Raw genomic sequence first — 57671 nt, 5'->3', positions numbered from 1 at the left:
CTTTACCGCTTTGGCCAACTTTTGCTTAGGCACACTGATTGCCATGTTGGCTTCAAGCTTTCCCGCCTTGATGATAGGGAGAATCCTGCAAGGTGGCGCTACTGGATTAGCCATTCCTTTGCTCTTTAACTTAATTGTTGAGCGTGTTCCTAAGCAAAAAATTGGAACCTACATGGGCTTGTCTGGGATGGTGGTCAGCCTAGCACCAGCAATTGGGCCGACTTACGGTGGTTTTATGATTAGTCGTTTTGACTGGCATATGATTTATACCTTAATTCTTCCCGTTCCAATCATTTCCTTTATTCTTGGTTTTTTCTTTTTAAGGAATTCCGAGAAGTCTAGGAAACGCGCCTTTGATCTCCTCTCATTTCTCCTCTTAGCAAGCTCACTCGTGTTTGCCATTGTAGCTATCTCTAGCTTAGAAGAAGGACATATCGATTGGCTCTATCTTGTTCTCTGCCTACTGCCACTAGCTTGCTTCATCTATCGGAGCTTGAAGATTGATCATCCATTCTTAGATATTCGGATTTTAAAGCAACCAACGGTCTTATTGGCTATTTTACCCTTCTTCATTTTTCAGTTTATCAACCTATCAGCGAATTTTCTGATTCCCAACTTCCTAGTTATAGAAAAAGACATTTCAACCGCTCAGGCAGGATTTGCACTGCTTCCAGGAACTATGCTTGGAGCTTTCCTATCTCCTGTCTTTGGCAAACTCTATGATAGAAAAGGTCCCAAACCAACCCTTTTTACAGGAAATTCTCTTCTTTTTCTTGCTGTACTCTTGCTCCTTATCTTTACAAAAGAACTCACTTTAACAGCTGTTATTGCGATTTATATTTGCTTTACCTTGGGGCGAAACATGGCCTTCAATAACACACTTGCCCTAGCGACGACTCAAGTTGATAAAGGAAAGACTGCAGATACGACTGCGCTGTTTCAGCTGACCCAGACCTTTGCGGGTGCTATAGGTACCGCAGTAACGGCCGTCATCGCTAATCAAGCTCCCAATATGACAAAAGGAACTCAAAACGTCTTCACCCTGCTATTAGGCCTGGTTATCTTCGTATTCTTGTCTTATCTACTGCTTTTTAAAAGGATTGCAGCAAAGAAACATTGACTTTTATCCTCAATCTGATAAACAGCTAAAAATTACTGACTTATCCTTCTCCCCCAAAGACATTTTGGGGGATTTTTTGCTATACTATTTCTATATACGACAAAAGGAGTAGACTATGGAACAAAAACATCGTTCTGAATTTCCGGAAAATGAACTCTGGGACCTAACGGCCCTTTACCAAGACCAGGAGGACTTCCTGCGGGCCATCGAAAAGGCCAGAGAGGACATCCAGAAATTCGTCCGGAATTACCAAGGCAAGCTCAGCACTTTCGAAGATTTTGAGCGAGCTTTTGCTGAGTTAGAGCAGATTTATATCCAAATCAGCCATATCGGCAACTACGGTTTTATGCCACAGACCACTGACTTTGGCGACGAGAGCTTTGCGCAGATTGCCCAAGCAGCCATGGAGTTTGAGACCGAGGCCAATGTCGCACTTAGCTTCTTTGACGACGCTCTGGTCGGTGCAGATGAAGTTGTCTTAGAAAAACTAGGCCAAGAGCCCCATCTGACTTCAGCCATTCGCCAAGCTAAAATCAAAAAAGCCCACTATCTGGGAGCGGATGTCGAAAAAGCCTTGACCAATCTAGGTGAAGTCTTTTACAGTCCACAGGATATTTACACCAAGATGCGGGCCGGCGACTTTGCTATGGCTGACTTTGAAGTAGACGGCAAAGTTTACAAAAACAGCTTTGTCACCTATGAGAATTTCTATCAAAACCATGAAAATGCAGAAATCCGCGAAAAAGCTTTCCGCTCTTTCTCTGAAGGCCTTCGTCAGCATCAAAATACTGCTGCAGCTGCCTATCTGGCTCAGGTCAAGTCTGAAAAACTGCTGGCTGACATGAAAGGCTATGACTCTGTCTTTGACTATTTGCTAGCTGAGCAAGAAGTTGATCGCTCTATGTTTGACCGGCAGATTGACTTGATCATGAGCGAATTTGCCCCAGTGGCTCAGAAATACCTCAAGCATGTCGCTAAGGTAAACGGACTTGAAAAAATGACCTTTGCCGACTGGAAGCTGGACTTGGACAGCGAGCTCAATCCTGAAGTCAGCATTGACGATGCCTATGACCTCGTCATGAAATCAGTCGAGCCTCTCGGACAAGAATATTGTCAAGAAGTTGCCCGCTACAAGGAAGAACGTTGGGTCGACTTTGCGGCCAATGCCGGAAAGGACTCTGGAGGCTATGCTGCGGATCCTTATCGGGTTCACCCTTATGTCCTCATGAGCTGGACTGGTCGCATGAGCGATGTCTATACTTTGATTCACGAGATTGGCCACTCCGGTCAGTTTATCTTCTCTGACAATCACCAAAGCTACTTCAACGCCCACATGTCCACCTACTATGTGGAAGCACCGTCTACCTTTAATGAGCTCCTGCTCAGTGATTATCTGGAACGCCAGTTTGATAACCCTCGCCAGAAACGCTTTGCCCTGGCTCACCGTCTGACGGATACCTACTTCCATAACTTCATTACTCACTTGCTGGAAGCTGCCTTCCAACGTAAGGTCTATACTTTGATTGAAGAAGGCGGAACCTTCGGCGCAAGCAAACTCAACGCTATCATGAAAGAAGTCTTGATGGATTTCTGGGGCGATGCCGTTGAGATTGACGACGATGCTTCCTTAACTTGGATGCGCCAAGCCCACTACTACATGGGACTCTACAGCTATACTTACTCCGCAGGCTTGGTCATCTCTACTGCCGGCTACCTACATCTGAAAAATGACGAAAATGGTGCCCGTGACTGGCTTGAGCTACTCAAATCTGGCGGCAGCAAGACTCCGCTTGAGTCAGCTATGATTATTGGAGCAGATATTTCGACAGACAAACCACTCCGCGACACCATCCAGTTCTTGTCTGACACGGTTGATCAGATTATTGCTTACAGCGAGGAGTTGGGGGAATAGATACTTATTCCGTGAGGAATTCGTTGGTGAATATGTTAGACTAGTTAATAAAAATCTATCAATGAGGAGATAACATGAAAAATAAGCCCCTACTAGTGGCTGTTGCAGTCTTGTCTTTAGTTAGTCTTGTTGCTTGTAGCAGTTCAAAGAAAGAGTCCAGTAAGTCATCATCTTCGGAATCTAGTTCCACAAGTGTTGTAAAAGAGACTACAGAATCGAGTAGTAAGGTAAAGGAAAAAATATCAGATAGTGATCAGAGTTCTGAAAAAACTAAACGAATCGGTTCAGCAGATTATGGATATGTCAGTATCCCGAGTGACTGGAAAAAATATGAATATGTAGAAGGTGGAGATAACATCCAATACATAGATCAGAGTGGTACTAATGCTATTATTTTAAATGCCACCAATAGAGAAAAAGCAAATGTAGATGAAGGAGAGGAATTTAGTGCTGAGATGATGGCTCAAAGATTTGAAAGTGCCATGAACGGAAAAAATAAAGTTGTTAAGGTTTCAAGATCTTCTGTTACTGTTGGAGGAAACGAAGCAATTCAAGTAAATATGAGCCTTAAATCAGGCAATTATACTATTCTCTGGACATTCCAAAAGGACGATAAGGTGTATATGATTTCGTGTGTTTGCGATGAAAAAACAATAGCTCAATTGACAACTTATGTCAAAGATACTTGGAGCTTTGATGGAACAGGTGCCGTGACGGATTAATGAAGAGTGTTAGGTAGCTGTACTGACCCCCAAAAGTTAGATTTTTCCTGTCTAACTTTTGGGGGTCAGTACAAAACAGGTGATTTTTTCATGCAATCTAGGTAGCTTTTATCTACTCGATGTCCAACTAGCAGGAGGTAAGAGTTCGCATGTATCGAAGAGCTCTTACTAAAGGTTATTCAAATTTCTTTTTATTCGCTTCATTCGCTGGTGTCATATTGATTTGTAAAAGATTGGCAATATTTTCTTTGTCTATTGTAGCTTTTCCCTTACTATCTACCTTAATAGCAAGGTAATGGGTACTATTGTCAAGATAATCCATCCCCTGTAAATCCACATAGTTGTCTGCTTTAAAATCAAGAGCAGCCAATTGATAGACAAATCGAATATTCAATCCTTTGGCATAGTTGGTTTCGACAATCTTATTGTGTTCATCCACCATTCCTTGGAAGAATTCTTTATAATTATTATGATAAGAAGCCTTCACTTCATATTGATAAGTATCTACTGATGGAGCCTTGAATTGCAAATAAACCATGTCGCCATCTACCTTATAATCCTCAAGAGTATAGGCCCCAGCTTTTCCCAATGCATTGGTATTTACCTTGAAAAACATTGGTGCGTACACCTTGATAGGGTAACTTTCTCCCTTGTATTTAAAGACTGTATCATTTGAAAAAGTTGAATAGCGTTCAGACAAGGTAGGGATTAAAACCTCATTCCAAATTTTATTAAAAAATTCTTCTTGATTGCTTGTCCCTGTAGCTTTCACAACCAAATTGAAGTTTTCTTGATTGACAAAGACAGCATCCACCAATTTAAGGGCCGCTTGAACCTTAGGGTCAGAAATTTCTTTTTTCTTCTTTTCAAGATTATCAGCTGCCTGTTTGACGCCATCTAAAGTTGTAGTGATTTCCTTGCCACTATTTGTTTCAACGTATGTTTTCTCATAGGAAACAGGGCCGACTTTTGCATTCCAGTCAAATGACGCAGCAGGGCCAGTTACATCCGTATTATGATAAGTCGAAGCCTCAGTGTTTTTTGGGGCTTCTGAATTATTTCTTCCAGTATTTGAGCGATTAAACGAACATCCAACTAATAAAGCTACTATAGCTACAAGGAAATAAAATCTAAATATCTTTCTCATGATATGCTCCTTTTCCAATTGATTTTAATGCCTACTATCTATTATATCATGATAACTTTTTTTGACGTACCCGAAACAACAAGATTTTGATTTTCTGGTTTCTTTATCATATTTCTTACAGCAAATAGTTGGGGCAATAAAGAATAAACAAAATCAGCTTGAATCAAATCTTCAAGCTGATTTTTAAATAGTTTAATAAAAATAAAGAGGCCCAAAAAAGCGGAGATAAAGTAAAATATAGGCACTAAAACAAGCGATAAATATAAGCCATCTTGTCCAGTACTGTGACTTAGTATAATTCTTCATTCGCAGCAACCCGATGAAAAACCAAATCAGACTCCAAAACACTAGGCCTAATATCTGAGGGGCAAAATACGAAATTAAAAGCAAAACAGGGATCAACAAAGCCAATACTAATAAGATTCTTTTTTGTGTGATCTGCTCTCTAGGAATCATCCACCCTACAAAAAAACACAAAACTGCTGGGGCAACAAATGGTGTAAAAATCATAAAAACAAATAAAAGATGTTTTAGCAACTCAATAATAATCATCACCTCATTCCCATTATGTTTTAAATAATGCAGCTCTATAGCGCGATCCCGTTGGAAAAAATTTACCTCTACTTATTATACCTTAAAATATGCATTTTCAAACAAAAATTTTAAATTGACTCATTATTGTTATAATCGAAATAAAAAAGACCGCTCCAAACAAGAGCAGTCTCATTTTAAAACAGGCCTATATAACCGTCATCTTACTTTATGCCAACTCAGCCATAATGGCTTTAATCTGCTGGGCAGTATGAACACCCGCCACCTGCTTGACGACTTGACCGTCTTTTTTAAAGAGCAAGGTCGGGATAGACATGATGCCAAAAGTGCGTGCTGTAGCTGGATTTTCATCCACATCCATCTTGACAATCTTGAGCTCATCTTCAGAAAGTTCCTCTGAGAGCTTGTCAAGGATTGGCCCCTGCATCCGACAAGGTCCGCACCAAGTGGCCCAAAAGTCAATGAGCACTAATCCATCTTTTGTTTCTTGCTCAAATGTTGCATCTGTGATTACTTTTACCATTATTTTTCTCCTTTATTCTTAGTCAAACTTTGTCAAATCCTGCTTCATCAGGAAAAAGAAGACGTCCCCATAAGTGCCCTGGTAGTTCAAATCATGACCTTTATAAGTCAGTTTTTTAACTGGGTAATAATCTGCCACTCCAATCAAGCAGGCCTGCTGGGACTGCTCAAACTCCTGATAAGACTCAAAGGTCATCTTCCGCTCCTGCTTGACAGCATCCAAATATGTGATTTCAATCATAACTTCTCCTTTTCAAAACTACTCATGTAATTTTTATTTTATGATTATATTGTAATCTCTTTTGTTACATCTGTCAAATAAAACGACTTGGAGAAATCAATTCACTTTTTAAGCCACTCACTGATTGCCTGACAAACAAAAAGCCTCCCTACGGAAGACTTTCCCATATAAATAAGAAAAACCAGGCTCAATGCCCCTTGTGCTTTTCCAATCGTTTTTGCTGTTTGAGTTCGAATTTCCTTTGCTTAGCCAGTTCTTTCTGCTGCTTACGCTTGACTCGATCGATTTTCTTTTGCTCTTCTAATTGCAGACTCAGCGCTTCCTGAGACTTTGAAGAACGTGAAGCCATCTGCTCTTTTTCAGCCTGTCTCTGCAGGCGTTTAAGACTGACCGACTTAGTCCTCTCCTTCACTCTGATGCTAGGACTAAACTGCAACCGATGATAATAACGGTTTAGAAAATCCAACAATTCCTGCGTGCTAGGCTCTGCACCAAAGGTGACTCGGCAAACTCTATAAGATTGAGCATGTTCCTGCTCGAAAAGACCATGCCAAAATCCCTCTTCAAAATAAACTGTCAGCGTCATTGAAATCTTATCCATGACAGCACCTCCTTTAAAAAATCCCTAAGAATGGACAACCAAGGAGGAAGGTTACTGACAAAAAATGGTTTTTGCGTCTGGACTACCAACCAGAACTGTGTTTTTATCTTAGTAGCTATAGTCTAGCAAGATTTTCTAAAAAATTCAAGATTATCAGAATCTCGCTTAGATAAGTGAATTGGATTTTCTTGTATGAAAGGCAGAAAAATCAAAAAATAAGAAAGCTCTCTTCTTGTAAAATACATTCATTTCCGCTATAATACTACAAATACTGAAAGGAGAGAACTATGAAGTATATTTGGACTTTCTTAGCAGTCTTGATCTTGACAGGACTGGCTCTGTTCTTCTGGCACTCCCAGACCAAACTGAACTCTACTCCTCCTAAGCTAGAAACCACACAAACAGCTTCTAGTGAGAAAAGCGAAAATCAACCGACTCCGACAGAGGACATTGTGTCCGAGGAATACAGCGTTTCATACGCTGACAAGCAGCTCTACGGAAAGATTACTGCTCCTTCTGACTACAAGAGTAAAAAATTGCCGACTATTGTTATCGCACATGGATTGAACAATACCCTTGAGCAATATGAAATGTACAGTCAGCTGCTGGCAAAGCAAGGTTATCTGGTTTACAGCTTTGATTTCTACGGCGGCAGCCGCCAATCGAAAAGCGGTGGACAGGATATGCTGAATATGTCGGTCAAGACCGAACTCACAGACTTGACTCAAGTCATGGAAAAGCTGAGTTCCGAGACCTTTGTAGATAAAAGCAAAATGAGCTTATTCGGTGCTAGCCAAGGCGGTGTCGTTGCCAGTCTCTATACTGCTGCTTATCCAGACCGCGTACACAAACTCCTGCTTATCTTTCCAGCTTTCGTTCTTTTCGATGATGCCAAAGAGACCTATCGTGAGCTAGGGAGTCCTGACTTCGACCAACTTCCTGATAGCCTGACACACCACAATACTACTCTGGGCAAGATTTATCTAATCGATGCCTTAGACATTGACATCCAAGCAGAGCAGGCCAAAATCACAGCTCCGACCCTCATAATCCACGGCACTGATGATGCAGTCGTGCCCTACCAGTATGCTGTTCAAGCGAGTCAGACCATTCCAAATGCAGAGCTGGTCACTGTAGAAGGCGGGGAGCATCGTATTGACGAAAGATTTGCTATCACTGCCGCTCCTGCGATCCAAAAATTCTTGAAAGAGTAAAGCTGCTAATCGAAAAAGTTCTTCTAAAGAAATAGAAGGACTTTTTGTTTGGAAAAATTAGAAATGTTGTCTGAAGATAGAAAAAATACTGATATTCAAATCAATTGATATAGGCTAACAAGCAAACAAAGTATTTTAGAGAAAAGATTAACAAAAAAGCCATCTGAAATCAGAGAGCTAACTTGAGCTCAGGCTAAAATCCTAGTGAAAAAGAAAAGCTACTCTTTAGTAGAGCAGCTTCAACTTTGTGTATTTAATTGAACACGGCCTAAGTGAGTTGATAAAACAAAAAAGCTCCCTGAAATCAGAGAGCCAATTTGAGCTCGGGCTAAAATCCTAGCGAAAAAGATGAAACTCCTTGCGTTCATCGAACACGGTGTCGTTTCCCTATTTTCATACGGATTTTTGACGCCTTTAGCATCGTGATTCTTGCTGGATAAAACGTTTATAAACTAGGCGACGAAGCGAAGATTGTACTTATGGTACATCAAGGCGAAGTCAACGAAGTATAGAAACGTTTTAGACGCAAGATTAACGACGAAGTCCAAGAGAGTTGATCAACTCACGGTAACGGTTAACATCGTTCTTACGAAGGTAAGCCAAGAGGTTACGACGGCGACCGATTTTCTTCATCAAACCACGGTAAGTAGCGTGGTCTTTTTTGTGTTGTTTGATGTGTTCGTTAAGGTGGTTGATTTCCCAAGTAAGGACAGCAACTTGTACCTCTACTGAACCAGTGTCACCTTCGTGACGTGCGTATTGTGCAATGATTTCATTTTTTTTCTCTTTTGAGATTGCCATGATATACTCCTTTTCTTTACGCTTCATCCGAGTGGTAGGTTTGGCATGGCCTGCAACCAAGAAGAAGTTATTTGTCTTTACGACATACTTATTCTACCAAGAAGGGCTACCTTTGTCAAATGATTCTACTCCATCTTCTTCCCATCTAAATTGTAATTTTTGCTAAATAGCCAAGCATAAGTAGCTATTCTCCAGCAAGCAAATAAAAAGATAATCTGCTCAGGATAGTCATAAAAAACCAGTCTCCTAGGACTGGTTAAAAAACTTTAGTTCATCTATCTTTTCTAAACTTGCTCTGATTGTACCACCAGTATCAAGAATAAGTATTTTCTTACCATTTTGGACTATTACGAAATAATTGTTAGAATTGATATCAATGTAGATATCCTTATTACTTTTGACTTGATAACCTTCTTCTCTGACTGATTCTTTAATCAAGGCAATCTTTTCCCCCACTTCTTTTTCACTCAGTTTCTCTTCAGGATTATCAGCAATCAATTTCGTATATTCTATAAAGGGATAGAGTCCCAATCTACTCGAATCACTAGAATTATATTCTTCATCACGATCGGATTCTATATTTACAATTCCAACGTCAGAGATACTTACGTTCATTGAATCTTCACTATTTTTGTAACGAATTTTCCACTCACCAATAAATACCTTAGGATACTGAACTTTATAAAATTGAAGACGCTTGATATACTGTGAATCATTTGAACTATTAATACCTGAACGACTATCATAAATAATCATACTTCCATCATTTTGCAGAAGGTGGTAAATCTTGTTTTCGTCAATATAAGCAGAAAAGATAGCCTTAGTATTGAGTTTGAAATGTTTATCAAAGTCAGATAAGGTCTTAATTTTTGGATCGTTTTCTTCCTTAATAAATTTTTCAAAATCAGCCTTAGCTTTGTCTCCTTCAGCTAATTTTTCAATATCTTTTTTACCATTAAATAGCTTTTTCTTATCATTCAGTTCATAAACAAAAGAAATAGAGTCAGCTGGATTAATCCATACACCATCAAGGACCACATCTTTTCGTGGCATACCAAACAGTATAACTGCTGTAATCCCTATAATTGAAGTAGCTAGTCCTAAAATTCCCAAAATAATCCTTTGGCGCTTGTTCTTAGCTTGAAGCATCGTTGTTGCTTTAGGAATTTCTTGAGCTACAAACTTCCCACTTGTCTTTGCCGCTTGAAACTCTTGAGCTGTTGGTTTTCGATGATAAGTCGCTTCAAACTGCGCAACCCACTCATTCTGATTCATAAAATCCTCCTTTATAATGATTCTAACAATGAATTCTCATCGCTAGTAAACTAACTGTTTACTATATTGAAATTTATTATACCATATATATTAACTAGAAAAACATTTACTAGTGAAAAAATTTGTGACTTGGGCTAGCATTTGGCAGATTACAACTATATGAGATATACAAAATTAACTGTGAAGTACTACGTCATTTACAATTCAACCCCAAAGATTTCTAAAGAAAGTATTTCTGCCTCGGTCAGTCTCCGCCATTCTCCAAGAGCCAGTGTAGGATCCAACTGTAGGGGGCCCATTATGAGACGCTGAAGATCCGTGACTTCTTTTCCGCAGGCAGCCACCATGCGCTTGACCTGGTGGAACTTGCCTTCAGCTAGGATAATTTCTACGAGAGAGGTCTCTTTTTCCTTATTTTGCTCTAAAATCTTGAGCTGAGCTGGCTGACAGGTGAAATCTTTCAGTTCTATTCCTGCAGCAAAGCGCCCTACATCTGCTTGGTTCATCAGGCCTGCCACTTGAGCACGATAAATTTTTTCTACATGCTTTTTGGGTGACAGCATGGCATGAGCTAGTTTGCCATTATTGGTCAGAAGGAGCAGGCCGTGGGTATCAATATCCAAGCGGCCGACAGGAAAGACTTCTTTCTGACAGGCAGTCTCGTCCAGCAAGTCCAGAACTGTCTTATGACGGTCATCTTCTGTCGCCGAAATGACTCCCTGCGGCTTGTTGAGAAGGTAGTAGACGAATTTTTCATAGGTCAGCCTTTGGCCAGAAACGACAATCTCATCTGCTGTCTCATCAATTTGAGTCTTAGGTGATTTCTCTGCTCTGCCATTGACCAAAACCAGCCCTTTCTTTAGGAGCTGCTTAACCTGGGCGCGTGATCCCAGACCATTTTCTGCTAAAAATTTATCCAGACGCATCGTATAACCTCCTAGATTCTCGGAGCTAGTCCGCTCTTTTCTTTGCTAAATCTTAGAACAAAGAGCGAGGTCAAAATCATAGCTAGTCCCAAAACGCTGAAGATAAAGGCTGGGGTGTTGGAGAATCTCCCGATGAAACTGAGGACAAATGTAGTGGCCGTTGCTCCGATACTGCAACCTAAAATCACGATAGAAGTAGCTTGATTGAGTAGATGGGCGGAAATACGCTCGGACAGGGTGTAAAAAATGGTCGTCAGACCGACACTATAGACAAAGCCAGCACTAATAGTAGCCATGCTGAGTGACAAGAGATTGGGTGAGAAGCCAATAACAATCTGAGTCAGTCCAAAAACCAGACCAGAAAGCATCAGCAGTTTATCTCTAAAAAAGCGTGTCAAACTAGCAAAGCTGATACCCGCTGCAATCCCAATCAACTGCATCAAGGAAAGAATTACACCTGCAGTCTGGGCCGTCCCCATGCCGGACTTCTCTACAATCCCCGGAACACGCACATTGATGGCAATATAAGTCAGTACAATAACCCCCGCCACAAAGGCAAAAGCTAGACTTAGCTGCCAATCCTGCTGGCTTAACTTATGAGTCGATTCAGACTGTTCTTGCTGCTTTTCAGAGACCTTGTCATAAGGGACAAAAAGCAGATAAAGCGCTAAAACCACCAGTCCAAAGGTATAGACGAGAAAGGCAGCCTGCCAGCCGAGAGGAAGAAGTAGACTGACGCCAAAAGTCAAGAAAGCTGTCCCGACTACTTCTGCTGATCCCCTCAGTCCTAAAAGCCGAACGCGTTCCTGTCCCTTGTAGCGCTCGCTAACAATCGAGATAGCCTTGGCATTGAGCAGACCGATTCCCATCCCAAAGACAATCCGAGAGGCAAACATAAGCCAGTAAGACTGACTAAGTAGAGGAAGAAGCCCGCAAAGTGAAAAAATCAGAAGCCCACTCACAATCATCTGACGCTCTGTCAGGTATTTCTCAATGACTCTATTAAACAGCAACATCAGCATAATCCCAGCCGAAGGCAAAGAAACCAGAAGTTCTACCCAACTTTCTGGAATCCCTTTATAAAAAGCAAACATGGCCGACTGGGCACTGGAAATCGAAAAAGCCGTCGTCAGAATCAAAGAAAGCGAGAGGATACTCACCTTTTCCATCAATTTTTTCATTCTATTTTCCTTTAAAATTCACACTACCTCTATCATACAGTTTTTTGGGCCAAGACGCAATTTCTTTGTCAGGAATATTATGGGTCGCTGTGGCTTCATCAAAAAGCAGGCATCCCCAGCCAGTCAAAACCGCTCCCGCCTTTATTTCTTGCAGGTTTTATGTTATGATGAAGGATAGAAAAAGGAGAGAATCATGTCTGTGAGTGAAAAAACATCTGTTATTGAACGATTAACCAAACCAGCCCATTTAATTGATATGAAGGACATTATCCGCGAGGGCAATCCGACCCTGCGCGCTATCGCTGAGGAAGTCAGCTTCCCTCTATCAGATCAAGAAATCATTCTGGGCGAGAAGATGATGCAATTTCTCAAGCATTCCCAGGATCCAGTCATGGCAGAAAAAATGGGGCTGCGCGGCGGTGTTGGTCTAGCTGCTCCCCAGCTGGATATTTCTAAACGGCTCATCGCTGTTTTAGTTCCCAACCCTGACGACGAAGAGGGCAATCCACCTAAGGAAGCTTATAGTCTGCAAACGCTGATGTACAATCCTAAGATTGTAGCCCATTCCGTTCAGGATGCAGCCTTAGCTGATGGTGAAGGCTGCCTATCAGTCGATCGAGAAGTACCGGGCTACGTAGTTCGTCATGCACGAGTGACCGTGGATTACTTTGACAAGGATGGTCAAAAGCATCGTATCAAACTCAAAGGCTATAACGCCATTGTTGTTCAGCATGAAATCGACCATATCAACGGCATCATGTTCTATGACCGCATCAATGAAAAAGACCCATTTGCAGTCAAAGACGGCATGTTGGTGATTGAGTAAATAACTTGCATATCATTATCGAAAATACCTAGATAGAAACTATCTAGGTATTTTTTCTATTCTAACTATCCCGTCTCCAGAAAATAGCCAAGAGAATAACTGCCCCTAGCACTGATGGAACAATAGCTGTATCAGCCAGCATTGGTCCCCAGTGGCCAAAGAGAAATTGACCAATCAAGGAACCAAACCAGCCCAAAAGGATTTTTCCGATACAGCCCATGCGCTCCCCACGGCTGGTAATAGCCCCGGCGATAAGGCCGATAATAAAACCGACAAACATACTACCAATCATATATTCCCCTTCTTTCTATATTTCTAGCAAGGCTTCTAAAGAAGCAAGTGGAAGCTATCATTATGGAATGCGCCATTTAAGGCAACTCGAAATCTTAGATTGCCCAGTCTCCATTTCTAAAGATTGCTACACGGCTGCCGTCTTCTCGGATACCGTCAATATCCATCTGACCAGAGCCAATCATAAAGTCCACATGGACATCCGAGCGGTTGAGACCCGCTGCTTCAAGCTCTTCTTCAGAGAAATTCTCTCCACCGACCACACTAGTCGCATAGGCTGCACCGATAGCCAAGTGGTTAGAAGCATTTTCATCAAAGAGAGTATTGAAGAAAGTAATGCCTGACTGAGAAATCGGACTTGGATCTGGTACCAAGGCACACTCACCTAAAGCACGCGCACCAGCATTTTCAAAGACAAGATCCTTCATAACTTGATCGCCCTTTTCAGCAGTAATGTCCACAATCTGGCCATCCTTGAAGGTCACCTTGATGCCTTCGATGATGTTGCCATTGTAGCTGAGAGGCTTGGTGCTAGTCACATAACCTTCAGCTCGGCGGAAGTCCGGTGCTGTAAAGACCTCTTCTGTCGGCATGTTGGCAATGAAATACTCGCCCTGAGCATTTAGACTGCCAGCTGACTCCCAGTGATGGTTCTTGGGCAAGCCCAATGTCAAGTCAGTTCCAGGAGCTGTGTAGTGCAGAGCTGTGAATTGCTCCTCGTTTAAAACCTTAGCTTTTGAGCTGAGTTTTTCTTCATGCGCCTGCCAAGCGGCTACTGGATCATTCTCATAGACACGGCAGGTTTTGAAAATCTGATCCCAAAGCAAGTCTACCGCTTCCTCATCACTGGCTGCGTTTGGAAAGACCTTCTTAGCCCACTCTGTACCGGCTGCTGCAGCGACTGTCCAGCTGACTTTATTGGATTGGGTTGCAATCCGCATCGGCTTCATGGCTATCCCCATAGCCTTAGCAGAAGCTGATAATTTCTCAGCATCCACGCCGTTCAAAGCCCCCGGATCAGATGAACGAACGCCCAAGCGGCTAGCTTTCTTTTCGAGGAGATAGTTCATCTCAGCCACCTTATAGTCTGGAACATTGTCCAAGCGCTCCATTGGTGCATGGAGGAATTTCTCCCGCGTAGTCAAATCATCCGCCCACTGGACGATGACCTCGTGAGCCCCCAGAGCATAGGCTTCCTTGACAATCAAGTGAGCCAGTTCACGCTGCTCCACATCAATATTGAGCGCCACCGTGTGACCCGGCTGCACATTGATACCATTGGCAACCAATAATTTAGCGTATTTTTCTAAGTTTTCTTTAAAATTTGGCAGAACCATTCTGCTTCTCCTTTTCTTTTTTTATTTTTCTTTTAACAGGGACAGCAAGCTAACCGCCACCACCGTACCGCAAATCAAGACGGTCATTTTCAAAATCGTATCTGAATCAAGATCCAGCTGGTAATCAAACACTTTTTGCGCTGGCTTATCCTGAGCGGAAATGGTCAATTTCATAAAAACCTCTTTCTATATTTTAGAAAAACTCATCAAACAAACTCAACTGGTTATCCTCTGGCATATTACCTAGGATGCCCATGTCGTCCATTTTTTCGACTAGGGTGCTAGAGAGACCGCCACGTTTGCGGAGTTCCGTCTTAGAGAGGAATTCACCTTCTTCCCGTGCTCTGACCACTTGGCGGGCAACGTTGTCACCCAGACCGTCCATAGCAGAGAATGGTGGGATAAGGGTATCTCCTTCGATGAGAAACTCGGTCGCATGGCTCTTGTAGAGATCCAGCTTTCCAAATTTGAAGCCCCGCTCCAGCATTTCATTGACGATTTCCAGAGTCGTATAAAGGTCAATTTCTACATTGGAGGCTTCGTTGTTCTTGCGCTTTTCAGCGATTTCGTTCATCCGGCGTTTGACGACATCAAGTCCGCCACTCATAGTCTTGATATCAAAGGCCTTAGCCCGGATGGAGAAATAAGCACAGTAGTAATATATCGGATGATGCACCTTGAAGTAGGCCACCCGCAGGGCCATCATAACGTAGGCTGCCGCATGGGCCTTGGGGAACATGTACTTGATTTTTCCACAGGACTCGATGTACCACTCTGGCACATTGTTTTCCTTCATGGCTGCGATATAGCCGTTGCGCTCTTCTTCAGAAATCTTCAGCCAAAGGCCCTTCCGCACGCGCTCCATGATTGTAAAGGCCATCTTCGGATCCAAGCCCTTGTGCATGAGGTAAACCATGATGTCGTCCCGACAGCCGATAACGGTGGACAAGTCAGCAATCCCTTGCTTGATCAAGTCCTGAGCATTACCCAGCCAAACATCCGTACCATGAGAGAGACCAGATAGCTGTAAGAGCTCGGCAAATGTCGTCGGATGGGTCTCATCAACCATACCCCGTACAAAGTTGGTCCCAAACTCCGGAATCCCCAGCATACCAGTCGGCGTGCCGATTTGCTCCTGAGTTACACCCAGAATGTCTGTCCCAGAAAAGAGGGCCATGACGCCAGCATCATCCATAGGAATGTCATTTGGATCAATGCCAGACAAGTCCTGAAGCTTCCGAATCATAGTCGGATCATCGTGTCCCAGAACGTCTAGCTTGAGTACATTTTCATCGATATCGTGGAAGTTAAAGTGGGTGGTCTGCCACTCGGCCGTCACATCGTCAGCTGGATATTGGACCGGTGTAAAGTCATAAACATCCATGTAGTTAGGGATAACAACGATTCCGCCCGGGTGTTGTCCAGTTGTCCGCTTGACTCCGGCCGCTCCCTGCGCCAGACGCTCAACTTCGGCGTCTCGGTAGAACTTCCCGTAGTCGCGCTCATAGCCCTTGACAAATCCATAGGCCGTCTTAGCCGCAACGGTACCAACGGTTCCAGCCCGAAAGGCATACTCCGCACCAAAGATATCCCGCACGTCCAAATGGGCGCTCGGCTGATCCTCTCCGGAGAAGTTCAAGTCAATATCGGGTACCTTGTCCCCGTCAAATCCAAGGAAGGTCTCAAATGGAATATCCTGACCGTTCTTGCTCAGCTTGTGACCACACTCTGGACAGTCCTTATCCGGCATATCAAAGCCAGAACCATAGGAGCCGTCCGTGATGAACTCGCTGTATTGACATTTGCCACAGACATAGTGGGGTGACAAGGGATTAACCTCGGTAATCCCAATCATAGTCGCGACAAAGCTGGAGCCGACAGACCCCCGCGAACCTACCAGATAACCTCGGTCATTTGAGCGTTGCACCAACATCTGCGAAGCCAGATAAATCACAGCAAAGCCATTCCCCAAGATGGAGGTCAACTCTTTTTCAATTCGCAAGTCCACGATATCTGGCAGCGGATTGCCATAAATCTCAAAGGCTTTTTGATAGGTCAGCTCGGCAACTGTCTCCTCAGCCTTGTCAATGAAAGGCGTATAGAGGTCGCCCTTGACCACCTCGACCGGCTCAAAGGTCTCCGCCAGCTGATTCGGATTGGTGATGACTAGCTTCTTAGCCAAATCCTCGCCTAGAAAGGCAAATTCGTCCAGCATCTCATTAGTGGTCCGGAAGTGAGCCTTAGGAAGCGGCGCAGGCTGAGCATTTTCACCATGGCCAATGGTCCGGTTAATCATGGCTCCCTGACCAAGACTCCGGACGATAATCTCACGGTAAATCTCTTCTTCCGGCTCGATATAGTGGACGTTCCCTGTCGCAAGGACAGGCTTGCCCAAGCGATCGCCGACCTCAATCAGATTGCGAATAATGGTCTGCAGTTCTTCCTGATCCTTGATTTGCTCCTTGGCAATCAGCGGCTCATAGATAGCCGGTGGCATGACCTCGATAAAGTCATAATACTTTGCTACTTCGACAGCCGCGTCCACCCCCTGAGAGACAACGGCGTCATAGACTTCGCCTTCTGAGCAGGCTGAACCCAGAATCAGGCCTTCACGATGGGCATCCAGCACGGTTCGTGGAATCCGAGGGACACCTTCAAAATACTTGGTATTGGACAGACTGACTAACTTGAAAATATTCTTTAGTCCCGTCTGATTTTTCACATAAATAGTCGCATGCTTGACCCGCGCCTTCTTGTAGGAGTTCTCATCGACCAGATCCGTATTGAGATCCTTGAGATTGGTCACACCATGCTTTTCAGCCACATCCTTGATAAAGATAAAGAGGAGACGGCCCGTCGCTTCCGCGTCATAGTTGGCCATGTGGTGGTGCTCCAGAGCAATCTGGAAACGCTTGGTCAAAGGCCCCAGACCATGACGCTTGTACTCTGGATAGAGATTGCGGGCAAATTCCAGCGTGTCAATAACTGGCTGGGTAATTTTCGGCAGGCCATGCCGCTCATAATTGACATTCATAAAGCCCACGTCAAAGGTAGCATTATGGGCAACAAGGACACTGTCCTTGCAAAATTCCTGAAATTCTTTCAGCACCTGCTCTAGCGGTTTGGCATTGCGGACATGCTCATCTGTAATCCCGGTCAGATCCGTTGTAAAGGCCGAAAGAGGATGCCCAGGATTGATAAACTCATCAAACTCTGCGATGATATTGCCCTTGTGCATCTTGCTGGCAGCGACTTGAATCAAGTCATTGTAAACTGCTGAAAGCCCCGTCGTTTCAACGTCAAAGACAACGTAAGTTGCATCGCTCAGCTCCATGTCCACTTCATTGTAGACGATGGGTACCCGGTCTTCGACAATATTGGCCTCCATACCGTAAATCAGCTGGATACCAGCTTTCTTGGCAGCCTTGTAGCCATGGGGAAAGCTCTGCACATTGCCATGGTCGGTAATGGCGACAGCCTTGTGGCCCCACTTGGCGGCCGTTGCAACGATTTCCTCGACCTCAGGCAGGGCATCCATCGTAGACATATTGGTATGGGCGTGAAATTCAACCCGCTTCTGCCCCTCAGGCATCAGATCCTTGCGCTCATAGTGGGTGACGGCCTGCACATCCTGCACATTCATGGTCAGGTCGCGGGTGAAATTGTTCATCTCCACATTTCCGCGCACGCGCAGCCAGGCACCTTTCTTAATCATGTCAAACTTCTTGGCTTCTTCTTCGTTTTTCATCCATTTCTGCAAGGAAAAGCTGGAAGTGTAATCTGTCATTTTGAAATTGAGCAGGACTCGACCGGTCCGAGTAACTTTCTGCTCCAGATCAAAGACCATTCCCTCGAAGACCAGACGGTTTTCCTCAGTCTGAACTTCAATCATCGGGGTAATCTCTGCCTTGTCCAGCTTTGGTTTAGCCGCAGCCTTACGAGCTTGGAAGTCATAGGCTGGCTTTTCCTCTGGCGGTGGTGCCATCTGCTGCAGGGATTCCATGGCTTTGAGCGCTTCTTCATTGGCCGCCTGAACAATCTTGTCATTCTCAGCCTGGAAATTCTCCGCTTGCTGCTGGGTCAGCTCATCGCTGTGCTGAACCTGACAGGTCAGCTGAGGAAAGCCGTACTTGACTAGCTGCTGGCTGAGATTGGGCAGGTGATTCTTGCGAAAATGCTCCGTATCAATGGTCGAAGCCCCCTCAATCAGCAGCTTGTCCCCATCCAAATGAACCCGCAAATCCTGATACAGGCTTTTAAAGCCATGACTGGCACATGGACCTTCCTCAAAGGCCAGCTGGTAATAAGCCTGTAAGAGCTCATCCGACACCTGAGGAGCCTGACAGTGAATTTCAAAAATAGCTTGATTACCCGTCTTAGAAAACTCTTGAGCTAAGCGCTTCTGCAATTCCCGAAAAATCTCAATGGGCAGAATATTCGCAAAAGAAAAATGAAACTCCCAGACCCGACTGACCTTGTGGACCAGAACCTTCTCAATTTCTGCATTCAAAAAGGCCTCTGAATTTCTCATTTCCAGTGGCATATCCAGCTGATGCATTAAAATTTCAAACTTGTTTGACATGATATTTCCTCGTACAGTAGTGACCCTATTTTACCATAAATCAGCACTTTTTTCGATAGAAAAAGGACAGAGCAATGCTCAGCTCCCCATATAATTATCAAGACTTTTTTCTTGGTCCTAAGTTATGATATAATAGAAAAAATATTTACCTAAAGGAGTCTTAACTGTGAAGAAAATCTTACTAGCTAGCATCTGTCTACTGACTCTAACTGCTTGTAGCACAACCAGTCAGCATAAACAAGAAAATACACCCAAGCAAAGTCAGAGCCAAAGTAAAACCAAAGAAGAAAAGACACAGACGAAAACTTTTTCTAAAAAAATCGATGAGTATTATACTAATTCAGTCAAACTTTTCTATACTAAAGACAAGATCCTATCTTTCCAGCTCATTTCCAGCCAGGCTATCCCTGAAGAAAATCAAAAAATGAGTGTTGAAGAATTAAAGAAATCCTATAGTGAAGATCTTAAGAAAAGTCCCATGATTGAAAATCAAGAAAAGCTAAAAGGACTTAAAATTCATCTTAAAATTTCTGAAGACAAGAAAAATGCTATAGCCATTTTTGACTTTGACCTCAGCAAAATAGATCAAGAACAACTGATTCAGTCAGCAAGTGACTCTGAAAGTAGTCAGACTTTCTTCAGGAAACTTCAAGATAAACCAGATGTTGTCTTTGATTATTTGAAGGGGCAAGGACTCAAAGAAGAATAAAAAAGCTTTCTGAGTGATTTAACTTTACAGTTAATACTCAGAAGGCTTTTCTGTCTATCTTAAAGAACCAAGAAGACAATACGCTATCTCAAGACCGCTTCTGCCAAGGCCTTTTGGATAGCGATGACGCTGCGGTCACTGGTAAATTGCAGGACTTCTGCTGGCTCTTGAGCGCTGGAAACCCAGATTTTCAGCTCGGCATCTAGGTCGAAATGCCCGGCTGTTTCCACTGAGAAGCGACTGATAGAGCGATAAGGAAAGGACTTATAAGAAGTCTTTTTGCCAGTCATTCCCTGCTTGTCGACCAAGATTAAACGCTTATCTGTAAAGACAATCAAGTCGCGAATGAGGCTAAAAGCCAGTTCCACATTCTCTGTTGTTGTCAGAATATCCTCCAATTGTCTTTCTGTTTTTTCAATATCTTTCTGAGAGGCATTGCCTAATAAACCGCTGAATAATCCCATCATTCGGTCCTCCAATCTATTTTTTCCTACTATAGCATTTTCAAGACCAATAAGCAAAAGAAAACTGCCAGATAAAACTGGCAGTTTGTTTTATTTTGTCAAAATAGACAAGGTTTCTAGCAAATTATCAGCGTGGACTTCAATGGTATCGCCAGTAGCCTTAATCTTGACTTCGACAATGCCTTCTGCAGCTTTCTTACCAACTGTCACACGGATTGGGAGACCAATCAAATCGCTGTCACTGAACTTGACACCAGCGCGCTCGTTGCGATCATCCACCAAGACCTCATAACCAGCTCTTAGCAAGTTAGCCTCGATTTGGTCAGTTAGCGCCACGGCTTCCTCGTCCTTGACATTGACCGGAATCAGGTGCACATCAAATGGGGCCAGCTCTTTCGGGAAGTTGATGCCCCAAGCATAGCGGAATTCACCCTTAGGAGTTTTATTGACAAAGAGACGGGCATGCTGCTCCATAACAGCAGACAGGAGACGGCTGACGCCGATACCGTAACAACCCATAATCATCGGTACTGCTCGGCCATTTTCGTCCAAGACATTGGCGTTCATGCTGTCAGAATAACGAGTTCCCAGCTTGAAGATGTGCCCAATCTCAATCCCACGAGCAAACTTAAGGACACCTTGGCCGTCCGGTGAAATTTCACCTTCACGAACCTCACGGATATCTACATATTCAGCGGTAAAATCACGGCCTGGATTGACACCAGTCAAGTGATAACCATCTTCGTTAGCACCCACTACAGCGTTAGCCAGGTCTTGCACCTTGCGGTCAGCGATGATTCTCACGCCTTCTGGCAGATTGACTGGCCCTAGTGAGCCAAATCCTGCTCCTAGGAGCTGACGGACTTCATCTTCACTAGCTACGTCAAAGAAATCCGCTGCCAAATGATTTTTCAGCTTGACTTCATTAAGCTGGTCATTGCCGACCAGAAGTGCTACGACAGGAGACTCGTCAGCCATGTAAACCAAGGTCTTAATTGTCTGGCTTTCATCCAGTCCAAGGAAGGCAGCAACTTCGTCAATTGTCTTGCAGTCAGGCGTGGAAACGCGGGCAACTTCTTCCTCAGTCACGACACGTCCTGCAGGCTTGTATTCATCCGTCGCCATTTCAAGGTTGGCAGCATAGCTGGACTCACTGGAGTAAGCGATGGTATCCTCACCAGATACCATCCAGCTGGTCAATTCTGTCCGAATAGCTTCCTGAACATCCTCAGGAATGTCATCAAAGCTGGCTACAGACTTGTCCAAGACCACCCAGCGGTTCAAATCTGTCCGGTCCGGCGTAATGGCCATGAATTCTTGGCTGTCCTTGCCCCCCATAGCACCACCATCACCAATAATGGCTTTGAAATCCAGCTCGCTACGGGTAAAGATTTTCTCATAGGCAGACTTGTATTCATCATAAGCTACATCCAAGCTGTCATAGTTAGCGTGGAAACTGTAGGCATCTTTCATGATAAACTCACGTGTCCGCAAGAGCCCGTTACGAGGACGCTTTTCATCGCGGTATTTAGGCTGAATCTGATAGAGATTGAGCGGCAGCTGTTTATAGGATTTAACCGAATCACGGACGATAGCCGTAAAGGTTTCCTCATGGGTTGGCCCCAAGATAAAGTCGGATTTCTCGCGATTTTTCAGCTTGTAGAGGTCTTCACCGTAGGTCTCATAACGGCCAGACTCGCGCCAGAGGTCTGCACTGAGCAGGGCTGGCGCCAGCATCTCTACTGCACCAATCTTGTCAAACTCTTCTCGCATGATTTTTTTTGCTTTTTCAATCACGCGATTAGCCAGCGGCAGATAAGAATAAACTCCGGCTGAAACCTGACGGACATAGCCAGCCCGCAGCATAAGAGCGTGACTGATAACTTGAGCATCACTAGGCATCTCACGCAGGGTTGGAATTAACATTTTACTTTGTTTCATAAAAACAAAACTCCTTGACTTTCGTTGAATAATTTCTTTTTCATGGCTCTATGAGCTTCGGGCTCTTAGAAGAATAATTTCATAATATCGTTCCAGGTAACGGCAATCATTAGGATGACCATAATAGCCACTCCAGACAGAGTGATATAGGTCTCAGTTTCTCTTTTCAGAGGTTTTCTGCGGATAGCCTCCAGAATATTGAGGACGATTTTTCCGCCGTCCAAGGCTGGAATGGGAATCAGGTTGAAAATACCGATATTGAGCGACAGCATGGCCAAAAGGCTAAGGACTGCTGGCAAACCTTGCTCGGCTGCCTGGCTACTGAAATTGTAAATAGCGACCGGACCGCCCAGCTTGTTGATATTGAAGTTGAAGATGATATCTTTCAGAGCTGACAAAATGCGAACTGTGGTAGACCAAGCTGCAGTAAATCCGCCAATGACCTTGTCCCAGAAGCCTGTCTTGACCGTTGGAGATACCCCTAGCAGATAGCGATTGCCGTCTTTTTTAGGCTGTACGGTAATTTCTTTCGTTTCGCTGCCGTGTTTGTAGGTAACAGACAAGGTCGGCGCTTCCTTGCTCTTGGCAGTGATTTTGGCCAGAGCACTGGTTAGATCCGCCCAGTTGCTAATCTTATAGTTATTAATCTTAAGGATTTGGTCGTTATTTTGAACCCCAGCAGCTGCTATAGCACTGCCATCCATAACTTGGAAATGATTGCTGTTTTCATCGCGAACGCCGCCCTGAACAAAGGCCAGCAGCATAAATACCAGGACACTCAGGATGAAGTTATTCATAGGCCCAGCAAAGTTGGTGATAAGACGTCCCCAGATACTAGCATTCTGATACTGAACATCCAGCGGTGCAATCCGCACCTCAGTGCCGTCTTCTTCAACAATCGTTGCATCATGATCTACTGCATAAGTCTTGAGCTCGTCAAGGACTAGACCAGTGATTTCCAGCTTTTTCTCAAAGTCAAAGCCAGTCACATTTATGGGCAGAGCTGTCTGGTCAACCTTTTTGCCAGAGAGATTGATACGAACCACCTTGCCCTCTGCATCCAAGGTCAGACTAGCCGGTGTCCCCACCTTAATGTCAGTGGAGTCTTCCCCCCAGCCGGCCATGCGCACATAGCCCCCCAAGGGTAAAATCCGAATCGTATAGGCCGTCCCGTCCTTGCCAATATGGGAGAAAATCTTGGGTCCCATACCGATGGCGAACTCTCTGACCAAAATGCCGGACTTCTTCGCAAAGTAGAAGTGTCCGAACTCATGGACCACCACAATGATCCCAAAAATAATAATAAAGGTTATAAACTGCATGGACTTCTATATTTTACCTTTCCTAGAAATCTTGTTTTTGCTTTTAAATCAAAGAAGGAGCAGAAAACGGCCAAATACCGAGCTTCCCGCCCCTGCATAGCTGACACTCTTGAAAATAGGTTAGAAGCTCAATTCAAAATTTTGAGCTCCAAATCCCAGTTTTATCTCAAATCGTTTTCTTTTGACAAGCTTGCCATCCCTTGCTTTCAGCCATGCACGACTGTCTTAGAACAAGCCGAAGAAATGCATGAGCGGAAAGACGAAGAGAAGGCTATCAAAACGATCCAAGACACCACCGTGGCCAGGAATGAATTTTCCTGAATCCTTGACCCCGAAATGACGCTTGACTGAGCTTTCGACCAAATCACCCAACTGGCCGGCAATACTAAAGAGCACTGCCAGAATCAAAAAGACAAGGGCATTATAAGGAGCGTACACTTGCGGTCGAACCAACATAAAGATTCCAGTCACTAGAACGGCTGATAGAACGCCGCCTAGGCTGCCTTCAATCGTCTTATTAGGAGAAACTCTCGGCGCCAGCTTTCTTTTACCGAAACGCACCCCGACCAGATAAGCTCCACTGTCAGTAGCCCAGACGATAAAGAGAGCTAGCAGGACCTTGTCAATATTCATCAAGCGGGCATCAATCAAGGCATTAAAGCCAAGACCGACATAAAAACTCGCTGCAATCGGATAAGCCGCATCTTCAAAGGTATAGCTGGATCCTAGAACAGTCGAGATCAACAGAAGGAAGACGACCAAGCCATAGGCCACGACATTGCCATCCACTGGCAGAAACTTCAAATAGTTCTCCAGAGGTAGGGTCAGGACAAAGGCTGCCAGCATGGCCAAGACACCCTCGATGGTCGCTGTCGGCAGACCTTTCATTTGGAGAAATTCATGCACCGCCAGCATGGCCAGCAGGCCCACAAAAATCTGAAAGATGACGCCTCCTGTCAATACCAGAGGAATAAAAATAGCAAGAGCGATTCCTCCAAAGATTAGACGTTTTTGTAAATTTTTACTCATACTTTTTTACTTTCTCCCTTAAACACCGCCAAAACGTCGATTCCGACGGCTGTATTCTGCAATTGCAGCCTTCAAAGCCTTCTCATCAAAGTCAGGCCAGAGAACATCCGTAAAATACAGCTCACTGTAGGCTGACTGCCAAGGCAGAAAATTGCTGAGACGCAGCTCTCCACTGGTCCGAATCACCAGATCCGGATCGCGCAGCATCTTAGGCAAATTGCTGGTATAGAGGTAGTTGCCAATGACTTCCTCAGTAATGTCGCCAGGACTGAGTTTGGCATCCAGAACATCCTGAGCAATCTCTTTAACAGCCTGATTGATCTCATATCGACCACCGTAGTTTAGGGCAAAATTGAGAATCAAACCTGTATTGAGCTTGGTCAGGCTTTCAGCCTTTTCTAAAGCTTCAAATGTCGCCTTAGGAAGCTTAGCCGTATCACCAATCATCTGAATCTTAACATTGTTCTTGTGCAGCTCCGGCACATAGCGGTCGTAAAATTCAACCGGCAGATTCATAATAAAAGAAACTTCCTTTTCCGGCCGAGACCAATTTTCCGTTGAAAAGGCATAGACAGTCAAGACCTGAACACCCATTTCCTTGGCAGCAATCGTCACCCTTTGCAAGGTTTCCATGCCAGCCTTATGACCGAACACGCGCGGCTGCATCCTTTTTTTGGCCCAGCGGCCGTTGCCGTCCATAATGACAGCAATGTGTTTGGGAACATTCAGCGGTGCGTTCAGCTTTTCTTTTTTCTTAAAACTAAACATATTTTTTATCCTATTTAAAGTTTTATCAGTTCATTATATCATAAATCCTTGGAATGTGGGCAATTCATCCGCTTTTTCAAGCCTGAGAGCATAAAATAAAGACAGAATGTCAACCAGAGAATCCAAACTCAACCAGCCTGTCCAAACTGCGAGGCAGATAAGGTTGCAATCAAACACCTCCTAAACGTATGAGTCAAAACAAAAAAACAGCCCGCAAGCTGTTTATTTCTTTACTCTTCAATCGCTGATTCTTCCTCGGGAAGGTCAACGCTTCCTTCACCGCCAGCAACAGCAGGAGTGCCCTCAGTCAATGGCAGTACAGTTTTAATAGCTGTCAGTTCAAAGGTCAGGTAAACACCGTCCACATCCAGAACAACTGTTTTCTTGTCTGTGTCCACTTCATCTACTGTTCCGTATAAACCGCCGATGGTAATGACTTCATAACCCTTTTGCAGCTTGTTAAGACTTTCCATACGCTGCTGAGCCTGTTTCTTTTGAGTACGCATTTGGAAATAGGTCATCCCTACCAGTACAACCGCAAATACAATAAGCATAGTTGGATTCATATATTTTCTCCTTCGAATGTCATATATGAACTACTATAGCAGATTTCCCTTATTTTTACAAGACGATTCTGACTTTTCAAGTAAAGTCCGTCTCAAGTCGGATGAAGCATGACTGGCCTAACCACATTTTTTAAAAAGCAAAAATCAGGATGAGCAACACCCTGATTTTATGTCTTTTTATTTAAGATTTTTAACAACTTCTGCTACATGCTCAACTGTAAAGCCATATTCTTCCAGAACCTTGCCTGCTGGAGCAGATGCACCGAACTGGTCGATTCCGATAACTGCACCGTCCAGACCGACATACTTGTACCAAGGCTGGCTGGCTGCCATCTCGATCGCTACGCGGCGACGAACTGCATTTGGCAGAATTTCTTCTTTGTAGGCTGCATCTTGAGCATCAAAAAGCTCTGTTGATGGCACGCTGACAACGCGGATTTTAGCGCCATCTGCTGCAAGTGCTTTAGCAGCTGCAACTGCCAAATTAACTTCAGAACCAGAAGCCAGCAAGATGGTATCGAAATCTGCTCCTGTTTCGTAAACCACATAAGCACCTTTAGCTACCTTGTCAAAGTTTGTGCCTTCTTCGACTGTCAGATTTTGACGGGTCAAGACCAGAGCAGTCGGAGTGGATTGACTCTTAAGGGCCAGGTACCAAGCTGCCTGAGTTTCACGCGCATCTGCTGGGCGGAAAACAGTCAGGTTTGGAATAGCACGCAGACCAGCCAGATGCTCAATCGGTTCGTGAGTTGGACCGTCTTCACCAACTGCAATAGAATCATGCGTGAAAACATAAGTCACTGGTAAGCCTTGAAGGGCAGACAAACGGACAGCTGCCTTGACATAGTCTGAGAAGACGAAGAAGGTACCACCGTAAACGCGAAGACCACCATGAAGCGCCATACCGTTAAGAATTGTTCCCATAGCAAACTCGCGCACACCAAATTGGATGTTGCGGTTGAGACGGTGGACGTCGTCCTGCAGGCCATCTTCCTTGATATAGGTCATATTGGAATGAGCCAAGTCAGCAGAACCGCCGAGGAAAGTCGGAAGGACCTTAGCTGCTGCATTGAGAGCATCCTGACTGGAATTACGGGTCGCTTGAGAGAAGCCATTTTCAAGTACTGGGAAGTCTTCTGGTTTGATTTCTACTGGATCCTGACCAGCAATGATAGCTGTTACTTCAGCCGCCAATTCTGGATGGGCTTGCTTGTAGTCCTCTACTAGCTGCTTCCATGCATCATAAGCTGCTGCACCGCGCTCCGCTACATTTGTACGGTAGTCTGCATAGACTTCCTCAGGAATCTCAAATGGCGCATACTCCCAACCCAAGGCTTTACGAGTAGCTGCCGCTTCTTCTGCTCCCAGAGGCGCACCGTGCACTGCATTCGTTCCTTGCTTGTTTGGAGAACCGTAACCGATAACCGTCTTAACTTCAATCAAAGATGGTTTGCCGGAAGCCTTAGCTTCATTGATGGCTGCATCAATCGCTGCAAGGTCTGTTCCGTCTTCTACCAAGGCAGTATGCCAACCGTAGGCTTCATAGCGGGCACGAACATCTTCTGTAAAGGAATCCTTAGTCTCTCCATCTAGGTTGATATCATTTGAATCATAGAGAACAACCAGCTTGTCCAGCTTTTGCAGGCCAGCATAAGAAGCAGCTTCAGCTGAAACACCCTCCATCAAATCACCATCACCACAGATGACATAAGTATAGTGGTCAAAAATTGGATAGCCTTCACGATTATACTTAGCAGCCAAGAAACGCTCTGCCTGAGCAAATCCAGTAGCTGTAGAAATCCCCTGTCCCAGTGGGCCAGTAGTAGCATCAACACCAGCTGTGTGGCCAAACTCTGGGTGACCTGGTGTCTTAGAACCCCATTGGCGGAAGTTTTTGATTTCGTCCATGCTGACATCTTTAAAACCAGACAGATGAAGCAAGGCATAAAGCAGCATAGAACCATGTCCTGCAGACAGGACGAAGCGATCGCGGTTAATCCAGTTTGGCTCTTCTGGATTGATACGAAGTTGTTTAGTAAACAAGTCATAGGCCATCGGCGCAGCACCCATGACTACGCCAGGGTGACCTGACTTAGACTTTTCAATCGCGTCAATCCCTAAAAAGCGAATGGCATTAACTGATAATTGTGACATTAGATTCTCCTTATTTTTACTAAAATCTGTTCTGACATCAAAACAGGATAAACAATGGTCGTAGAAACGATAAAAATTGTCTCATATCTATTATAAGAAAATTATCCCTATATCGCAAGATAGGGATAATCTCATCTTTTTTATAGATTTATTATAAATCTTGAAAGCGATAACAAAAAGACCAAGAATTACACAGGTGACTGTTCACTCTTGGACTGTCAAAAAAATCTGCCCATAAGGACAGAAAAAAATAAGAAAGTGAGCATTGCTGCTCTTAAGTTCAATTGAGCTTCAAACTTGTTCCATTAAGTTTTAGCGGAACCTAGACTTCGCTTGCGCTCAGTCTGCATCAATGCCTCTAAATTCGACTGCGCCCACGGCTTGTCTCATTAAGAGGCATAGAAAAACCCAGCTATCCAAATGGTTAGCTGGGTTAGGGTTGAGCTACATCATAGTTTTAGACTATCCTGCGGCCTTTTGATGAATAGTGATGCCATATTTTTCATGGTTTTCTTCATACCAATTAATTAAGGCCATCGCAGTTTGATAAGTAATGTTCTTAATTTTGCTGGTTCCTTTAGTTAAGGTCAGGATACTCATCTTGCTGATGTTTGCATCCGTCGCAATTCGATAACTAGTTAAGGTTCCATTAACTAACAACTGAACAACAGCCTCGACTTTCCTATAGTCAGGCATAGTTGTAATATCCAACTTTTTCATAATTAAATCCTCTCCTAAAATTTAATTTACTAATCCATTATACACTTTTTTCTGACATTTACATATATAAAAACTTGAAAATGTACAAAAAAATTAGAACATAACTCATTGAAATGTCAACTTTTTCCATTTTTACAGACTTTTGATAGCCTTTTACCTCTATTAAGGTAGAAAAAAGAATTAACATTATCGTCTTTTGTTACTCTGTTAGCTCGACTTTCCATACTCCTGTTTTTTCTCCATTTTCGTATCACTAGGCCGACTGTTAAATAAAGAATAGTCGGAATCATCCCCACTGAAAGCGAGAAGAGGAAAGCCTGATTTTTTTCCACCGAGACAAATCCTAGTAATAATAAAGGATTTATAACCGCATCCTCCATAGTGTGCATAATTACTAGCGGCCATACTGACTTAGTAATTCTAAAAATCTCTGTATACATAACCGTCCAGCATGCAACAGTTATCATCCCGATAAGGAAGAATGTAAACCTTCCAACCGGCAAGGTATTTTGGATTTCTCTCTCAGACAGAAACTTCATAATGTAAGGCAGATGCCAAATCCACCAGATAAAGCCAATAAGTAGATATAGTTTTAAGTCGGATAATTTTAATTTGATTAATTGATTGGTAAGATATGCCCTCCAAACGGATTCTTCAAAAATATTTTTTATGAATTGAGTCCCTATCTGTGTGAGCAAGATTCCAAGATAGACCGTGAACTCAACCTTCACATCTGTCACTCTGATGCCTTGTGTCATCAGTCCCAAGAATATCACTATTATCGTAACAAAAAGGTAGACTAAAGAGCCATTAGGTATAATTTTTTATTATTTTTAAAATTAATGGAAAACCCTGACTCTTTACAGCCGTCTCCGCCAAAACTTCGGAGAAAGATGATACAGATTAACGGAGTTACCAGTCAAATCAGCATCCCTAAAAAGCCGCTTCCTATCTCAGTTCCGATATTTTCGTAATGAGCTTGGCCGGTTACTTTATCAACAACATAACCGTTCCAGCCACATAGAGTGCTGAGAATTACAAAGATAATGACATTGCGTTCAAGTGTAGTTATGGACTGTTTCAGCAATATCAAGATTTTGTTTCATTTTACCGATACCTTCTAAGCAATCCCGGCTTTTCTTCAGTATCAGATTTCAATGTTTTTCTTTTTATATACCTAATAGCATCATTTCTTTTAGGTTTTGCTAAGGAGAAGTAAGTTGAGATTTTGGGATAAATGCTAATTTATTTCCAGAAAGGGGATTTAATTGGAATTCCTACTTAATAAAAAAGACCTGCCTTCATCTAAGAAGGAGGTCTTTGAAAACTTGATTGACTTAGTAAGCTTTATTCTGCCTGCTTGTCTTCTTTAGATGCGGCAGCACCTTTTTCCCGGATAACTAAGACACCATCTTCCAAATCGGCCGTCAAGTGCTTAGCATCTAGATTATCCAAGTGGAAATCCGTAACCTTGTCACGAATTTGCTGCTCAATGACACGGCGGAGTGGACGTACACCCATGACTTGGTCATAACCAGCGTCGCGCAGGAATTCCTTAGCTGCATCAGATACAGCCAGATCAATTTCTTTCTTGCTCAAAGTTTGATTTACTTCGATCAGCATGAGATTGACAATCTCCATCAAATCTTCTTTCTTGAGATGAGAGAACTCAATAACTGCATTGAAACGATTGAGGAATTCTGGACGGAAGTAAGCTTTGAGTCGATCCATCAGATCAGGTTTTTCTGCATCTTCTTCTAAGCCAGCTTCATAGCCGAATCCGGCATTAGAAGTTGCAATGATGACCGTGTTCTTGAAGTTGACAGTATTCCCTTGACCATCTGTCAAACGACCGTCATCCAGAACTTGAAGGAGAAGGGTAATCACTTGTGGATCAGCCTTTTCAATCTCATCCAAAAGAATGATAGAGTAAGGATTTCGACGAACACGCTCGGTCAAGGTGTTGTTGTTATCATCATATCCGACATAGCCCGCAGTCGTACCAATTAGCTTGGAAACAGCAGTCCGATCAGAGTATTCAGACATATCCAGACGAATGATGGCCTCTTTAGTACCAAACATATCCAAAGCTAGTTGCTTAGCAAGCTCAGTCTTACCAACACCTGTCGGACCAACAAAGAGGAAGCTACCAATTGGGCGGTTCCCTTCGTCAAAGCCTGCACGATTACGGCGGATAGCCCTAGCCACAGCTTCTACAGCCTTGTCTTGACCAATGACCTTGGCTTTGAGACGGTCATTCATGCCCTTGAGACGCTCAATATCACTAGCCCCCATTTGAGATACTGGTACACCCGTCATACGTTCAACAGATTCTGCCACATCGTTGACTGTTGCAGTCACCTTCATATCCTCAGTGTGGTTTTGAATTTTCTTTTCTAGTTCTTCGATACGAGTCTTAGCATTCAGAGCTGCTTCGAAATCTTCTTTTTCAACAGCGGCTCCCTGCTTGTCTTTTTGCTCAGCGATCTCATGTTCAACCGCATGGACATCAGTTACTGGATGTTGGGCTGCCAAGTGGGCTGCCGTTACATCAACCAGGTCAATTGCCTTGTCTGGCAAGCTCCGTTGTGGAATATACTGAACAGAGTAGTCCACAGCAGCTTTCAGCACTTCATCCGGCAGGATAACATTGTGGTGCTTTTCATACAGATCCCGAATGCCTCGAAGGATCTGATAAGTATCTTCGGCAGATGGTGCATTGACCTTGACTTCATTGAACCGGCGAGCCAAAGCTGCATTTTTAAGGATGGTATTGCGGTACTCATCCTGTGTAGTAGCCCCGATAACGGTCAGCTCACCACGAGAAAGCGCCGGTTTGAGAATATCTGCCAAGCCCTTGGACCCGCTGTCTCCGCCAGTAGAGCCTGCTCCTAGGATTTGGTGGATTTCGTCAAAGAAGAGGATAATGTTGCCTGCTTCCTTGACTTCATTGACCAAGTTTTGGATATTTTCTTCAAAGCTACCACGATACTGGGTACCAGCTTCCAGACCGGAAATATCAACAGAAATAATTTCCTTGTTCTTGATAGCCGCTGGCACATCACCATTGACGATAGCCTGAGCCAATCCTTCTACGACAGCTGTCTTACCAACTCCGGCATCTCCGACCAATACAGGATTGTTCTTGGTCCGACGAGAAAGGATTTCAGCAGTTTCTTGGATTTCCTTATTGCGTCCAATGACTGGATCCAGCTTACCCTCACGTGCTTCTTGGGTCAGATTACGACCTAGCTTAGCCAGGATACCATCCTGCTTAGGTCCTTGAGCAGCAGTTTTAGCAGTCTGCTCACCTGCTCCTTGACCGGGGAGCTTGCCAGTAGCCCGGTACTGAGCAAACTCTTCCGGTGTGACCTCTCTACCATTAATCAAGTAGCGCCGGTGTTCACTGTTGTAGCCGCCCATGCGCCCCATGAGTTGATTGAAAAGGTCGTCCATATTGTTAAAATTGTTGTAGTTGTTGTTCATAGCATTGCCTCGCTTTTTTCATATTTTGCTTTACATAATTTTTATTTTTACCAAAGTTTCAGATAAGAAATCTCTTCCTTATCTACTATAAATTTTCATTTGGGAGATCTTTTCCTATCTATTATTTTACATAACTTATTTCATTTCCAAAAATCAAGACTGAGTCAGTCTCTACTTTTATGAGTGAATCAAATCTCTTTCAGACGAAAATAATTTTACATAATTTCTAATCCTCCCAAAAATAATTGCCTTCCAGCTGTATTCATACCTTCTGATTAAATTTACGTAAACTTTTTTGTTTACAGTTGTAATTTTATCATGACAGAATTTATTTGTCAATAGATTTTACATAATTTTTTAAAATAAATTTACGGTTGTAATCAAAATTGTTGTTTAGGTCCTTTTCTTTCCTATAAAAAAAGCCCTGCAGTCATGCAGAGCCTTATTTCTTTCAGCAGAATTTTTTCGTTCTTAAAAGAGTTTTCTATATAAAGCAATCGTTTCTTCTAGAGTCGGCATGAATGGATTGCCTGGCGCACAAGCATCAATCAAAGCGTTTTTAGATAGGTAATCAAAGTCAAAGTCTTTTTCTTCGATACCAAGTTCAGTGAGTTTCTTCGGAATACCAACCGTTTCAGACAGTTTTTCGATTTCAGAAATAGCATAACTAGCGCATTCTTCGTCAGTCTTGCCTTCGATTTGCAGACCAAGGGCTTTGGCAACATTGCGGAAAGCTTCTGGAACCCGTTTAGCATTTTCACGCTCTACAACTGGCAGAAGCATAGCACAGCAGACACCGTGCGGCAGATTGTAAACTGCCCCAAGCTGGTGAGCCATAGAGTGAACATAACCTAGTCCAGCATTGTTAAAAGACATACCTCCAAGGAAGATGGCATTCACCATGCCTTCACGTGCTTCAATATCATGGCCATTGGCAACCGCACGAGGAAGGTATTCCTTGATAAGTTCAATAGCTCCAATAGATAATTTCTTGGTTACACCGTAGGCTCCTGGTGTGACGAGAGCTTCGACCGCGTGAGTCAAAGCATCCATACCTGTTGCTGCTGTGAGGGCAGCTGGTTTGGATACCATGAGTTCAGGGTCATTGACTGAAATCAGGGCCAAGCTATTCTTGTCCACCATAACCATCTTAACCTTGCGTTCCTCATCTGTGATGACATAGTTAATGGTAATTTCAGCTGAAGTTCCCGCTGTAGTATTGATAGCCACCACTGGCAGACCTTTCTTAGCAGACTTGTGCAAACCTTCGTAGTCTTGTGGTTTGCCACCATTTGTCGCAATAACTGAAATACAGCTAGCCGCATCCTGTGGTGAACCTCCGCCGACACTGATGATGAAGTCACAGTTGTGTTCCTTGAGAGTAGCTACACCATCCATGACGTTCTTACAAGTCGGATTTGGCTCAACATCGCTGAAGACCACATACTTGATGCCTTCTGCATCTAGTGGTGCTAGGATTTGTGGCAAGATATCGCTGCCTTCGATAAACTTATCCGTCACCAGCAAGGCCTTGCTATAACCCAGCTCCTTAACATAAGGACCAACTTCCTTGACAACCCCCTTGCCAATAAGATTGACAGCAGGTACGTAAAATGTAGACATATATTTTCTCCTTCTGATTTATGTTGTTAATATAATGATACTGCAAAATTTTGCTTTTTGCAAGTTTTTTGTGATTTTTTTAACAAGAGGATTGATAAAAAAAGCAAAGAAATTCCCAGATAAGGATGAGGAACAAGGGCATTCCTTTCCAGAAGCAACCTTGTCCACCTCTTACCTGTTTTTTTCATTAGCTGGCAATGACACCTTTTTTCAAAATGATGTTGCCGTACAGAGCTCCCTCGCCCGTTTGGATGACCAAATAAGCTTTTTCCGCCTGCTCATAGAAAGCAAAGCGTTCAAATTCTTTAATGGCTGTACTTGGATAGTGCTTTTCTAATAAAGCCTTGTAGTCATCCCAGATGACTGGTACGGTCGGATCTCCCGGCACTACCTGCATAAGACCTGCTTGGTAGTCGCTATAGGTATCCAAGGGCAGCACAGTCAAGATAGCATCTAGCAGCGCTGGAACTCCGTGACCGTCACAGCGAACAACCCGCTGACCAATCCGATGGGCAGGGAAGTTTGCATCGGCAATGACCACTTCATCTCCGTGCCCCATCTCCATCAGATACTTGACTAACTCTGGACTTAAAATAGTTGGAATATGCTTTAACATCTAGCTTCCTACTTTCATTCTTGCTTGAAATTCTTGATAGGACCGAGCCAAATCTGAATCCTCTTGAGGCTGGTATTGCTTGGTCTTTTCTGAATCCTTGATGAGCTTTTGGGCAGTCTGCCGATCTTGAATCTCACCCAAGGTCAAAAGCTGTGCCAAAATATTTCCCAAAGCGCTGGCTTCAATCGGCCCTGTTAGGACTGGTTTCTGGCTTACATCAGCTGTCAGCTGACAGAGCAGCTCATTTTGGATACCGCCTCCGACCATGTGAATCTGCTCGATTTTCTGACCGGTCAGGCTCTCAATTTGCTCCACGGTTTGACGGTAGGCAAAAGCGAGACTTTCCAAGACCACTCGGACAACCTCTCCTTTGCTTTGAGGGACAGGCTGGTTAGTCATATGGCAACGCTCCTTGACCTTAGCCTCCATGTCTCCTGGGGCTGCAAAAATAGCATCATTGGGGTTAATCCAAGAGCGATTATTCGTGACGTTTCTTGCCAGTGTCACCATTTCAGCAAAGCTGATCTCCTCTCCTTGCAAGCGCCAGTCCCGCTGCAGTTCTTGGATAATCCAGAGTCCTGTCGTATTCTTCAAAATCCGATAGCGTCCGTCAAAGCAGCCTTCATTGGTCAGATTGGCCGCTAAAGCTTCCTGGCTGGTTACAGAATTCTGAGATTCTAGACCGACCAGAGACCAAGTGCCGCAAGAGATAAAGGCTGTTGGCTGCTCACTCGCATAAGGAATAGCCAGAACAGCTGCCGCTGTATCATGACCAGCCCCTGCAATGACATCAAATGGCTCAATTTTCAGCTCTTGGGTAATCCGTGGCGACAGGCTTCTTAGGACTTTTCCTCCCTGTGTCACCTCACCAAACCACTTTTTAGGAATCCCCAGCGTCTCAAAAACGCTGTCAGACCATGTCTGAGAATTGATATTGAGTAAACCACTGCTGCTGGCAATGGTATACTCGCTGGATAAAACACCTGACAAAAGATAGTTAATCAAATCCGGCATGAAGAGCACGCGCTCTGCAACTCTTGCCAAATGGGGCTTTTCCTGCAAATCAGCGAATATTTGCAGGACGGTGTTAATGCAGGCAGGCTGTACGCCTGTCTCCTCAAAAAGCGTCTCTTTGCTGATTTTCTTATAAAATGTTTCTTCGTATTGGCCCATACGATTGTCACGATAACAGTGCGGCTGGTAGAGTAGATCTCCGTTTTGGTCTAGGTAGGCATAGTCCACACCCCATGTATCAACGGATATGGATCGAATAGGAATCCCATCTGCTGAAGCTTTCTTGATCCCAATCTTGATTTCTCCAAACAGATGCAAAATATTCCAATAAAGACCGTCATTCACGTTCATCGGCTCGTTTTTGAACCGATGAACTTCTGATAGCTGGATACTATGGCCATTGTAAATTGCTTGCATGACACGACCTGAACTAGCACCTAGGTCAATGGCCAGTAATTTCATCAATGTCATTCTCATCTCCTCCAATACACCAATCTTTACAAATAATTTTGATTATTGGTAGAGCAATGGTTTGATTTCATCAGAGTCGATGTTCTTGGCATCATACCATTTTGATCCTGTGTCTACATCTTTGACTTCTTTCCCTTGAGCCGCTTCAATAGCTAATTTTACAGATTGATAGCCGATTTGAATCGGGTCTTGCGTAACAGAGCCTACAAAGAGACCGTTGCGAATTGCATCTTGCTGCAAGGCACCTGAGTCAAAACCGACAGCCAAAATCTTGTCTGCACCGAGCTTAGATTCCTTGAAACTGCCATTGGCATTGATGATGGCTTTGGCTGCAAATTCGTTTGACCCATAAATAGCGACTGTATCTGATTTTTCAAGCACAGTGGATGCTTCAGTCTTACCTGCCGCATCGTCTACTTGAGCTGGTACACGAACTTCAATAATCGCTTTGGCATCTGATTCAGAGACATTGTTTTTGAATTTATCGTGACCAACAACCGCAGTCTTGATGCCTTTCTTTTCTAGCAACTCAACCATCTTATCAATGAAACCGGAAGTCCGTTGTGTGATAGATAGTGAGTTTGCTTCTTGGGAAACCACCCCGATACGAATCGGCTTGTCACCCAATTTCTTTTCTAGCATCGGGAACAAGTGTTCTGCTGCATTGGCACCGGCAGCATGGTTGTCAGTAGATGCTGTTGCTTTGATTGCTCCGTCTGGTGCACCTGGAACCCCTGAGTCAAAACCAATCAGCGGGATATTCTTGGCTTGGGCTTGTTTAATAGCGTCTAGCTCTGATTCTGTGTCAAGTGCTGCTAAGGCAATCGCATCTGGATTTTTGTTAATGGCATTATTTAACTGTTCCAATTGTTCTGCGATAGCGGTTTCATTTTGAGGTCCGACAAAAGTAATCTTAGCGCCAAATTCATCTGCCGCTTGTTCAGCACCCTTATTAACGGCTTTCCAGAAGTCATGTTGGAAGCCTTTGGCAATTACTTCTACCCGATAGTCTCCACCCTTGCTGTCTGTAGCTTTATTGCTGTCTTTCTTAGAAGAGCAAGCAACTAGTCCAATCGCAGCAGCAGCCAGAAGTGCCGCAGTAGCAAATTTAAATGATTTTCTCATGATAAAAGCTCCTATTATATTTTATACACTCATATATATGATGGCAAGGGCTGTACTTATTTCTTCTTATTCTTGCGAATGAAAATATCAAAGTAAACAGCGACGATAACAACGAAACCAGTAATAAAGAGTTGATAGTGGGGTTGTAGGTCGATATATGGCAAACCAATTTTCAGGACTGACATAATGAAGACCCCGATAATGGTACCAATAACAGATCCGACACCACCAGCTAGAGAAGTTCCCCCTACTACGACACCGGCAATCGCATCCAGCTCCATACCGTTACCAGTACCTGGCAGAATCGTAGAGTAAGTGGCCGCATAAGCAACGGCAGCAAGTCCTGCTGACAGGCCGCCTATGACATAGGCCATGCCTTCCCATTTGACAACATTGACCCCAGACAGACGAGTGGCTTCTTTATTGGACCCAATCGCGAAGATATAGCGGCCAATTTTTGTCTTGTTCAATACTACCGCAGCAAGGACAGCCACAAGCACCAGCACGATCAAGCCTGTCGGGAAATTATCCTGAGTTCGGAATAAATCTTTGTACCAACCTTCACCTGTTCCACGAAGAGGGAAAGTCACACTTTGGACATTTGAGACAATGGAGCTCAGACCGCGGGAAATCATCATCGTACCCAGCGTCGCAATAAAAGGCGGCAAACCGAATTTTGCGACCATGATTCCATTGAGTAGGCCGAATAATCCTCCAATGACTAGAATGGCCAGCAAAGACAGCCAGAGCGGCCAGCCCATCTTGGTATGAAGGACGCCCCCGATAATAGCCGAGCACATCATCACCGTACCAATAGAGAGATCAATACCACCTGTAATGATGACAAATGTGACCCCAATGGCGAGGAAACCAATGTAATATGACGCATCTAAGATACTGACTACCGTATCAAACGAACGAAATGATTCGCTGGAGATGGCAAAGAAGGCAAAGATTACCACCAAGGCAATCAAGGCAATCAGCTTTTGTAAACCAACTGTTTTTTCTAATTTCATCCATAAGGATTGTTTCTCTTCCATACGTAAACACCTCTGTTTTCACTTTTAACGGTCAGTCGCTAGCGCCAAGATTCTCTCTTGTGTTGCTTGGCTAATATCCAGCTCACCCGTTTTTCTACCTTCACACATGACTACGATTCGATCGCTCATCCGTAAGATTTCCGTCAGTTCTGACGAAATCATGATAATGGATTTGCCTTGCGCAACCAGATCATTCATCAGTGTGTATATTTCACTTTTGGCACCGACATCAATTCCTCGTGTCGGCTCATCAAAGATTAAAATATCACTATTTTGTTCCAGCCATTTGGCAATGACTACTTTCTGCTGGTTCCCTCCCGAAAGATTGCGGACCAGCTGTTTGGATGACGGTGTCTTGGTATGTAAAGATTGAACAAACTGATCACTTGCCTTGACAATAGCACCATCATCAATCAAGCCAGCCTTGATATACTTATCAAGATTGGTTATAACCGTATTGTTGGCAATGGTCATGTCCACGATACAGCCAAAGCGCTTGCGGTCTTCAGATAAGTAACCAATCCCTTCCCGAATGGCATCTTGGGGAGAATTGATGCTTACTTCTTTCCCATTTATAACAATGGAACCGCTTTCTTTTTTGTCTGCACCAAACAGCAAACGGGCAACTTCTGTCCGACCGGCTCCCATCAATCCTGAGAAACCTAGAATTTCGCCCTTATGGAGTTTGAAACTCACATCTTTAACGGCCGTTCCTGCACAGAGGTTTTTCACCTCTAGCACCACAGGAGCATCTTCTGCTACTGTTGACGCAGCCTTAGGATCTTCATAAATCGTCCGTCCAACCATCATCGAGATGATTTCATCTTTGGTGGTATCTTTGGTATTGACCGTGCCTACATACTCACCGTCCCGCATAACAGTCACGCGGTCTGTGATTCGGGCAATCTCATCCATCCGGTGAGAAATGTAGATAATACCGACACCTTTTGCACGCAGGTCGTCAATGATGACAAAGAGCTCATTGATTTCCGATTCAGTCAGAGCTGCAGTCGGTTCGTCAAAGACAATCACCTTGGCATCCATTGAGAGGGCCTTGGCAATTTCGACCATTTGTTGTTTCCCAACTGTCAGATTTCCTACTTTTTCAGTTGGGTTGATGTCTAGTTTTAAGAGACTAAAGAGTTCTTTTGCTTTCTTAACACTGGATGCATCGTTAATGAAGAAGCTGCCTTGAACTTCTTCCCGTCCAATAAAGATATTTTGAGCCACTGTTAGATGGTTCATCATATTCAATTCTTGATGAACGATAACAATCCCAGCATCCATTGCTTCCTTGGGCTTGGAATAGACCACCTCTTCTTGATTGTAATGAATGGTACCCTCATTTGCTCCATAGATACCAGTCAAGACCTTCATCAAAGTGGATTTACCAGCCCCATTTTCACCCATTAGAGCATGCACTTCACCAGCCCGCAAGTCAAAATTGACTCCTTTTAAGGCTCGGACTGGACCGAAACTTTTAACAATGCCCTTCATTTCTAATATGACAGGATGATCCATGCTACTCACCTACCTGTTCCAGTTTTGCAATTCTTGCTTTTAAATCTTCAATTTCTTCTATTTGATTGAGAAATACGGAAGCCAATTCGAGTAATAAATGGCTATTCATAAAATGGTCCTGAGCATGGACCGCCAGCAGACTTGGAGGATTGGCTTGACCACTCAGTTCAGACTGGATAAGGCTGGTCTGTAAGTTGTGAGCCTCCACGCTGAGTTTTCTCGCTTGTTCCAACTCAGCATTTGCTTCCTCCTTCTGACCTGACTGAGCCAACTCCAAACTCTGCATGACTTGCGCAGTCACTTTACTACTCTTGACAATCAGTCGCATCAGCTCTTGGCTTGAGCTTTTGTCTTGTCCTGCCATAGGCCTAGTCCATCAATACTTCAGCCTGACGAAGCACTTCTTCGCCTCTCATCAACTCGAAATCTTCATCACTAATGACTGCGACTGGCACCTGCAGGCTTGCTTTAGCCTTTTCTTCTAAATAGGCTAATTGCGGGCTGAGCAATAAGACATCAATATTCTTCAAGTTATTCATGCCGGTAATCCCAATGGAATAAAAGGAATAATCTAATTGGTCACGATGAATAACTTCATTGATTCTCTCTACCAACATGCTGGTTGTTAAGCCACCTACACAGGCTAGAATAATTGTCTTGGTCATCTAAGCTACTCTCTTTCTATTGGGTAGGCTGCGTGCCCAGAAAGAGGCACGCCCACCCAAAATCTTTATTTATGAATTGGCCCTAATAATTGGCAAGCACGGTAGTCGGCTGATTCCAAATCTTCTGTGCCAAACAGTGACCAGTTCTTGGGACGGAAGATGTCTTCCTCTGGCACATTGTGCATATTGACTGGGATACGCAGCATGGAAGCCAACGTAATCAAATCCGCTCCGATATGGCCATAGGTGATAGCACCGTGGTTTGCTCCCCAGTTGTTCATAACATCATAGACAGACTTGAAGGCGCCTTTTCCTGTCAAACGCGGTGCAAACCAAGTGGTTGGCCAGCCCGGATCTGTTCGATTATCCAAGGTATGATGCACTTCCTCTGGCAATTCCAAAGTATAACCTTCAGCGATTTGTAAGACCGGACCTACACCTTTAAGGATGTTCAAACGTACCATGGTCACAGGCATATCGCCCTTGGTCAAGAAGCGAGTAGAGAAACCGCCCCCACGGAAGTATTCGCGATTGGCTGGTGGGAAGTCTGTATTTTCAAGCATCGCATCTACTTCGCTTTGTTCCAATTCCCAGAATGGCTTGATGACTGGCTTGCCGTCTCGACTGGCTTGCCCCGTTCCATCCAGAGTACAAGAGCCAGAGTTAATCAAGTGCAGGAAGCCGTCAGCTGCCTGACCTTCTAACTGATGCCCTGTAACACGTTCTACCGCTTCTGGACTCCAATAAGTCCGGACATCTGCGAAGATTTGCGGTGTATTTGTCAAGAGATAGTTAAAGAGCATAGACACACCGTTGAGCGAGTCATTTTCTGTCGCAAAGACATATGGCTTACGAATGCCGTTCCAGTCAAACTGAGTATTGAGGAAGGTTTCCATGAAGTCCCCGTTCGGGAAGTGGTCGGTCCATTGACGCTGACCTTGGAAGCCAGCAACCAAGGCATGATGCCCAACAGCTTCTTCCTCAAAGCCAAGCTCAGCCAAGCGAGAATTGCCTTGCATAAGATCTCGGCCAATCATGAACATTTTGACTACAAATTCCCATTGTTTTGCTTTTTCTTCTGGAGAAAGAACCAAGTCTTCACGGTTGCGATCCACACCCTCTTTGATGTGCTCTTTGACCCAAACCATGGCCCGTTCAAATTCTTCGTGGTCATAAATGCCTCGGTCAATCCGACGAGTAAACTCCGTCATATCAACTGATTCATTGCGCATACCCAGGTATTCTTGGAAGAAGTCAGGATTGACAATGGAGCCACCGATTCCCATAGAGACGCTGCCCATGGACAAGTAAGCTGTGTCACGCATCAGTCCTGTTGCCAAAGCGGCCCGACTATAACGGAGAATTTTCTCTTTTACATCTTCTGGAATTTCAGTGTCGCTAGCTTCCTGGACATCTCTGCCATAAATACCAAAAGCTGGAATACCTTTTTGTGCATGTGAAGCCAGTACTGCAGCGAGATAAACCGCTCCTGGCCGTTCAGTGCCATTGAAGCCCCAGATCGCATGCGGAATATCTGGTGACATATCCATGGTTTCACTACCATAGCACCAGCATGGTGTCACTGTGATAGTCGCGCAGACATTTGATTTTTTGAATAATTCATGTGATGCGGCTGCCTCAGGGACACGACCGATGGTAGATGGCGAAATAACACATTCAACAGGCTGACCGTCGGGATATTTCAAAGTTGAGCTAATCAAGTCAGCCACACTTTTAGCCATATTCATGGTTTGTACTTCTAGTGATTCCCGAACACCTTGGCGACGTCCGTCAATGGTTGGACGAATTCCAATACGTGGATGTTGAGTCATAATCATTTCCTCCAATGTTTCTTATTCTTTGATGCTTCCGTCACCATTATATTTACGATAACCAGGGTGACGGCCTGTGACTTTATAATTGGCCCGCATTGCAAACAAGCGTTCCAAGGTTGGACGAGAAATCTCTTCCTCCTCAACTCCCTTAGTGGAAAGCAACATGCGTCCATGGAAGGTAGTCTTAGCAACCAGCTCCAAGGTTTCCATCCTATAGTAAGCTGTAATCACATCGCTTCCTACAGTCAAGGCACCATGATTTTCAAGTAACATGACATCATGTTCTGGTAAGTACGGGGTGATGGCATCTGGCACTTCCATGGTAGATGGCACGCCAAAGGGAGTGATAGGAATTGCCCCTACTACAATGGCACTCTCAATCAAGGAATAGGTATCAAGCGGAATATGAGCCAGTGCAAAGCCAGTCGCAATTGGCGGATGCGCGTGGACAACAGCATTCACATCCTCCCGTTCTTCATAGCAGCGAATGTGCATCTTGATTTCACTGGATGGACGATAGCCGTCCTGAGCCTCGATAATCTCCCCTTTTAGATTGAGCTTGACGAGTTTTTCAGGCGTGATAAAGCTCTTACTGATACCTGTTGGCGTTGCAATAATGGTATCTTGGTCTAGACGGACTGAGACATTGCCGTCATTAGCGGCTACCCAGCCTAGTTGCCACATCTTGTGGCATACATCACATATTTGTTCGCGGATTATTTCTTCTTGATGATCCATAATCTCACTCCTTTCTGGATTCATCATAGTATTTTTTATAAGCGCATTCAACACCTGTACCTTTAATTGATAAATAGCCAACTTTTATATAACAATATATCCAAAACTGTTCATAATCGTTCAATCTAATGGTTACTATATTGATTTTTTTTCGTTTATTGTGTTATAATGTGACCATAAATGTTCAGCTTTGTTCATCGGTGGAGGTCACTATGGTTTCTTTGGAACGAATGAGTCGAATTATAGAAATTCTCAGCAAGCGAAAGATTATTGCAACCGCCCAACTTGAAGAACTTTTGTACTGTTCTACATCAACGCTTCGACGGGACTTGATTGAGCTAGAAAAAGAGGGGAAAATCATCCGCTCTCATGGTGAAGTCATGCTGATTACGGCCAACAACGTAGAATATGTGTATTCTGCTCGCGCCCGTGAAGAAGAAAAAAGCAAGCAGCAAATTGCTGAAATTGCCTCAACTTTTATCACTCATAACCAATCTATCTTCATTGATAGCTCTACGACTGCAGCTATGCTCATTCCGCATTTGGCACCTTTCCAGAACCTACGTGTCATAACCAATGGTATTGAAGCAGCCCGCCAGCTAAATAACTTTGAAAATGTCACCCTCTTCTTATCAGGCGGACATATTGGCTGCGGGACCAATTCTGCGCTGGGCGATTTTGCTGCCAACTTCATCAACAATTTCCATGCAGACTTACTCTTCTTTAGCTGCCGCGGATTGGATCGCTACGCCGCCTACGAAGCCAACCACAATCAGGCACATATCAAGCGCGAAATGATCGCTAATAGTGACAAGGCAATTCTATTGGCCGACCACTCTAAGTTTAACACCAGTCATTATTTCAAACTTTCCAACTATTCTAGTCTGGATTGCATTATCACCGACCAGCCACCAGTCGAATCCTTCCAAAATGCTGTCGGGAGCCAGTGCGAAATCCTCTGGTAAGCAACTTTTATAAAACACAAACTAGACCGAGATAGGCTTATCTCGGTCTAGTTTTTTACTATCTACTCATCCCTCCATTATCAAGCTAAAGGATAACAGTGTTCTATCAAAAATAAAAATCTGGACACAATCCAGATTTTAAATCATATACTCTACACTATAGCTGGCATCCGATAGAATGCGGGACAGAAACTGTTGGGTCCGCTCTTCCTTTGGACTGCTGAAGAATTCCTGAGGAGGATTTTCTTCGACGATATGACCGCCGTCCATAAAGATGACATGGTTAGCCACATCGCGGGCAAAGCTCATCTCGTGGGTCACAACGACCATGGTTACTCCCTCCTGAGCCAGCTGTTTCATGACACTGAGAACTTCACCAACCAATTCCGGATCTAGAGCCGAAGTTGGTTCATCCAGCAGGATAACGTCTGGCTTGACAGCAATGGCACGCGCAATCCCAATCCGCTGTTGCTGGCCGCCTGATAGCTGAGAAGGATAATAGTCCTTGTAGGCCAAGAGTCCCACGCGCTTCAAGGACTCTTCCGCAATCTTAAGCGCTTCTTCCCTCGGTATCTTACGAGCGATCACTAAGCCTTCTAAGATATTTTCAAGGGCTGTTTTATTGGCAAAGAGATTATAATGCTGAAAGACAAAGGCCGTCTTTCTACGGATTTCCAAAATCTCCTTTTTGCTGAGTTTAGCCAAATCATAGTCCTTATCAGACAAAGTCAGCTGACCGCCATCCGCTTTTTCTAAGTGATTCAGACAGCGCAGAAATGTTGTTTTCCCAGAGCCTGAGGGTCCCAAAATAACCACAACATCGCCTTGATTGACCTCGAGACTGACATCTGCCAGCACCTGATGCTCTCCAAATCGTTTGGAGATATGTTTTACTTCTAACATAATCTTTCCTTCCTAAGCAAGATCGTAGCGCTTTTCCAAACCCCTAAAAATCCACTGAATCAAGCCACAAATAATGAGATAAATAACAAAAATCACCAAATAAGACTCTGAATACTGGTAAGAATGGGAGGCTTCTATCTTAGCCAGGGCTGTGATATCCTTGACCGTCATGACAAATACCAGCGAGGTTCCCTTGACTAGATTGATAACCAGATTGGCCAGATTGGGCAGGGCAGAGCGCAATGCCTGAGGAAAAACTATTCTCCGATAGGCTTGAAAATTCGTTAAACCAATCGCCTGCGCCGCTTCTAACTGACCTTTATCCACTGTCAAAATGGCAGAGCGCAGTATTTCCGACAAACTCCCTGTCGTCATCAGGCTATAGATGATGAAAGCATAGTAAAGCGGATTGAACTTAAAGACGTCTACCTGACTACCCAGACTTTTGAAAATTTGATTCAGTAAGCTAGGAAAAAGACTATAGAAAAAGAGAATGAGCAAAATAGGAGGCGTTGCCCGAATGAAGGCCAGATAAACCACCGAAAAAGTCCGAACACCCCGAACTTTATAAATCTGTCCCAGAGCTAGAAGCAGAGCCGGAATAAAGCTGAGCAGAATAGCCACCGCCATAATGATTAAGGTTACAGGTATGCCTTTCAACGTTACCAGAAAGGTATTTACAATATAATTCAAATCCATGCTTTACCTCTCCTTGACTGTCAGACTTTTTTCCAGAAGCTGGGAAGCCAGCGAAACCACTAGGGCAATCCCCCAGTAAATCAAGGCCACCGCTGTATAGGTTTCGAGGGAATAATTGCCCAGATTCCGGCTGATGAGATTTTGCCCTGCTCCCATGACATCAACTGCCCCAATCGTATAAGCCAGCGCAGCATCCCGCATGAGGTTAAGCAGGGCGGTAGTGAGATTGGGCAGGGCGATGCGAAAAGCCTGTGGCAGGACAATGCGCAAAAAAGTCTGCTCCGGTGTCAAGCCAATACTGAGACCTGCCTCAGTCTGTCCCTTGGGAACAGCAAGATAAGCTGCCTTGAAGACTTCCGCAATCATAGCCGCAAAGAGAAGAATCATGGTGATGATGACAAACACAGTCCGCGACCAATTATTGATATCCAGCCCCAGCCACCATTCTAAAAACTCTGGAATGCCATAAAAAACCAAGAAAAGCAAGACAATAGGCGGTGTACATCTAAGAATAAATATATATCCTCTAGCCAGGCCAGCGAAAGACTGCTCCTCGGTGATCTGAGCCCAAGCCAACAGACCACCCAGAAAGGACCCAATCAATGCTGTCACAAACATAATCCATAAAGTGGTCGGCAGAGCCTGCAGCAGACTAGGCAGCAGGCCAAAGACACGGGATAAGTCATACGAGACCATAATTTTCTTCTCCTTCGACAGTGATTAGATAGAGTAAGCTTCTCTTGGACGGGCACTTTCAGATTGGAGCAACCTTGCTCTCTCTTTGAAAATTCCTTCAAACAGCATCAAGGTCAGCCTAGAAGCTACCAGCTCTATATTCAGCCAGCTTCTAGTCAATTCTTTTGATTTTCCATAATCAGCAGGCAGCAGCCACTAGTCCTTGTCCACATAAGAGAAGACATCTTCTCCGAAATACTTTTCAGATAGTTTAGCCAGGGTTCCGTCTTTTTCCAGTTCCTTAATTGCCTTCTCATATGCCTTGGCAAATTCTTCATTCTTTTCGTTTTTATGAAGCAGGGGATAGGTCGGAATCCCCTTGTAAGGGAACCAAGTCAGTTGATCCGCATACTGATGGTAAGAACCTTCCTTGTCCGTCACAGCTTTTTCAAACGATAGCTTGATGTCAAAGAAGGCATCGTAGCGCCCTTCCAGAACCCAAGCATAAGCATCAGCCACCTTGAAGGACTCTGCTGCAGTCAAATCAATAGGAGCACCGCTATGCTTTTGGTTATACTCTTCGATAACAGCCCATTGAGCATTCTGCGGAGAGATCGGTACCAGCTTGCCCTTTTCCTTGGCAAAATCATCAATGGTCTTGTATTTTTCAGCGTCTTCCTTGCGAATAGTGAAACCGATAATGCTAGCGCCGATTGGGCTTTTTGGAATGATGAACTTCTTCGCACGCTCTTCGGTGTACCATGCTCCCTTGGTTCCAATGTCATATTTCCCAGATTCCAGACCGACTAAGAGATCCTCATCACTAGTACCGGTATATTCAAACTGATAGTCAGGCAACTTCTCATCAATAGCCTTGAGAACAGCAACTTCATAGCCATCTGATTCTCCCTTTTCATCCACAAAGTCATAGGGAACATAGTTCTGTGTATGTGCCACTTTCAAAGTCGTGACCTTGCCACTGCCAGATGCAGTGCTGCTCGTCTTGCTAGATGAAGCACCTGTCAAGGTCCGCCCCAAATAAGTCGCTGCTACAATAGCAATCACTGCCGCTCCAACAATAATCCATTTTTTCTTGCTCATTCTTTCGTCTCCTTCTTATGCTAAACTTGCTGCTTGGCGAACCCACTGAATCCGCTCTGCCTCAATATCGCTTGGAATAGTACAGTCAGCCCCGATAATCAAACCTTCCTTGCCAGCCTCTGCTATCAATCGCTTGGTCTCGTCTTGAATAGTTGCTTGACTGCCCGTGTAGAACAGGCCATCCTTGCCATTTTCAAAACCACCCAGGACAGTCCGACCGCCAAACAATTTCCGGCCCTCCGCTAGGCTGATGCCTTCTGGCCCCACTGCCCAGTTGATGACCTGAGCTGGATAATCAGTAAAAAGATGAACATCGTTTCGCGCGCCTTCGTAACCGCAAATGTGCAGGATATTCACTCCGCCAGCCGCATTGGCTGCTTCCAGCACCGCCAATTCACTAGGAGCAATAAAAGCCTTATAGTCTTCAGCCGACACCCGTGCATCCTGGATGCTCTGAACGCTGAGGTAGATTCCATCCGCACCAGCTTCCTTGATAATCCGCTCCGTCAGAGCCGCAATATCTTTAGCAATCACATCCAGAACCCGCTTCGTGAGCACTGCATCCTCTGCTAGGAAATCTGCAATGATATCATCTCCTCCGGCAACCTTGCCGACCAACCATTTGAAGTAGGTCACTGGCGCAAAAATATTGTAAATAGCGACCAAGTTCTCTGTAAAGCTAGCCTTAATCTTCTGAACGAGCTCCACCTGCTCACTAATCCAAGGGTGGTCAGCACCTAGCGGCTCAATATCTGCCAACTCCTTGATAGATTGGACTTTTTTCAAGCGCTCGTTAGGATAGGCAAAATAACCATCACTCATCAGCTTGATAAAGTCTGGCTCTACTTCTGACAGAAAAGCTTGATGACCAGCCAGATTTTTCTCAATAATAGCCTGATTCCCAAAACCAGCCAGCCACTCCTCCTCGCTTGTAAAATGATGCCAGAAACCAACTGGCACTCGGTCAACCGGCTCTCCTCTGAAAGCCTTCAGTACTAATTCTCTTTTTGAAGTCATCTTCTCTCCTTTTTTATTATCCTTATCTAGCCAATAAGTTGTTTTTTAGCTTTTTAATTAGGCTAATTCATCTTTTTAAGTAAAATTCTAATCTGACAAGAGCAGGGCAGCGATATCATTGGGCTGCAGCAAGCCAGTTAACTGCTCTGGTAATTTCTTGAGCACCTGCAAATCATCTTCTTTTTTGTCTGAAGACTGATGAGCGTAAATCTGACCGATGCTCAGAAATGTTCCTATCATCAAGAATATCAGAGCAAGAGCAGCAAGCTTTTTTTGATACCGATTCATCTATCTTCCTCCTTGAAAGAGTTGAAAATTGCTCTTTAGGTCTTTGGCAAGTCCGTCAGAACTGACTAGCTGCCTGACGAATCCAGTCCAGTCTTTCTATTTCAAAATCATCTGGTACTGTGCAGTCAGCCCCAAGAATCACTCGCTGGCTGCCAGTTTCAGCCAGCAATTGCTTGGTTTCAGCCTCTAATTCTGCACGACTGCCCGTATTTAGAAGAGCTGCTCTGCCATTTTCGAATCCGCCTAGGACAGTCTGACCGCCAAAGAGCTTGCGCCCTTCCGCTAAGCTGACACCCTCATGATGAGTTGCCCAGTTAAACACTTGAGCCGGATAGTCCTTGAACAGTTCCAAATCATTGCTGGCTCCTTCAAAGCCGCAAATGTGGAGAATATTCTGACCGCCAGCTGCATTGGCTGCATCCAGAACCTTGACCGTACTAGGCTCAATATAAAGACGATAACTGGCCGCATCTACTCGGCCGTCTTGGACTTGCTGAGTACTGAGATAAATTCCCTCAATGTCCGCTTCCTCAATAATCCGCCTAGTCAAAATAGCAATATCGCCAGCAATGACATCTAGAACATGTCCTGTCAGCTCAGGATCGTCTGCCAGAAAATCTGCTATTTCTCTATCTCCTCGTGACCCTTCCCTGCGGAACCAGCGCTTGAGATAGGAGACCGGCGCAAAAATATTGTAGAAGGAAGCGAGGTCCTCCGGATAGCTTGCCTTTACAGCTTTAACTATCTCAATCTGCTGCTCAATCCAAGGATGATGCTCACCGATAGACTTGATAGCTGCCAAGTCCTGAATGGACTCAATATGATCCGAATAAAGCTCGCTGGGATACTTAAAGAAGCCATCGCTCATAATCTTGACAAAGTCTGGCCGTGCAGCTCGAACATAAGCAGCATGCCCCTCAATACTTTTATTGAAAATCACTGGATTGTCCAGGCCCAGCATCTTTTCCTCTTGGCTTACAAAGTGAAACCAAAAACCAACAGGTACTCGGTCAACTTCTTCACCCCGAAAAGCTCTCAGCACTAATTCTTTCTTGCTGGCCATTACTTCCTCCTTCTTTGAATTTGTAATATATCTTACCATCCTCTCTTTCTCCTGGGAAATATATTTTCCCTATCAGCCTGATTAAAAATATTTATCAAAGCAAAATAAAAAAGCTAGACTAAGCTAGCTTTTTCAAGGTTTTTTAGCCTCAGCTGAATAACCTTGTTTTTTGTACCTTTTTTAGATAAGTACCATATATATTTTCTATAGACGATATAGGTAATTTTTATAGGCAAATCCTGCTGCGCTTATTCTACAGTGACAGACTTAGCCAGATTGCGTGGTTTATCCACATCCAATCCACGGTGCAGGGTCGCAAAGTAAGCAATGAGCTGTGTCGGTACCACCATAGAGATTGGTGACAGATATGGGTGAACCTGATTGAGCACGATATCGTCTCCCTCTTTGGCTACATTCTCCTCAGCAATGGTCAGCACCTTGGCCCCCCGAGCTACGACTTCTGAAATATTGCCTCGTGTATGACTAGCCAAGACTTCATCAGAAAGCAGGGCCAAAACTGGTGTTCCGTCTTCAATCAGAGAGATTGTACCGTGTTTGAGCTCACCAGCAGCAAAACCTTCACACTGGATATAAGAAATTTCTTTGAGTTTTAAGCTAGCTTCCATCGCCACATAGTAGTCTTGACCACGGCCGATGTAGAAAGCATTGCGAGTTGTTTCCAGAAGGCCACGGACCTTATTGTCAATCAACTCCTTTTCTGACAAAGTGGACTCAATAGACTGCGCAACTAAGGACAGCTCGTGAACCAAATCAAAGGCTGTCGCTTTCTCAGAAGCATTGGCATCACCAACAGCTTTAGCCAAGAAAGCCAAGGTTGCGATTTGAGCTGTATAGGCCTTAGTAGAAGCAACCGCAATTTCCGGACCTGCATGCAATAGCATGGTATGGTTGGCTTCCCGAGAAAGCGTAGAACCTGGAACATTGGTCACGGTCAAACTTGGAATGCCCATCTGATTCGCCTTGACTAGGACCTGACGGCTGTCAGCTGTTTCACCAGATTGGCTGATAAAGATAAAGAGAGGCTTCTCGCTGAGGAGCGGCATAGCATAGCCCCACTCAGAGGCAATGCCCAGCTCAACAGGTGTATCCGTCAGCTCTTCCAGCATACGCTTAGAAGCATAGCCAGCATGGTAAGAAGTTCCAGCTGCAAGGATATAGAGACGGTCAGCTTCCTGAACAGCCTTGACAATCTCCGCATCTACTGATACTTGCCCCTTATCATCTGTATAAGCGCTGATTAGCTTACGCATCACAGTTGGCTGTTCATCGATTTCTTTGAGCATATAGTATGGATAAGTCCCCTTACCGATATCGGACAGATCTAGCTCAGCAGTATAGCTTTCACGCTCCAGAGTATGTCCGTCATAATCCTGCACTTCCACACTGTCTTTACGGACAATAACCAGCTCTTGGTCATAAATTTCCATAAACTGACTTGTCTCGCGAATCATGGCCATAGCATCTGAGCAGACCATATTGTAGCCTTCACCTAGTCCGACTAGAAGCGGAGATTTATTTTTAGCAACATAGATAACATCTGCATCTTCTGAATCCACCAAAGCAAAGGCATAAGAACCACGTATAATGTGAAGAGCTTTTTTAAATGCTTCTAAAAGAGACAAGCCTTCTTCTTCAGCAAATTTGCCAATCAGATGCACAGCAATCTCTGTATCTGTCTGCCCATTGAAGTCATGACCAGCTAGATAAGTATTCTTAATATCAAGGTAGTTCTCAATCACACCGTTGTGAACCAAGACAAAACGGCCTGTCTGTGAAGTATGAGGATGGGCATTGTTTTCACTTGGTTTTCCATGAGTAGCCCAACGAGTATGTCCGATACCAGTAGTCCCAGCAACATCAATGCCAATTTTAGCATGTAGGTCAGCGATACGACCGACCGACTTGATCAGACTAGAAGTTTTCCCTGTTGTTACAAAAATTCCAGCTGAGTCATAACCTCGGTATTCCAGCTTTTCCAAGCCCTGCATCAAAATATCTGTTGCGTTGCGATTTCCGACAACTCCGACAATTCCACACATAACATTACTTCTGATTTCTAGTCTTAGAAACCAGCCCTTCTTATTAAAATTGGTATAGTTCGATTGAAGTTAAATAACTTCAATAGAGATAGTATACAAACTCTTTTTTGGTTTGTCAAGCATGAAATTGGTATAGTTTTCTTTAAGAAAAGTATGCTTAGCTTCTCTTACCGCAAAACAGCCCCTTGAAGCATTTAGAAAAATGGACAGAAGTATCAGAACTGACTTTCTATATGACTAAAAATTTGGAAAATAGAAGCTCAATAAACCACAGACCTGTCTTTGATGATTCTCACAAAGCAAGGTACAGAAAAAGAGACTCAAATGAGCCTCTTTCTTTTACCATTGAATTATTTAGCGATTTTCGCGAAGTATTCAAGAGTACGTACAAGTTGTGCAGTGTATGACATTTCGTTGTCGTACCATGATACAACTTTAACCAATTGTTTGCCGTCAACATCAAGAACTTTAGTTTGAGTTGCGTCGAACAATGAACCGTAAGACATACCTACGATATCTGAAGATACGATTGGATCTTCTGTGTAACCGTATGATTCGTTAGCTGCTGCTTTCATAGCTGCGTTTACTTCATCAACAGTAACGTTCTTTTCAAGAACTGCTACCAACTCAGTAACTGATCCAGTTGGAGTTGGAACGCGTTGTGCAGATCCGTCAAGTTTACCGTTCAATTCTGGGATTACCAAGCCGATAGCTTTAGCAGCACCAGTTGAGTTAGGAACGATGTTTGCAGCACCAGCGCGAGCACGACGAAGGTCACCACCACGGTGTGGTCCGTCAAGGATCATTTGGTCACCAGTGTAAGCGTGGATAGTAGTCATCAATCCTTCTACAACACCGAAGTTGTCTTGAAGAGCTTTAGCCATTGGAGCCAAGCAGTTTGTAGTACATGAAGCACCTGAGATAACTGTTTCAGTACCGTCAAGAACGTCGTGGTTAGTGTTGAATACAACTGTTTTAACGTCGTTTCCACCAGGAGCAGTGATAACAACTTTTTTAGCTCCTCCAGCGTGCAAGTGTTTTTCAGCTGCTGCTTTCTTAGCAAAGAAACCAGTTGCTTCAAGAACGATTTCTACACCGTCAGTAGCCCAGTCGATTTGTTCTGGATCACGTTCAGCAGAAACTTTAACGAATTTACCGTTAACTTCAAATCCACCTTCTTTAACTTCTACAGTACCGTCGAAACGACCTTGAGTTGTGTCGTATTTCAACAAGTGTGCAAGCATAACTGGATCTGTAAGGTCGTTGATGCGAGTAACTTCAACACCTTCTACGTTTTGGATACGACGGAAAGCAAGACGACCGATACGACCGAAACCGTTAATACCAACTTTAACTACCATTCGTGATTTCCTCCTTATGAAAATCAAAAAATTTTTATGTGAAAAGAGTAACTTGAGTTGCTACAAATCACCTTTCAACATTTCTATTATATACTTAATTGAGGTAAAATGCAACTGATTTCATTGTTATTAACAAGTATTACGAATTCTTTCACTAACTTTCATTTCGGCTTTCATTGATTTGAAAAAGCAAAGCAGTATCTTTTGAAAATGTAGAAATACAAATTACAAAATCAATCATTTCCCCTTTTTATTGAGGATATGCTTCTCTAAAAAAATAGAAAAAACACCCGCAAACGCGAGTGCCAAGGTTTAGCTCAAAGCTTAAGCTTCACCTTTGTTTTTCTTAATGATTTCTTCTTGTACTGACTTAGGTACATCTTCGTAGTGGTCGAATACCATCATGAAAGTACCGCGTCCTTGTGATGCTGAACGAAGAACTGTTGCATAACCGAACATTTCAGCAAGTGGCACATAGGCACGAACGATTTGGCTGTTACCATGCGCTTCCATACCGTCAACACGTCCACGACGAGCTGTTACGTGACCCATAACATCACCAAGATTTTCTTCAGGAACAGTGATTGTTACCAACATCATTGGCTCAAGGATAGCTGGTTGTGCAGTCTTAGCAGCTTCTTTCAAAGCAAGTGATGCCGCAACCTTGAAGGCTGTTTCAGATGAGTCGACATCATGGTATGAACCATCGTATAGTTTAGCTTTTACGTCAACAATTGGGTAACCAGCAAGGACACCATTAGCCATTGACTCAACCAAACCTTTTTCTACCGCAGGGATGAATTCACGTGGAACCACACCACCGACGATAGCATTTTCAAACTCGAATCCTTTACCTTCTTCATTTGGTGTAAATTCGATCCATACATCACCGAATTGACCTTTACCACCAGATTGGCGTTTGAAGAATCCACGAGCTTGAGTAGAAGCACGGAAAGTTTCACGGTAAGATACTTGAGGAGCACCTACATTAGCTTCAACCTTGAACTCACGACGCATACGGTCAACAAGGACATCCAAGTGAAGTTCACCCATACCAGAGATAACTGTTTCACCAGTTTCAACGTTTGTTTCAACACGGAAAGTTGGATCTTCTTCAGCCAGTTTTTGCAGAGCAATACCCATCTTGTCTTGATCAGCCTTAGACTTAGGCTCAACCATCAGCTGGATAACAGGCTCTGGAACGTGGATCGACTCAAGAATCACTTTTGCTTTTTCATCTGTCAATGAGTCACCAGTAGTCGTATCCTTCAAACCAATAGCAGCTGCAATATCCCCAGCATAAACGGTTTCAATTTCTTGACGACTATTGGCATGTAATTGCACAAGACGTCCGATGCGCTCACGTTTACCTTTCGAAGTGTTCATTACATAAGAACCGGATTGAAGAACACCTGAGTAAACACGGAAGAAGGTCAAACGACCTACGAATGGATCTGTTGCAATCTTGAAGGCAAGAGCTGCAAATGGCTCTTCATCAGATGCAGGACGAGTTTCTTCTTCTTCAGTGTCTGGGTTGATACCTTTGATTGCTGGGATGTCAAGTGGGCTTGGAAGGTAGTCAATAACCGCATCAAGCATCAACTGAACACCCTTGTTCTTGAAGGCTGAACCACACAATACTGGGAAGAATTCAACGTTGATAGTCGCTTTACGGATACCAGCTTTCAATTCTTCGTTAGTGATTTCTTCACCTTCAAGGTATTTCATCATCAAGTCTTCATCAGTTTCAGCAACTGCTTCCACTAATTTTTCACGGTATTCTTGAGCTTGCTCAAGGTATTCAGCTGGGATATCTTCTTCCAAAATATCTGTACCAAGGTCATTAGTATAGATTTCAGCCTTCATCTTGATCAAGTCGATAATTCCGCGGAAGTCATCTTCTGAACCAATTGGCAATTGGATTGGATGAGCATTTGCTTGAAGACGATCATGCAAAGTGCTTACTGAGTAAAGGAAGTCAGCACCAATCTTGTCCATCTTGTTGGCAAATACGATACGAGGAACTCCGTATTCAGTTGCTTGGCGCCAAACTGTTTCAGTTTGAGGCTCAACACCTGATTGTGAGTCAAGAACGGTAACCGCACCGTCCAATACACGAAGAGAACGTTGTACTTCGATTGTGAAGTCCACGTGTCCTGGTGTGTCGATGATGTTTACGCGGTGGTTGTTCCATTGAGCTGTTGTCGCAGCAGATGTGATAGTGATACCACGTTCTTGCTCTTGCTCCATCCAGTCCATTTGTGACGCACCTTCGTGAGTTTCACCGATTTTGTGGATTTTACCAGTGTAGTAAAGAATACGCTCAGTTGTTGTTGTTTTACCAGCATCGACGTGGGCCATGATACCGATATTACGAGTTTTTTCAAGTGAAAATTCGCGTGCCATGAGGTTTGTTTCTCCTATTTATTTTAATTTCTATTCTATTATAACACGATTTTAATAAAAACGGATAGGCAGGACCTACCCGTTCTCAATGTTTATCTTGTTTTTGTTGGTTTCAACTTGTAGATAAGTTAAATTGAATTCGGGCCAAAAACTCAGAAAATAGATAAGCTTTTCTAGAATCTTTGATTCTGCGTCAAGCTTCCTAATTTTCAGTCGCTTTTTTAACGCCCTTAGTATCTTATTCTTACCAACGGAAGTGTGCGAAGGCACGGTTAGCTTCAGCCATACGGTGAGTGTCTTCACGTTTCTTAACAGCTGCACCAGTGTTGTTAGCAGCGTCCAAGATTTCTTTTGCAAGACGGTCTTGCATTGTGTGTTCACCACGAAGGCGAGCGATTGTTACCAACCAACGAAGTCCAAGTGTTGTACGACGTTCTGGACGAACTTCAACCGGAACTTGGTAGTTTGAACCACCGACACGGCGAGCACGAACTTCAAGTACAGGCATGATGTTTTCCATAGCTGTTTCAAATACTTCCAACGCATCGTTTCCAGTTGCTTCTTTGATTTGGTCAAAAGCTCCGTAAACGATAGAAGCTGCTGTACCACGCTTACCATCAAGCATAACGCGGTTGATAAGACGAGTAACTAATTTTGAATTGTAAAGCGGATCTGGCAATACTTCGCGCTTAGGCGCTTGGTTTTTACGACTCATTTATCTTTCTCCCCTTTCCTTATGCTTTTGGTTTTTTAGTACCGTATTTAGAACGGCCTTGTTTACGATCGTTAACACCTGCAGTATCAAGTGCACCACGGACGATATGGTAACGTACCCCTGGAAGGTCTTTTACACGTCCACCACGAAGAAGCACAACACTGTGCTCTTGCAGGTTGTGTCCGATACCTGGGATGTAAGCTGTAACTTCAATCAGGTTGCTCAGACGTACACGGGCAAATTTACGAAGGGCAGAGTTTGGTTTCTTAGGTGTCATAGTTCCGACACGGGTTGCAACTCCACGTTTTTGTGGTGAAGATACGTTTGTTTGAACTTTTTTATGGCTGTTGTAACCAACGTTCAAAGCTGGTGATTTAGATTTTTCTACTTTTGATTTACGCGGTTTGCGAACCAATTGGTTAATTGTAGGCATCTACATTCTCCTGTATTTTTTTAATTTTGGTGATGATACACTTGGTGACAGCTACCATCTGCGTGTACTTTTGCAACATTTGTCAGCACGTCTCTGTACACTTTTGAGAGACCAAAAGTAAAAAGTACCGTCTATCATTATAGCACGACGATACTTTTCTGTCAATACATTTTTTCTATTTTAAGCTTATCTCTGCTTATTAGATTGCTGCTAACTTATTGCTGCGGCTGAGCCACTGCTTCTTCTGATACAGCAGCTGGATTTTCAGAAATAGCTGTCTGGGCTGCTTCCGGATCAATCAAGACTGATATCGCCTGAATACGGCTTTGGAATCTAGCTTTCGTCGCTGCATCCTTAACCTTCTCTACTGCAGTCTTAGCCAGCTGCAAATCTTCCAAAGTTTGCATGGTTTCAAGCTGTTTAACGGCTTCTTCTGCGCCCTGAACTGCTTGCTCCTCTTCCTGAATTTCTTTTTCCTGTGCTTCTTTTTGAGCAGAAGACAGTTGTAAGGAAGAGCTGCTTGATGCGATGCTGGCAGCCGAACTAACTGAATTCCTATTGGTATTAGACTGCCCCTGCACAAAAACCATGCCAGTAATCAGAATCCCAAATAAAATCGACAATACTCCTAAACGAATCCACAGCGGACTGTGGTCAAACTTTTCTAAAACTGTTTTCATCTATAATCTCCGCCCTTTTCCCTAATCAAAAATATTTCCAATTTCCACATCAATGGTATTCGCCTTGACATCAATATTGGTCACTTTCAAGAGCGATTTATAGTCCAGATAATCGCGATTGGCCTGCGCGTTGTCCGCAAAGACAGCTACACCTGCCAACTCAGAGTCAAACTCAGATAAGAGGCTAATCATCCCTGTAATGGTCCCCCCGCCTTTGAGGAAGTCATCCACAATCAAGACGCGGCTGC

At 43.9% G+C, this 57671-nt stretch carries 54 protein-coding genes (2 of these 54 cut by a window edge); 7 read left to right on the top strand and 47 right to left on the bottom strand.

The annotated features are described in order from the left end of the window. From RP262_RS00860 to RP262_RS00850, 3 genes are all read left to right on the top strand, one after another. Positions 1-1120, top strand: partial view of an MFS transporter gene (locus RP262_RS00860; protein WP_311153978.1) — the 3' portion only. It extends 242 nt beyond the left edge of the window; only the last 1120 of its 1362 coding nucleotides appear in the window; its start codon lies beyond the left edge, outside the window; it ends in the stop codon at positions 1118-1120. Between the two features lie 115 nt (positions 1121-1235). Beyond that, positions 1236-3032 (top strand): oligoendopeptidase F, encoded by a 1797-nt coding sequence (gene pepF, locus RP262_RS00855; RefSeq protein ID WP_311153977.1) that lies wholly within the window; start codon positions 1236-1238, stop codon positions 3030-3032. 74 nt (positions 3033-3106) lie between these two features. Beyond that, the gene (locus tag RP262_RS00850; protein WP_311153976.1) at positions 3107-3754 is read left to right on the top strand and encodes a hypothetical protein; all 648 of its coding nucleotides are present in this window, start codon (positions 3107-3109) and stop codon (positions 3752-3754) included. Between the two features lie 175 nt (positions 3755-3929). Here the strand turns inward: RP262_RS00850 and RP262_RS00845 are convergent, their stop codons facing one another. The 5 genes from RP262_RS00845 to RP262_RS00825 form a co-directional block, all read right to left on the bottom strand. Continuing rightward, entirely contained in the window at positions 3930-4901 is a 972-nt protein-coding gene (locus RP262_RS00845) for a hypothetical protein (RefSeq protein ID WP_311153975.1), read from the bottom strand. Positions 4902-5093: 192 nt separating this feature from the next. After that, positions 5094-5453 (bottom strand): hypothetical protein, encoded by a 360-nt coding sequence (locus RP262_RS00840; protein WP_311153974.1) that lies wholly within the window; start codon positions 5451-5453, stop codon positions 5094-5096. 208 nt (positions 5454-5661) lie between these two features. Continuing rightward, positions 5662-5976, bottom strand: a complete 315-nt coding sequence (trxA, locus tag RP262_RS00835; protein ID WP_111675285.1) for a thioredoxin — start codon at positions 5974-5976, stop codon at positions 5662-5664. Positions 5977-5994: 18 nt separating this feature from the next. Then, entirely contained in the window at positions 5995-6216 is a 222-nt protein-coding gene (locus RP262_RS00830) for a DUF4649 family protein (RefSeq protein WP_002899027.1), read from the bottom strand. 187 nt (positions 6217-6403) lie between these two features. Next, complete coding sequence (locus RP262_RS00825; protein WP_311153973.1) at positions 6404-6817, bottom strand: YjdF family protein; 414 nt, start codon at positions 6815-6817, stop codon at positions 6404-6406. Between the two features lie 287 nt (positions 6818-7104). Between RP262_RS00825 and RP262_RS00820 the strand changes: the two genes are divergently transcribed. Then, on the top strand, positions 7105-8031 hold the full coding sequence (locus tag RP262_RS00820) for an alpha/beta fold hydrolase (RefSeq protein WP_311153972.1): 927 nt from the start codon (positions 7105-7107) through the stop codon (positions 8029-8031). Between the two features lie 531 nt (positions 8032-8562). Here RP262_RS00820 and rpsO read toward each other — a convergent pair. From rpsO to RP262_RS00800, 4 genes are all read right to left on the bottom strand, one after another. Next, on the bottom strand, positions 8563-8832 hold the full coding sequence (rpsO, locus tag RP262_RS00815) for a 30S ribosomal protein S15 (protein WP_001018251.1): 270 nt from the start codon (positions 8830-8832) through the stop codon (positions 8563-8565). Between the two features lie 246 nt (positions 8833-9078). After that, positions 9079-10107, bottom strand: coding sequence for a hypothetical protein (locus tag RP262_RS00810; RefSeq protein ID WP_002907980.1), 1029 nt, complete (start codon positions 10105-10107; stop codon positions 9079-9081). Between the two features lie 197 nt (positions 10108-10304). Continuing rightward, the gene (locus RP262_RS00805; protein ID WP_311153971.1) at positions 10305-11033 is read right to left on the bottom strand and encodes a pseudouridine synthase; all 729 of its coding nucleotides are present in this window, start codon (positions 11031-11033) and stop codon (positions 10305-10307) included. 11 nt (positions 11034-11044) lie between these two features. Beyond that, positions 11045-12214, bottom strand: coding sequence for an MFS transporter (locus RP262_RS00800; protein ID WP_311153970.1), 1170 nt, complete (start codon positions 12212-12214; stop codon positions 11045-11047). Positions 12215-12407: 193 nt separating this feature from the next. Here RP262_RS00800 and def point away from each other — a divergent pair, with 193 nt between their 5' ends. After that, entirely contained in the window at positions 12408-13040 is a 633-nt protein-coding gene (gene def / locus RP262_RS00795; protein ID WP_002902258.1) for a peptide deformylase, read from the top strand. Between the two features lie 61 nt (positions 13041-13101). On the opposite strand, the gene RP262_RS00790 is transcribed toward def, so the two are convergent. The 4 genes from RP262_RS00790 to RP262_RS00775 all read right to left on the bottom strand — a co-directional run bounded on the left by RP262_RS00790 (position 13102) and on the right by RP262_RS00775 (position 19250). Next, positions 13102-13332 carry a GlsB/YeaQ/YmgE family stress response membrane protein gene (locus RP262_RS00790; RefSeq protein WP_002893807.1) on the bottom strand — a complete coding sequence of 77 codons (231 nt, stop codon included), beginning with the start codon at positions 13330-13332 and terminating at the stop codon, positions 13102-13104. A gap of 94 nt (positions 13333-13426) precedes the next feature. After that, entirely contained in the window at positions 13427-14668 is a 1242-nt protein-coding gene (locus RP262_RS00785) for an aminopeptidase (RefSeq protein ID WP_311153969.1), read from the bottom strand. A 21-nt stretch (positions 14669-14689) separates the two neighbouring features. Continuing rightward, positions 14690-14842, bottom strand: coding sequence for a hypothetical protein (locus tag RP262_RS00780; RefSeq protein WP_311153968.1), 153 nt, complete (start codon positions 14840-14842; stop codon positions 14690-14692). A 19-nt stretch (positions 14843-14861) separates the two neighbouring features. After that, positions 14862-19250, bottom strand: coding sequence for a PolC-type DNA polymerase III (locus RP262_RS00775; protein WP_311153967.1), 4389 nt, complete (start codon positions 19248-19250; stop codon positions 14862-14864). Positions 19251-19416: 166 nt separating this feature from the next. Between RP262_RS00775 and RP262_RS00770 the strand changes: the two genes are divergently transcribed. Next, positions 19417-19959: a DUF1307 domain-containing protein gene (locus RP262_RS00770; protein ID WP_311153966.1), complete on the top strand. Its 543-nt coding sequence runs from the start codon at positions 19417-19419 to the stop codon at positions 19957-19959. An 83-nt stretch (positions 19960-20042) separates the two neighbouring features. Here the strand turns inward: RP262_RS00770 and RP262_RS00765 are convergent, their stop codons facing one another. From RP262_RS00765 to RP262_RS00670, 20 genes are all read right to left on the bottom strand, one after another. Continuing rightward, positions 20043-20423 (bottom strand): PH domain-containing protein, encoded by a 381-nt coding sequence (locus RP262_RS00765; protein WP_032905620.1) that lies wholly within the window; start codon positions 20421-20423, stop codon positions 20043-20045. Between the two features lie 90 nt (positions 20424-20513). Then, the gene (locus RP262_RS00760; RefSeq protein WP_311153965.1) at positions 20514-22364 is read right to left on the bottom strand and encodes a proline--tRNA ligase; all 1851 of its coding nucleotides are present in this window, start codon (positions 22362-22364) and stop codon (positions 20514-20516) included. A 65-nt stretch (positions 22365-22429) separates the two neighbouring features. After that, the gene (rseP, locus tag RP262_RS00755) at positions 22430-23686 is read right to left on the bottom strand and encodes an RIP metalloprotease RseP (protein WP_311153964.1); all 1257 of its coding nucleotides are present in this window, start codon (positions 23684-23686) and stop codon (positions 22430-22432) included. 225 nt (positions 23687-23911) lie between these two features. Next, positions 23912-24715: a phosphatidate cytidylyltransferase gene (locus RP262_RS00750; protein WP_002914075.1), complete on the bottom strand. Its 804-nt coding sequence runs from the start codon at positions 24713-24715 to the stop codon at positions 23912-23914. An 18-nt stretch (positions 24716-24733) separates the two neighbouring features. Then, the gene (locus RP262_RS00745; RefSeq protein WP_311153963.1) at positions 24734-25483 is read right to left on the bottom strand and encodes an isoprenyl transferase; all 750 of its coding nucleotides are present in this window, start codon (positions 25481-25483) and stop codon (positions 24734-24736) included. A 230-nt stretch (positions 25484-25713) separates the two neighbouring features. Then, a complete protein-coding gene (yajC, locus tag RP262_RS00740) occupies positions 25714-26049 on the bottom strand; it encodes a preprotein translocase subunit YajC (RefSeq protein ID WP_002902228.1) in 336 nt (111 codons plus the stop codon). A 177-nt stretch (positions 26050-26226) separates the two neighbouring features. Next, entirely contained in the window at positions 26227-28203 is a 1977-nt protein-coding gene (gene tkt / locus RP262_RS00735) for a transketolase (protein ID WP_311153962.1), read from the bottom strand. A 462-nt stretch (positions 28204-28665) separates the two neighbouring features. Then, on the bottom strand, positions 28666-28923 hold the full coding sequence (locus RP262_RS00730) for a hypothetical protein (protein WP_002893837.1): 258 nt from the start codon (positions 28921-28923) through the stop codon (positions 28666-28668). Between the two features lie 116 nt (positions 28924-29039). Beyond that, positions 29040-29681, bottom strand: a complete 642-nt coding sequence (locus RP262_RS00725) for a CPBP family intramembrane glutamic endopeptidase (protein ID WP_311153987.1) — start codon at positions 29679-29681, stop codon at positions 29040-29042. A gap of 589 nt (positions 29682-30270) precedes the next feature. Further along, positions 30271-32409, bottom strand: coding sequence for an ATP-dependent Clp protease ATP-binding subunit (locus tag RP262_RS00720; RefSeq protein ID WP_311153961.1), 2139 nt, complete (start codon positions 32407-32409; stop codon positions 30271-30273). A gap of 471 nt (positions 32410-32880) precedes the next feature. Further along, positions 32881-34032 carry an iron-containing alcohol dehydrogenase gene (locus RP262_RS00715; RefSeq protein ID WP_311153960.1) on the bottom strand — a complete coding sequence of 384 codons (1152 nt, stop codon included), beginning with the start codon at positions 34030-34032 and terminating at the stop codon, positions 32881-32883. Between the two features lie 187 nt (positions 34033-34219). After that, positions 34220-34648 carry an RbsD/FucU domain-containing protein gene (locus RP262_RS00710; protein WP_311153959.1) on the bottom strand — a complete coding sequence of 143 codons (429 nt, stop codon included), beginning with the start codon at positions 34646-34648 and terminating at the stop codon, positions 34220-34222. Continuing rightward, complete coding sequence (locus RP262_RS00705) at positions 34649-36133, bottom strand: rhamnulokinase family protein (protein WP_311153958.1); 1485 nt, start codon at positions 36131-36133, stop codon at positions 34649-34651. A 42-nt stretch (positions 36134-36175) separates the two neighbouring features. Further along, positions 36176-37258, bottom strand: coding sequence for an ABC transporter substrate-binding protein (locus tag RP262_RS00700; RefSeq protein WP_311153957.1), 1083 nt, complete (start codon positions 37256-37258; stop codon positions 36176-36178). A 56-nt stretch (positions 37259-37314) separates the two neighbouring features. After that, positions 37315-38298, bottom strand: a complete 984-nt coding sequence (locus RP262_RS00695; RefSeq protein ID WP_004185311.1) for an ABC transporter permease — start codon at positions 38296-38298, stop codon at positions 37315-37317. Positions 38299-38322: 24 nt separating this feature from the next. After that, entirely contained in the window at positions 38323-39819 is a 1497-nt protein-coding gene (locus tag RP262_RS00690; RefSeq protein WP_311153956.1) for a sugar ABC transporter ATP-binding protein, read from the bottom strand. A gap of 1 nt (position 39820) precedes the next feature. After that, a complete protein-coding gene (locus tag RP262_RS00685) occupies positions 39821-40183 on the bottom strand; it encodes a PTS lactose/cellobiose transporter subunit IIA (protein ID WP_311153955.1) in 363 nt (120 codons plus the stop codon). A gap of 4 nt (positions 40184-40187) precedes the next feature. Then, positions 40188-40484, bottom strand: a complete 297-nt coding sequence (locus RP262_RS00680; RefSeq protein WP_002916544.1) for a PTS sugar transporter subunit IIB — start codon at positions 40482-40484, stop codon at positions 40188-40190. A gap of 65 nt (positions 40485-40549) precedes the next feature. Continuing rightward, complete coding sequence (locus RP262_RS00675) at positions 40550-42316, bottom strand: L-fucose isomerase (protein ID WP_111675255.1); 1767 nt, start codon at positions 42314-42316, stop codon at positions 40550-40552. 21 nt (positions 42317-42337) lie between these two features. After that, positions 42338-43084: a class II aldolase/adducin family protein gene (locus RP262_RS00670; RefSeq protein ID WP_002927999.1), complete on the bottom strand. Its 747-nt coding sequence runs from the start codon at positions 43082-43084 to the stop codon at positions 42338-42340. Positions 43085-43269: 185 nt separating this feature from the next. On the opposite strand from RP262_RS00670, the gene RP262_RS00665 reads away from it, so the two are divergent. After that, a complete protein-coding gene (locus RP262_RS00665) occupies positions 43270-44022 on the top strand; it encodes a DeoR/GlpR family DNA-binding transcription regulator (protein ID WP_311153954.1) in 753 nt (250 codons plus the stop codon). Positions 44023-44160: 138 nt separating this feature from the next. Here the strand turns inward: RP262_RS00665 and RP262_RS00660 are convergent, their stop codons facing one another. From RP262_RS00660 to purR, 14 genes are all read right to left on the bottom strand, one after another. Beyond that, positions 44161-44925, bottom strand: coding sequence for an amino acid ABC transporter ATP-binding protein (locus RP262_RS00660; protein ID WP_125401805.1), 765 nt, complete (start codon positions 44923-44925; stop codon positions 44161-44163). Positions 44926-44937: 12 nt separating this feature from the next. Beyond that, on the bottom strand, positions 44938-45624 hold the full coding sequence (locus RP262_RS00655; RefSeq protein ID WP_125401804.1) for an amino acid ABC transporter permease: 687 nt from the start codon (positions 45622-45624) through the stop codon (positions 44938-44940). Between the two features lie 3 nt (positions 45625-45627). Beyond that, complete coding sequence (locus RP262_RS00650) at positions 45628-46320, bottom strand: amino acid ABC transporter permease (RefSeq protein WP_311153953.1); 693 nt, start codon at positions 46318-46320, stop codon at positions 45628-45630. Between the two features lie 195 nt (positions 46321-46515). Beyond that, complete coding sequence (locus RP262_RS00645) at positions 46516-47400, bottom strand: transporter substrate-binding domain-containing protein (protein ID WP_311153952.1); 885 nt, start codon at positions 47398-47400, stop codon at positions 46516-46518. Positions 47401-47415: 15 nt separating this feature from the next. Continuing rightward, positions 47416-48417 (bottom strand): uroporphyrinogen decarboxylase family protein, encoded by a 1002-nt coding sequence (locus RP262_RS00640; RefSeq protein ID WP_268697465.1) that lies wholly within the window; start codon positions 48415-48417, stop codon positions 47416-47418. An 87-nt stretch (positions 48418-48504) separates the two neighbouring features. Further along, positions 48505-48705: a hypothetical protein gene (locus tag RP262_RS00635; protein WP_002908659.1), complete on the bottom strand. Its 201-nt coding sequence runs from the start codon at positions 48703-48705 to the stop codon at positions 48505-48507. 55 nt (positions 48706-48760) lie between these two features. After that, positions 48761-49807: a uroporphyrinogen decarboxylase family protein gene (locus RP262_RS00630; protein WP_268697466.1), complete on the bottom strand. Its 1047-nt coding sequence runs from the start codon at positions 49805-49807 to the stop codon at positions 48761-48763. Positions 49808-50016: 209 nt separating this feature from the next. Beyond that, positions 50017-51828, bottom strand: coding sequence for a glutamine--fructose-6-phosphate transaminase (isomerizing) (gene glmS, locus RP262_RS00625; RefSeq protein ID WP_311153951.1), 1812 nt, complete (start codon positions 51826-51828; stop codon positions 50017-50019). Between the two features lie 350 nt (positions 51829-52178). Continuing rightward, positions 52179-53189 carry a type I glyceraldehyde-3-phosphate dehydrogenase gene (gene gap / locus RP262_RS00620; RefSeq protein ID WP_000260677.1) on the bottom strand — a complete coding sequence of 337 codons (1011 nt, stop codon included), beginning with the start codon at positions 53187-53189 and terminating at the stop codon, positions 52179-52181. Between the two features lie 324 nt (positions 53190-53513). Beyond that, entirely contained in the window at positions 53514-55595 is a 2082-nt protein-coding gene (fusA, locus tag RP262_RS00615) for an elongation factor G (RefSeq protein ID WP_311153950.1), read from the bottom strand. A gap of 244 nt (positions 55596-55839) precedes the next feature. Then, on the bottom strand, positions 55840-56310 hold the full coding sequence (gene rpsG, locus RP262_RS00610) for a 30S ribosomal protein S7 (protein WP_311153949.1): 471 nt from the start codon (positions 56308-56310) through the stop codon (positions 55840-55842). Between the two features lie 19 nt (positions 56311-56329). After that, positions 56330-56743 carry a 30S ribosomal protein S12 gene (gene rpsL / locus RP262_RS00605; RefSeq protein WP_003003125.1) on the bottom strand — a complete coding sequence of 138 codons (414 nt, stop codon included), beginning with the start codon at positions 56741-56743 and terminating at the stop codon, positions 56330-56332. A 215-nt stretch (positions 56744-56958) separates the two neighbouring features. Next, a complete protein-coding gene (locus RP262_RS00600) occupies positions 56959-57423 on the bottom strand; it encodes a hypothetical protein (protein WP_227965425.1) in 465 nt (154 codons plus the stop codon). A gap of 21 nt (positions 57424-57444) precedes the next feature. Further along, positions 57445-57671, bottom strand: partial view of a pur operon repressor gene (gene purR, locus RP262_RS00595; RefSeq protein WP_032905583.1) — the 3' portion only. Its footprint extends 589 nt past the window's final position; the window shows 227 of its 816 coding nt (coding positions 590-816); its start codon lies beyond the right edge, outside the window; it ends in the stop codon at positions 57445-57447.

The sequence above is a fragment of the uncultured Streptococcus sp. genome, assembly GCF_963456385.1.
In the GTDB taxonomy this organism is placed as follows: domain Bacteria; phylum Bacillota; class Bacilli; order Lactobacillales; family Streptococcaceae; genus Streptococcus.
The sequence above is the reverse complement of the archived record's forward strand: the minus strand, read 5'-3'. Positions and strand labels throughout refer to the sequence as shown.

What these genes read in the sequence shown, in the direction of transcription:
- RP262_RS00680 (WP_002916544.1), bottom strand. Translation starts at nt 40,484, where the DNA reads ATGACCAAGACAATTATTCTAGCCTGTGTAGGTGGCTTAACAACCAGC.
- RP262_RS00840 (WP_311153974.1), bottom strand. Translation starts at nt 5,453, where the DNA reads ATGATTATTATTGAGTTGCTAAAACATCTTTTATTTGTTTTTATGATT.
- yajC (WP_002902228.1), bottom strand. Translation starts at nt 26,049, where the DNA reads ATGAATCCAACTATGCTTATTGTATTTGCGGTTGTACTGGTAGGGATG.
- RP262_RS00715 (WP_311153960.1), bottom strand. Translation starts at nt 34,032, where the DNA reads ATGTCTACATTTTACGTACCTGCTGTCAATCTTATTGGCAAGGGGGTT.
- RP262_RS00660 (WP_125401805.1), bottom strand. Translation starts at nt 44,925, where the DNA reads ATGTTAGAAGTAAAACATATCTCCAAACGATTTGGAGAGCATCAGGTG.
- trxA (WP_111675285.1), bottom strand. Translation starts at nt 5,976, where the DNA reads ATGGTAAAAGTAATCACAGATGCAACATTTGAGCAAGAAACAAAAGAT.
- pepF (WP_311153977.1), top strand. Translation starts at nt 1,236, where the DNA reads ATGGAACAAAAACATCGTTCTGAATTTCCGGAAAATGAACTCTGGGAC.
- RP262_RS00720 (WP_311153961.1), bottom strand. Translation starts at nt 32,409, where the DNA reads ATGAACAACAACTACAACAATTTTAACAATATGGACGACCTTTTCAAT.
- rseP (WP_311153964.1), bottom strand. Translation starts at nt 23,686, where the DNA reads ATGCAGTTTATAACCTTTATTATTATTTTTGGGATCATTGTGGTGGTC.
- tkt (WP_311153962.1), bottom strand. Translation starts at nt 28,203, where the DNA reads ATGTCACAATTATCAGTTAATGCCATTCGCTTTTTAGGGATTGACGCG.
- RP262_RS00705 (WP_311153958.1), bottom strand. Translation starts at nt 36,133, where the DNA reads ATGACATTGATGAAATTACTGGCCATTGACCTAGGTGCTAGTTCAGGT.
- RP262_RS00785 (WP_311153969.1), bottom strand. Translation starts at nt 14,668, where the DNA reads ATGGTTCTGCCAAATTTTAAAGAAAACTTAGAAAAATACGCTAAATTA.
- rpsG (WP_311153949.1), bottom strand. Translation starts at nt 56,310, where the DNA reads ATGAGTCGTAAAAACCAAGCGCCTAAGCGCGAAGTATTGCCAGATCCG.
- RP262_RS00685 (WP_311153955.1), bottom strand. Translation starts at nt 40,183, where the DNA reads ATGGCAGGACAAGACAAAAGCTCAAGCCAAGAGCTGATGCGACTGATT.
- RP262_RS00765 (WP_032905620.1), bottom strand. Translation starts at nt 20,423, where the DNA reads ATGGGATTATTCAGCGGTTTATTAGGCAATGCCTCTCAGAAAGATATT.
- RP262_RS00760 (WP_311153965.1), bottom strand. Translation starts at nt 22,364, where the DNA reads ATGAAACAAAGTAAAATGTTAATTCCAACCCTGCGTGAGATGCCTAGT.
- RP262_RS00825 (WP_311153973.1), bottom strand. Translation starts at nt 6,817, where the DNA reads ATGGATAAGATTTCAATGACGCTGACAGTTTATTTTGAAGAGGGATTT.
- glmS (WP_311153951.1), bottom strand. Translation starts at nt 51,828, where the DNA reads ATGTGTGGAATTGTCGGAGTTGTCGGAAATCGCAACGCAACAGATATT.
- RP262_RS00665 (WP_311153954.1), top strand. Translation starts at nt 43,270, where the DNA reads ATGGTTTCTTTGGAACGAATGAGTCGAATTATAGAAATTCTCAGCAAG.
- RP262_RS00700 (WP_311153957.1), bottom strand. Translation starts at nt 37,258, where the DNA reads ATGAGAAAATCATTTAAATTTGCTACTGCGGCACTTCTGGCTGCTGCT.
- rpsO (WP_001018251.1), bottom strand. Translation starts at nt 8,832, where the DNA reads ATGGCAATCTCAAAAGAGAAAAAAAATGAAATCATTGCACAATACGCA.
- RP262_RS00640 (WP_268697465.1), bottom strand. Translation starts at nt 48,417, where the DNA reads ATGACTTCAAAAAGAGAATTAGTACTGAAGGCTTTCAGAGGAGAGCCG.
- RP262_RS00635 (WP_002908659.1), bottom strand. Translation starts at nt 48,705, where the DNA reads ATGAATCGGTATCAAAAAAAGCTTGCTGCTCTTGCTCTGATATTCTTG.
- RP262_RS00695 (WP_004185311.1), bottom strand. Translation starts at nt 38,298, where the DNA reads ATGGAAGAGAAACAATCCTTATGGATGAAATTAGAAAAAACAGTTGGT.
- RP262_RS00830 (WP_002899027.1), bottom strand. Translation starts at nt 6,216, where the DNA reads ATGATTGAAATCACATATTTGGATGCTGTCAAGCAGGAGCGGAAGATG.
- RP262_RS00730 (WP_002893837.1), bottom strand. Translation starts at nt 28,923, where the DNA reads ATGAAAAAGTTGGATATTACAACTATGCCTGACTATAGGAAAGTCGAG.
- RP262_RS00650 (WP_311153953.1), bottom strand. Translation starts at nt 46,320, where the DNA reads ATGGTCTCGTATGACTTATCCCGTGTCTTTGGCCTGCTGCCTAGTCTG.
- gap (WP_000260677.1), bottom strand. Translation starts at nt 53,189, where the DNA reads ATGGTAGTTAAAGTTGGTATTAACGGTTTCGGTCGTATCGGTCGTCTT.
- RP262_RS00850 (WP_311153976.1), top strand. Translation starts at nt 3,107, where the DNA reads ATGAAAAATAAGCCCCTACTAGTGGCTGTTGCAGTCTTGTCTTTAGTT.
- def (WP_002902258.1), top strand. Translation starts at nt 12,408, where the DNA reads ATGTCTGTGAGTGAAAAAACATCTGTTATTGAACGATTAACCAAACCA.
- RP262_RS00775 (WP_311153967.1), bottom strand. Translation starts at nt 19,250, where the DNA reads ATGTCAAACAAGTTTGAAATTTTAATGCATCAGCTGGATATGCCACTG.
- RP262_RS00845 (WP_311153975.1), bottom strand. Translation starts at nt 4,901, where the DNA reads ATGAGAAAGATATTTAGATTTTATTTCCTTGTAGCTATAGTAGCTTTA.
- RP262_RS00670 (WP_002927999.1), bottom strand. Translation starts at nt 43,084, where the DNA reads ATGATGAATCCAGAAAGGAGTGAGATTATGGATCATCAAGAAGAAATA.
- RP262_RS00800 (WP_311153970.1), bottom strand. Translation starts at nt 12,214, where the DNA reads ATGAAAAAATTGATGGAAAAGGTGAGTATCCTCTCGCTTTCTTTGATT.
- RP262_RS00780 (WP_311153968.1), bottom strand. Translation starts at nt 14,842, where the DNA reads ATGAAATTGACCATTTCCGCTCAGGATAAGCCAGCGCAAAAAGTGTTT.
- RP262_RS00630 (WP_268697466.1), bottom strand. Translation starts at nt 49,807, where the DNA reads ATGGTAAGATATATTACAAATTCAAAGAAGGAGGAAGTAATGGCCAGC.
- RP262_RS00645 (WP_311153952.1), bottom strand. Translation starts at nt 47,400, where the DNA reads ATGAGCAAGAAAAAATGGATTATTGTTGGAGCGGCAGTGATTGCTATT.
- RP262_RS00655 (WP_125401804.1), bottom strand. Translation starts at nt 45,624, where the DNA reads ATGGATTTGAATTATATTGTAAATACCTTTCTGGTAACGTTGAAAGGC.
- RP262_RS00600 (WP_227965425.1), bottom strand. Translation starts at nt 57,423, where the DNA reads ATGAAAACAGTTTTAGAAAAGTTTGACCACAGTCCGCTGTGGATTCGT.
- RP262_RS00820 (WP_311153972.1), top strand. Translation starts at nt 7,105, where the DNA reads ATGAAGTATATTTGGACTTTCTTAGCAGTCTTGATCTTGACAGGACTG.
- RP262_RS00805 (WP_311153971.1), bottom strand. Translation starts at nt 11,033, where the DNA reads ATGCGTCTGGATAAATTTTTAGCAGAAAATGGTCTGGGATCACGCGCC.
- RP262_RS00675 (WP_111675255.1), bottom strand. Translation starts at nt 42,316, where the DNA reads ATGACTCAACATCCACGTATTGGAATTCGTCCAACCATTGACGGACGT.
- RP262_RS00690 (WP_311153956.1), bottom strand. Translation starts at nt 39,819, where the DNA reads ATGGATCATCCTGTCATATTAGAAATGAAGGGCATTGTTAAAAGTTTC.
- RP262_RS00790 (WP_002893807.1), bottom strand. Translation starts at nt 13,332, where the DNA reads ATGATTGGTAGTATGTTTGTCGGTTTTATTATCGGCCTTATCGCCGGG.
- RP262_RS00750 (WP_002914075.1), bottom strand. Translation starts at nt 24,715, where the DNA reads ATGAGTAAAAATTTACAAAAACGTCTAATCTTTGGAGGAATCGCTCTT.
- rpsL (WP_003003125.1), bottom strand. Translation starts at nt 56,743, where the DNA reads ATGCCTACAATTAACCAATTGGTTCGCAAACCGCGTAAATCAAAAGTA.
- RP262_RS00710 (WP_311153959.1), bottom strand. Translation starts at nt 34,648, where the DNA reads ATGTTAAAGCATATTCCAACTATTTTAAGTCCAGAGTTAGTCAAGTAT.
- RP262_RS00745 (WP_311153963.1), bottom strand. Translation starts at nt 25,483, where the DNA reads ATGTTTAGTTTTAAGAAAAAAGAAAAGCTGAACGCACCGCTGAATGTT.
- RP262_RS00810 (WP_002907980.1), bottom strand. Translation starts at nt 10,107, where the DNA reads ATGAATCAGAATGAGTGGGTTGCGCAGTTTGAAGCGACTTATCATCGA.
- fusA (WP_311153950.1), bottom strand. Translation starts at nt 55,595, where the DNA reads ATGGCACGCGAATTTTCACTTGAAAAAACTCGTAATATCGGTATCATG.
- RP262_RS00725 (WP_311153987.1), bottom strand. Translation starts at nt 29,681, where the DNA reads ATGACACAAGGCATCAGAGTGACAGATGTGAAGGTTGAGTTCACGGTC.